Annotated in this window: 49 protein-coding genes and 1 tRNA gene (1 of these 50 running past the window's edge); 20 read left to right on the top strand and 30 right to left on the bottom strand. The window is 67.6% G+C overall.

The window, feature by feature from the left end:
- Positions 1-230: 230 nt before the first annotated feature.
- From BM060_RS10790 to BM060_RS10805, 4 genes are all read right to left on the bottom strand, one after another.
- On the bottom strand, positions 231-968 hold the full coding sequence (locus BM060_RS10790) for an S-methyl-5'-thioinosine phosphorylase (RefSeq protein WP_058488919.1): 738 nt from the start codon (positions 966-968) through the stop codon (positions 231-233).
- A gap of 9 nt (positions 969-977) precedes the next feature.
- Entirely contained in the window at positions 978-1,976 is a 999-nt protein-coding gene (gene nagZ, locus BM060_RS10795; protein WP_074979913.1) for a beta-N-acetylhexosaminidase, read from the bottom strand.
- Between the two features lie 10 nt (positions 1,977-1,986).
- A complete protein-coding gene (locus BM060_RS10800; protein WP_074979916.1) occupies positions 1,987-2,511 on the bottom strand; it encodes a L,D-transpeptidase in 525 nt (174 codons plus the stop codon).
- Between the two features lie 66 nt (positions 2,512-2,577).
- Positions 2,578-3,285: a TetR/AcrR family transcriptional regulator gene (locus BM060_RS10805; protein WP_058488916.1), complete on the bottom strand. Its 708-nt coding sequence runs from the start codon at positions 3,283-3,285 to the stop codon at positions 2,578-2,580.
- 231 nt (positions 3,286-3,516) lie between these two features.
- Here BM060_RS10805 and lexA point away from each other — a divergent pair, with 231 nt between their 5' ends.
- Together lexA and sulA are read left to right on the top strand one after the other, a co-directional pair.
- On the top strand, positions 3,517-4,131 hold the full coding sequence (gene lexA, locus BM060_RS10810; protein WP_074979919.1) for a transcriptional repressor LexA: 615 nt from the start codon (positions 3,517-3,519) through the stop codon (positions 4,129-4,131).
- Positions 4,132-4,142: 11 nt separating this feature from the next.
- The gene (gene sulA, locus BM060_RS10815; protein ID WP_074979922.1) at positions 4,143-4,616 is read left to right on the top strand and encodes an SOS-induced cell division inhibitor SulA; all 474 of its coding nucleotides are present in this window, start codon (positions 4,143-4,145) and stop codon (positions 4,614-4,616) included.
- A gap of 12 nt (positions 4,617-4,628) precedes the next feature.
- On the opposite strand, the gene BM060_RS10820 is transcribed toward sulA, so the two are convergent.
- The 6 genes from BM060_RS10820 to fadB form a co-directional block, all read right to left on the bottom strand.
- Positions 4,629-4,862 carry a hypothetical protein gene (locus BM060_RS10820; RefSeq protein WP_009621357.1) on the bottom strand — a complete coding sequence of 78 codons (234 nt, stop codon included), beginning with the start codon at positions 4,860-4,862 and terminating at the stop codon, positions 4,629-4,631.
- 79 nt (positions 4,863-4,941) lie between these two features.
- A complete protein-coding gene (locus BM060_RS10825; RefSeq protein ID WP_074979924.1) occupies positions 4,942-5,463 on the bottom strand; it encodes a DUF6586 family protein in 522 nt (173 codons plus the stop codon).
- A gap of 66 nt (positions 5,464-5,529) precedes the next feature.
- Positions 5,530-8,139, bottom strand: coding sequence for a type I DNA topoisomerase (gene topA / locus BM060_RS10830; RefSeq protein WP_074979927.1), 2,610 nt, complete (start codon positions 8,137-8,139; stop codon positions 5,530-5,532).
- A 96-nt stretch (positions 8,140-8,235) separates the two neighbouring features.
- Positions 8,236-8,493, bottom strand: coding sequence for a DUF1653 domain-containing protein (locus BM060_RS10835; protein WP_169720923.1), 258 nt, complete (start codon positions 8,491-8,493; stop codon positions 8,236-8,238).
- 174 nt (positions 8,494-8,667) lie between these two features.
- Entirely contained in the window at positions 8,668-9,843 is a 1,176-nt protein-coding gene (gene fadA, locus BM060_RS10840; RefSeq protein WP_074979929.1) for an acetyl-CoA C-acyltransferase FadA, read from the bottom strand.
- A 29-nt stretch (positions 9,844-9,872) separates the two neighbouring features.
- The gene (gene fadB, locus BM060_RS10845; protein ID WP_074979932.1) at positions 9,873-12,020 is read right to left on the bottom strand and encodes a fatty acid oxidation complex subunit alpha FadB; all 2,148 of its coding nucleotides are present in this window, start codon (positions 12,018-12,020) and stop codon (positions 9,873-9,875) included.
- A gap of 435 nt (positions 12,021-12,455) precedes the next feature.
- Between fadB and BM060_RS10850 the strand changes: the two genes are divergently transcribed.
- Positions 12,456-13,262 carry a hypothetical protein gene (locus tag BM060_RS10850; RefSeq protein ID WP_074979935.1) on the top strand — a complete coding sequence of 269 codons (807 nt, stop codon included), beginning with the start codon at positions 12,456-12,458 and terminating at the stop codon, positions 13,260-13,262.
- A 21-nt stretch (positions 13,263-13,283) separates the two neighbouring features.
- Here BM060_RS10850 and BM060_RS10855 read toward each other — a convergent pair whose 3' ends face one another.
- Positions 13,284-13,721: a hypothetical protein gene (locus BM060_RS10855; RefSeq protein ID WP_074979938.1), complete on the bottom strand. Its 438-nt coding sequence runs from the start codon at positions 13,719-13,721 to the stop codon at positions 13,284-13,286.
- A gap of 65 nt (positions 13,722-13,786) precedes the next feature.
- Here BM060_RS10855 and BM060_RS10860 point away from each other — a divergent pair, with 65 nt between their 5' ends.
- A complete protein-coding gene (locus tag BM060_RS10860; protein ID WP_043267328.1) occupies positions 13,787-14,227 on the top strand; it encodes a universal stress protein in 441 nt (146 codons plus the stop codon).
- A 36-nt stretch (positions 14,228-14,263) separates the two neighbouring features.
- On the opposite strand, the gene BM060_RS10865 is transcribed toward BM060_RS10860, so the two are convergent.
- A complete protein-coding gene (locus BM060_RS10865; RefSeq protein WP_074979941.1) occupies positions 14,264-14,947 on the bottom strand; it encodes a DUF6901 family protein in 684 nt (227 codons plus the stop codon).
- A 66-nt stretch (positions 14,948-15,013) separates the two neighbouring features.
- Positions 15,014-16,915 (bottom strand): ATP-binding cassette domain-containing protein, encoded by a 1,902-nt coding sequence (locus tag BM060_RS10870; RefSeq protein ID WP_074979943.1) that lies wholly within the window; start codon positions 16,913-16,915, stop codon positions 15,014-15,016.
- A 195-nt stretch (positions 16,916-17,110) separates the two neighbouring features.
- Here BM060_RS10870 and BM060_RS10875 point away from each other — a divergent pair, with 195 nt between their 5' ends.
- On the top strand, positions 17,111-19,039 hold the full coding sequence (locus BM060_RS10875) for a transglycosylase SLT domain-containing protein (protein ID WP_074979946.1): 1,929 nt from the start codon (positions 17,111-17,113) through the stop codon (positions 19,037-19,039).
- Positions 19,040-19,426: 387 nt separating this feature from the next.
- On the opposite strand, the gene BM060_RS10880 is transcribed toward BM060_RS10875, so the two are convergent.
- From BM060_RS10880 to BM060_RS10905, 6 genes are all read right to left on the bottom strand, one after another.
- Entirely contained in the window at positions 19,427-20,236 is an 810-nt protein-coding gene (locus BM060_RS10880) for an MOSC domain-containing protein (RefSeq protein WP_074979949.1), read from the bottom strand.
- 279 nt (positions 20,237-20,515) lie between these two features.
- Entirely contained in the window at positions 20,516-21,445 is a 930-nt protein-coding gene (locus BM060_RS10885) for a chemotaxis protein CheV (protein ID WP_074979952.1), read from the bottom strand.
- Positions 21,446-21,562: 117 nt separating this feature from the next.
- Entirely contained in the window at positions 21,563-22,456 is an 894-nt protein-coding gene (gene yegS, locus BM060_RS10890) for a lipid kinase YegS (protein ID WP_074979954.1), read from the bottom strand.
- Between the two features lie 59 nt (positions 22,457-22,515).
- Positions 22,516-24,078, bottom strand: coding sequence for an FGGY-family carbohydrate kinase (locus BM060_RS10895; RefSeq protein WP_074979956.1), 1,563 nt, complete (start codon positions 24,076-24,078; stop codon positions 22,516-22,518).
- Positions 24,079-24,119: 41 nt separating this feature from the next.
- Positions 24,120-25,703, bottom strand: a complete 1,584-nt coding sequence (locus BM060_RS10900) for a glycerol-3-phosphate dehydrogenase/oxidase (RefSeq protein WP_074979959.1) — start codon at positions 25,701-25,703, stop codon at positions 24,120-24,122.
- A 4-nt stretch (positions 25,704-25,707) separates the two neighbouring features.
- On the bottom strand, positions 25,708-27,303 hold the full coding sequence (locus BM060_RS10905; protein WP_074979961.1) for an FAD-binding oxidoreductase: 1,596 nt from the start codon (positions 27,301-27,303) through the stop codon (positions 25,708-25,710).
- 124 nt (positions 27,304-27,427) lie between these two features.
- Here BM060_RS10905 and gliR point away from each other — a divergent pair, with 124 nt between their 5' ends.
- Complete coding sequence (gliR, locus tag BM060_RS10910) at positions 27,428-28,456, top strand: AraC family transcriptional regulator GliR (RefSeq protein WP_074979964.1); 1,029 nt, start codon at positions 27,428-27,430, stop codon at positions 28,454-28,456.
- A gap of 433 nt (positions 28,457-28,889) precedes the next feature.
- Here the strand turns inward: gliR and BM060_RS10915 are convergent, their stop codons facing one another.
- On the bottom strand, positions 28,890-30,104 hold the full coding sequence (locus BM060_RS10915; RefSeq protein ID WP_074979967.1) for a molybdopterin molybdotransferase MoeA: 1,215 nt from the start codon (positions 30,102-30,104) through the stop codon (positions 28,890-28,892).
- The gene (gene moaB, locus BM060_RS10920; protein WP_009621330.1) at positions 30,101-30,640 is read right to left on the bottom strand and encodes a molybdenum cofactor biosynthesis protein B; all 540 of its coding nucleotides are present in this window, start codon (positions 30,638-30,640) and stop codon (positions 30,101-30,103) included. Before moaB ends, BM060_RS10915 begins: the two co-directional genes overlap by 4 nt.
- A gap of 69 nt (positions 30,641-30,709) precedes the next feature.
- On the opposite strand from moaB, the gene mobA reads away from it, so the two are divergent.
- The 3 genes from mobA to BM060_RS10935 all read left to right on the top strand — a co-directional run bounded on the left by mobA (position 30,710) and on the right by BM060_RS10935 (position 31,843).
- Complete coding sequence (mobA, locus tag BM060_RS10925; protein ID WP_074979969.1) at positions 30,710-31,297, top strand: molybdenum cofactor guanylyltransferase MobA; 588 nt, start codon at positions 30,710-30,712, stop codon at positions 31,295-31,297.
- Between the two features lie 101 nt (positions 31,298-31,398).
- A complete protein-coding gene (locus BM060_RS10930; RefSeq protein WP_009621327.1) occupies positions 31,399-31,620 on the top strand; it encodes a YgdI/YgdR family lipoprotein in 222 nt (73 codons plus the stop codon).
- A 146-nt stretch (positions 31,621-31,766) separates the two neighbouring features.
- Positions 31,767-31,843: transfer RNA gene (locus BM060_RS10935), tRNA-Pro, on the top strand.
- 205 nt (positions 31,844-32,048) lie between these two features.
- Here the strand turns inward: BM060_RS10935 and BM060_RS10940 are convergent.
- The 3 genes from BM060_RS10940 to BM060_RS10950 all read right to left on the bottom strand — a co-directional run bounded on the left by BM060_RS10940 (position 32,049) and on the right by BM060_RS10950 (position 33,826).
- Positions 32,049-32,924: an NAD(P)-dependent oxidoreductase gene (locus tag BM060_RS10940; protein WP_074979971.1), complete on the bottom strand. Its 876-nt coding sequence runs from the start codon at positions 32,922-32,924 to the stop codon at positions 32,049-32,051.
- A gap of 81 nt (positions 32,925-33,005) precedes the next feature.
- Complete coding sequence (locus tag BM060_RS10945; RefSeq protein ID WP_074979974.1) at positions 33,006-33,245, bottom strand: glutaredoxin family protein; 240 nt, start codon at positions 33,243-33,245, stop codon at positions 33,006-33,008.
- A gap of 14 nt (positions 33,246-33,259) precedes the next feature.
- Entirely contained in the window at positions 33,260-33,826 is a 567-nt protein-coding gene (locus tag BM060_RS10950) for a TetR/AcrR family transcriptional regulator (protein ID WP_061563229.1), read from the bottom strand.
- 154 nt (positions 33,827-33,980) lie between these two features.
- Between BM060_RS10950 and BM060_RS10955 the strand changes: the two genes are divergently transcribed.
- The 3 genes from BM060_RS10955 to BM060_RS10965 all read left to right on the top strand — a co-directional run bounded on the left by BM060_RS10955 (position 33,981) and on the right by BM060_RS10965 (position 36,947).
- On the top strand, positions 33,981-34,577 hold the full coding sequence (locus BM060_RS10955) for a glutathione S-transferase family protein (RefSeq protein ID WP_074979977.1): 597 nt from the start codon (positions 33,981-33,983) through the stop codon (positions 34,575-34,577).
- Positions 34,578-34,599: 22 nt separating this feature from the next.
- Positions 34,600-35,466, top strand: a complete 867-nt coding sequence (locus tag BM060_RS10960) for an MBL fold metallo-hydrolase (protein ID WP_135499770.1) — start codon at positions 34,600-34,602, stop codon at positions 35,464-35,466.
- Positions 35,467-35,663: 197 nt separating this feature from the next.
- Entirely contained in the window at positions 35,664-36,947 is a 1,284-nt protein-coding gene (locus BM060_RS10965) for an OprD family porin (RefSeq protein WP_074979982.1), read from the top strand.
- A 905-nt stretch (positions 36,948-37,852) separates the two neighbouring features.
- On the opposite strand, the gene BM060_RS10970 is transcribed toward BM060_RS10965, so the two are convergent.
- The gene (locus BM060_RS10970) at positions 37,853-39,061 is read right to left on the bottom strand and encodes an ammonium transporter (RefSeq protein WP_074979984.1); all 1,209 of its coding nucleotides are present in this window, start codon (positions 39,059-39,061) and stop codon (positions 37,853-37,855) included.
- A 428-nt stretch (positions 39,062-39,489) separates the two neighbouring features.
- Between BM060_RS10970 and BM060_RS10975 the strand changes: the two genes are divergently transcribed.
- The 5 genes from BM060_RS10975 to BM060_RS10995 all read left to right on the top strand — a co-directional run bounded on the left by BM060_RS10975 (position 39,490) and on the right by BM060_RS10995 (position 43,185).
- Entirely contained in the window at positions 39,490-39,807 is a 318-nt protein-coding gene (locus BM060_RS10975; protein WP_009621315.1) for an ElaB/YgaM/YqjD family protein, read from the top strand.
- A gap of 3 nt (positions 39,808-39,810) precedes the next feature.
- Positions 39,811-40,194, top strand: a complete 384-nt coding sequence (locus tag BM060_RS10980) for a phage holin family protein (RefSeq protein WP_009621313.1) — start codon at positions 39,811-39,813, stop codon at positions 40,192-40,194.
- Positions 40,191-40,541 carry a hypothetical protein gene (locus tag BM060_RS10985; protein ID WP_074979986.1) on the top strand — a complete coding sequence of 117 codons (351 nt, stop codon included), beginning with the start codon at positions 40,191-40,193 and terminating at the stop codon, positions 40,539-40,541. Before BM060_RS10980 ends, BM060_RS10985 begins: the two co-directional genes overlap by 4 nt.
- 82 nt (positions 40,542-40,623) lie before the next feature.
- The gene (locus BM060_RS10990) at positions 40,624-41,787 is read left to right on the top strand and encodes an EAL domain-containing protein (protein WP_058490698.1); all 1,164 of its coding nucleotides are present in this window, start codon (positions 40,624-40,626) and stop codon (positions 41,785-41,787) included.
- Between the two features lie 66 nt (positions 41,788-41,853).
- The gene (locus tag BM060_RS10995) at positions 41,854-43,185 is read left to right on the top strand and encodes a deoxyguanosinetriphosphate triphosphohydrolase (protein ID WP_074979989.1); all 1,332 of its coding nucleotides are present in this window, start codon (positions 41,854-41,856) and stop codon (positions 43,183-43,185) included.
- A gap of 533 nt (positions 43,186-43,718) precedes the next feature.
- Here BM060_RS10995 and BM060_RS11000 read toward each other — a convergent pair.
- Entirely contained in the window at positions 43,719-47,333 is a 3,615-nt protein-coding gene (locus BM060_RS11000; RefSeq protein WP_245322923.1) for a transporter substrate-binding domain-containing protein, read from the bottom strand.
- 118 nt (positions 47,334-47,451) lie between these two features.
- Positions 47,452-48,078, bottom strand: coding sequence for a response regulator transcription factor (locus BM060_RS11005; RefSeq protein ID WP_024128782.1), 627 nt, complete (start codon positions 48,076-48,078; stop codon positions 47,452-47,454).
- A 283-nt stretch (positions 48,079-48,361) separates the two neighbouring features.
- Between BM060_RS11005 and BM060_RS11010 the strand changes: the two genes are divergently transcribed.
- Positions 48,362-49,609, top strand: a complete 1,248-nt coding sequence (locus BM060_RS11010; protein ID WP_074979994.1) for an EAL domain-containing response regulator — start codon at positions 48,362-48,364, stop codon at positions 49,607-49,609.
- A 20-nt stretch (positions 49,610-49,629) separates the two neighbouring features.
- On the opposite strand, the gene BM060_RS11015 is transcribed toward BM060_RS11010, so the two are convergent.
- Positions 49,630-49,974, bottom strand: coding sequence for a YggL 50S ribosome-binding family protein (locus BM060_RS11015; protein ID WP_074979998.1), 345 nt, complete (start codon positions 49,972-49,974; stop codon positions 49,630-49,632).
- A 245-nt stretch (positions 49,975-50,219) separates the two neighbouring features.
- Between BM060_RS11015 and dacB the strand changes: the two genes are divergently transcribed.
- The gene (dacB, locus tag BM060_RS11020) at positions 50,220-51,662 is read left to right on the top strand and encodes a D-alanyl-D-alanine carboxypeptidase/D-alanyl-D-alanine endopeptidase (RefSeq protein ID WP_074980001.1); all 1,443 of its coding nucleotides are present in this window, start codon (positions 50,220-50,222) and stop codon (positions 51,660-51,662) included.
- 24 nt (positions 51,663-51,686) lie between these two features.
- On the opposite strand, the gene rlmKL is transcribed toward dacB, so the two are convergent.
- On the bottom strand, positions 51,687-53,867 hold the full coding sequence (gene rlmKL, locus BM060_RS11025; RefSeq protein WP_074980004.1) for a bifunctional 23S rRNA (guanine(2069)-N(7))-methyltransferase RlmK/23S rRNA (guanine(2445)-N(2))-methyltransferase RlmL: 2,181 nt from the start codon (positions 53,865-53,867) through the stop codon (positions 51,687-51,689).
- Positions 53,868-54,336: 469 nt separating this feature from the next.
- Between rlmKL and rmf the strand changes: the two genes are divergently transcribed.
- Positions 54,337-54,555: a ribosome modulation factor gene (gene rmf / locus BM060_RS11030; protein WP_009621292.1), complete on the top strand. Its 219-nt coding sequence runs from the start codon at positions 54,337-54,339 to the stop codon at positions 54,553-54,555.
- 83 nt (positions 54,556-54,638) lie between these two features.
- Here rmf and BM060_RS11035 read toward each other — a convergent pair whose 3' ends face one another.
- Positions 54,639-55,296 carry the 3' portion of a quinone-dependent dihydroorotate dehydrogenase gene (locus tag BM060_RS11035; protein WP_074980006.1) on the bottom strand. Its footprint extends 374 nt past the window's final position, so only the last 658 of its 1,032 coding nucleotides appear in the window; the start codon falls outside the window, past its right edge; the stop codon is at positions 54,639-54,641.

Below are 55,296 nucleotides of genomic sequence, written 5' to 3' on the forward strand. Positions count from 1 at the left end.
AGATCCGCTCCTACGGGTACGCCCTCACACCATACGCGCGCCCTGCGCGCGAATCGCGGGCAGACCACGCCGGGGTGCTCTTCGTAGGAGCGAGCTTGCTCGCGAACAGACTCCGCTGCGGGGCTCATTCGCGAGCAAGCTCGCTCCTACGAGAAGCCGTACTCGCCGGTATGGTGGGACCTTGTCCGCGATAACCGGACACCCCGGCATGAACCGCGGTGCGAGGCCTATCAGCCCACCAACACCCGCGCCAGCACCTCGCGCACCTTGCCGATGCCCTCGTGCAGGGCCTGTTCGATCTCGGCCATGGTGATGATGCCGCTGGACTTGCCCGCCGCCGGGTTGACCACCAGCGACAGGCAGGCATAGGGCAGCTCCAGCTCGCGGGCCAGGGCGGCTTCGGGCATGCCGGTCATGCCGACGATGTCGCAGCCGTCGCGCTCCAGCCGGGCGATTTCCGCCACCGTCTCCAGGCGCGGCCCCTGGGTCGCGGCGTAGACGCCATGGCTGCTGTGCGGGTGCCCCAGCGCCTGCAACGCCGCCACCAGCTTCTGGCGCAGCCCTTCGTCATAGGGATGGCTGAAGTCGATATGGGTGACGTGGTCGATGTCGCCGGCGAAGTAGGTGTGCTCGCGGCCGTAGGTGTAGTCGATGATCTGGTGCGGCACGCAGAGGTGGCCGCTGCCCATGGCGGCATGGATGCCGCCCACCGCGTTGACCGCCAGCACCGCCTGGGCGCCGGCCTGCTTGAGCGCCCAGAGGTTGGCGCGGTAGTTCACCTGGTGCGGCGGGAAGCGGTGCGGGTGGCCGTGGCGGGCCAGGAACAGCACCTCGCGGCCGGCGTACTCGCCGCGCTGGATCGGCGCCGAGGGCACGCCGTAGGGCGTGTCCAGGTTCAGCGAATCCTTCAGGGTCAGGCCTTCCAGCTGGGTCAGGCCGGTGCCGCCGATGATGGCGTAGACGGTCATGGCGAATCCTCAGTCGATCAGTTGTGCCGCGCGCAGTTCGCCCACGGCCTGCTGCCAGCGCGGCAGTTGCTTGTATTCGATGCCCGGCCAGGCCTTGGCGCGCATCCGCGCCAGGCGCTCGGGAGCTTTCACCTTCAGGCGCTGCAGGGTGCCCAGGGCCAGTTCGGCCGAGCCACGGTCGTTGCACACCAGGCCCATGTCGCAACCGGCATTCAGCGCGGCCTGGATGCGGCTGGCGGCGTCGCCCACCACGTGGGCGCCGGCCATGGACAGGTCGTCGCTGAAGATCACCCCGTCGAAGCCCAGCTCGCCGCGCAGGATGTCCTGCAGCCAGCGCCGCGAGAAACCGGCAGGGCCGGCATCCACCTGCGGGTAGATGACGTGGGCGGGCATCACCGCGTCCAGCTCGCCGGCCAGGCGCTGGAAAGGCACCAGGTCGCTGCGGCGGATCTCGTCGAGGCTGCGCTCGTCCTCGGGAATCCCCACGTGGGAATCCACCTCGGCCCAGCCGTGGCCGGGGAAGTGCTTGCCGGTGGCGGCCATGCCGGCGGCGTGCATGCCGCGGATGAAGGCGCCGGCCAGCCGCGTGGCGCGCTCGGGGTCGCCCTCGAAGGCGCGGCTGCCGACCACGGCGCTGCGCTGGTGGTCCAGGTCCAGCACCGGAGCGAAGCTCAGGTCCAGGCCCACTGCCAGCACCTCGGTGGCCATCAGCCAGCCGCACTGCTCGGCCAGGCGCTCGGCGTTGGCGTTATCGGCGATGGCGCGCATCGCCGGCAGGCGCAGGAAGCCCTGGCGCAGGCGCTGCACGCGGCCGCCTTCCTGGTCCACCGCCAGCAGCAGGTCCGGACGCAGGGCGCGGATGGCCGCGCAGAGTTCGCGCACCTGGCGCGGGCTTTCGATGTTGCGGGCGAAGATGATCAGCCCGCCCACTTCGGGGTGGCGCAGGATCCGGCGGTCCTCGGCGGTGAGCCAGGTGCCGCCGATGTCGAGCATCAGGGAGCCTTGCATGGGGGAATCCTTAACAGAGTTCGGCCGCGCGCCACTGCGGCTGCGGCGCCTCGTCGAGGCGCACGGGGCAGTGCAGCGGCACACGGGGGAAGAGTTGCAGCAGGTCGGCGTTGCGCAGGCGCACGCAGCCATGGGACAACGGCGCGCCCATGGGTTCGCAATCCGGCGTGCCGTGCAGGTAGATGTAGCGACGGAAGGTATCCACCTCGCCCAGGCGGTTGACGCCGGGCTCGCAGCCGCTCAGCCAGAGGATGCGGGTGAGGATCCAGTCGCGCCCGGGAAACTGCTCGTGCAGCGCCGGGCTCCACACCTCGCCGGTCCAGCGCCGGCCACGCAACACCGCGCCGCAGGGCAGGCCTTCGCCGATCTTCGCCCGAACCTGGTGCAGGCCGCGCGGCGTGCAGCCGGAGCCTTGGCGCTCGCCGGCGCCATTCAGCGCGGTGGAGACGGGCAAACGCAGCACCAGACGCCGCGCGGCGAAGCCGTAGAGCATCTGGTCGGCGAGGGAAATGTGCAGCAGGTCGAGATCGGGCATCGTCCGCCAGTGACAGCAGGAATGGCCCGCTACTTTAGCCGATCGGCCGTGGCAGGCCCAGCGCGGTCAGACCTTGGCTGGCGCCGGCGCCTTGCTCCGCGGCTTGGGCTGGGCGCCGGCCAGGGACGGGTCGCTGACGCCGCTGTCGGCGCGCATGCCGGCGGCGAGGAACGGCACCATCAGTCGCATCACCTGCTCGATGGAGGTGTTCACCCCGAAGTCGTTTTCGGCCATGGCGCGCAGCGCCTTGATCCCGGACATGCTGAAGGCGGCGGCACCGAGCATGAAGTGCACGCGCCAGAACAGCTCGATGGGCGGCAGGCGCGGCGCAGCCTCGTTGACCAACAGCATGTAGCGGCGGAACACCTTGCCGTAGACCTCTTCGAGGTACTTGCGCAGGTGCCCCTGGCTCTGGCTGAAGGCCAGGCCCAGCAGGCGCATGAAGATCGACAGGTCGTTGCCGCTGCGCGGCTTCACCGCCATGGCCTGCACCACCAGCAGTTCGAGCAGTTCCTCGAGGCTGGCGCGCGGCGCGTCGGGCTTGGCCTGGCGCCGGTCCAGTTCCTTTTCCAGACTGGCGCAGAAGGGCCCGAGGAAGCGCGAGAAGACCGCCTGGATCAGCGCCTTCTTCGAGCCGAAATGGTAGTTCACCGCCGCCAGGTTGACCCCGGCCTTGCTGGTGATCAGACGCAACGAGGTCTCGGCGAAGCCTTTTTCCGCGAACAGCTGCTCCGCAGCATCGAGGATACGTTCGACGGTTTCCGACTGGGCCATGGATGAATTCACCTGACAAACACTTGTTTGAAACTTACGTTTCACAGCAATCCATTGTCAAGCCTGGCGCAGAGGGATTGTTGCGGATTCTCGGGCAATACGACGAACGATACCAGCGGGACGTTGGCCGAATCCGCCGAATTACAGCCTCCGGCCGATGAAATAATTCGTTGCCAGCGGCCGACCACTGTATATAATCCCAGCAACTGTACAAAAAGACAGAGTAGGGACATGCAGAAGCTGACGCCGCGCCAAGCCGAGATCCTCGCCTTCATCAAGCGTTGCCTGGAAGACAACGGCTACCCGCCGACGCGCGCCGAGATCGCCCAGGAGCTCGGCTTCAAGTCGCCCAACGCCGCCGAGGAGCACCTCAAGGCACTGGCCCGCAAGGGCGCCATCGAGATGACCCCCGGCGCCTCGCGCGGCATCCGCATCCCCGGCTTCGAACCCAAGGCCGCCGCCAACGAGGACGAACTGCCGATCATCGGCCGCGTCGCCGCCGGCGCGCCAATCCTCGCCGAGCAGAACGTCGAGGACGCCTGCCGCATCAACCCGGCCTTCTTCAACCCGCGCGCCGACTACCTGCTGCGCGTGCGCGGGCAAAGCATGAAGGACGTCGGCATCCTCGACGGCGACCTGCTCGCCGTGCACGTCACCCGCGAGGCGCGCAACGGCCAGATCGTCGTCGCCCGCCTTGGCGAGGAAGTCACGGTGAAGCGCTTCAAGCGCGAGGGCAGCAAGGTCTGGCTGATCGCCGAGAACCCCGAGTTCGCCCCCATCGAGGTCGACCTCAAGGAACAGGAACTGATCATCGAAGGCTTGAGCGTCGGCGTCATCCGCCGCTGACAGGAGGCACCATGCAGTATCCCCAGCCGCTGGACCTGCCCCAACTGCCGCTGTTCCAGGAGGCGCTCTGGGCCAACGCCGAAGAGCCCCTGCTGGCCAAGCTGGCAGAACCGGATGCCGTCGAGGACGAAGCCTTCAGCGAGCTGTCGCTGCGCGGTCTGCCGGGCCACTGCCAGAGCCTGCTGGCGCCCATCCTGCGCGAACTCAGCGAAGAGAAGGATGCCCGCTGGCTGACGCTGATCGCCCCGCCGGCCAGCCTCACCCACGACTGGCTGCGCAAGGCCGGGCTGAACCGCGAGCGCATCCTGCTGCTGCCGGCGCGCGACCAGGCATCCGCCCTGAGCCTGGCCTGCGAGGCGCTGCGCCTGGGCCACAGCCACACGGTGGTCAGCTGGTTGCCGGCGCTCAGCGGCAAGGCGCGCGCGCAACTGTCCCGCGCGGCGCTCGCCGGGCAGGCGCAGAGCCTGAATATCCGTCTGGGGTAGTAAAGGAAGGGATCAGTGCAGGACGCGCGGGCCGTCCTGCTCGACCTCGCCACCTTCGGCGAGGCGGCCGGCCAGTTGCACGCCGACGTTGAACATCGCCTTGGCGATCTCGATGTGCTGGCCCTGCAGGAAGCCCTTGGCGTCGTTGGAGAACTCCAGGGTCACCAGCGCCTCCTCGTCTTCCGCGCGGCGCAGTACGATGCGCCCATCGGGCAGTTCAACGATTTCCAGGAATGAGGTCGGCATGGCTAGGTTCTCTCACAGCAGAACGGCCATTGTAACAGTCATGGCCGCTCTCCCCTAGCCCAACCGACTTCCGGCAGGCTCAGAGCTCGGTCAGCGCCCCACGGAAGCGCAACACCATTTCCTTCAGCGACTTGCGCCAGGCTTCCAGTTCGGCGTTGCCCAGGGCCTGCGGCTCTTCCTCGTCCAGGCTGACGGCCTGGATCAGCGGCTGGGTCGGGTCGACCTTGGCCTTGCGCGGCTCGCGCGGCGGCAGGAACAGCTCGGCGTAGGCGGCCAACAGCTGCGCCAGCCAGGTTTCCGGCTGCTGCGCCAGCTCCACCAGCTCGGCCAGTTCCGGGCTCGGCGAGGCCGCCAGCACCTCGGCGTTGAGCAGCAGCTCGACGCGCGGCGCATTGGCCTCGGGCAGGCGGTAGTAGCCGGCGATCTCGTGGGCCACGCCCAGCACCGCGCCGTACAGGTGGAACAGCGCCGCCTCGCGCTCGGCCTGCACCAGCGCCTGGGCGTTCATCGGCCGCGCCTCTTCCGCCTTGCGCCAGGCTTCCAGGGCCAGGCCGGCGAAATACAGCTTCTGGTTGGTGCGGGTGTAGAGTTCCTGAGCCATCAGCGCGCCCTCATGCGGTCACTCGGCAGTATATGCGCGCCCCGCCTGCGCGGGGCGCGCCGCCCATCAGCGCTTGTCCTCGACCTTCCACTTGCCGCCGTCGAAGAAGGCGCGCCAGCCGCTGGGCTTGCCGTCCACCTCGGACTGCACGTACTGCTCCTTGGTCTTGCGGCTGAAGCGGATCACCGCCGGGCGGCCATCCGGGTCCTTCTGCGGCGCGGCGAGCAGGAAGTGGTATTTCGGGTCCAGCTCGTCCTTGTGCGGGATCAGCTCGCTCACCAGGGGCGCGCGGGTCTCGCGGTTCTTGGGGAACTGGCTGGCGGCCAGGAACAGGCCGGAAGCGCCGTCGCGCAGCACGTAGACGTCGTCGACCTTCTCGCACTTGAGCTCGGGCATGCGGATGGCGTCCATCTTCGGCGGCGCCGGCTCGCCGTTCTTCAGCAGCTTGCGGGTGTTCTTGCAGGCCGGGTTGGTGCAACCGAAGAACTTGCCGAAGCGGCCGGTCTTGAGCTGCATCTGGCTGCCGCACTTGTCGCATTCCAGGCTCGGGCCTTCGTAGCCCTTGATGCGGTACTGGCCTTCCTCGATCTCGTAGCCCGGGCAATCCGGGTTGTTGCCGCAGATATGCAGCTTGTGCTTCTCGTCCAGCAGGTAGGCGTCCATCGCCGTGCTGCAGATCGGGCAGCGGTGCTTGCCGCGCAGCACGCGGGATTCGGACTCGCCCTCGTCGTCCGCGGCGATCTCGTCGCCGGGGATGAGGTTGATGGTCGCCTTGCAGCGCTCCTTCGGCGGCAGGCTGTAGCCGGAGCAGCCGAGGAACACGCCGGTGGAGGCGGTGCGGATCATCATCGGCCGGCCGCACTCGCGGCAGGGGATGCTGGTCAGGGTCGGCTGGTTGGCGCGCATGCCTTTCTCGCTGACCTCGGCCACTTCGAGCTTCTTCTTGAAGTCGCCGTAGAACTCGTCGAGCAGGTGCTTCCAGTCGCGCTCGCCCTGGGCCACGTCATCCAGGTGCTCTTCCATGCCGGCGGTGAAGCCGTAGTCCATCAGGTTGGAGAAGCTCTCGTTGAGGCGGTCGGTGACGATGTCGCCCATCTTCTCGGCGTAGAAGCGGCGGTTGTGGGTGGTGACGTAGCCGCGCTCCTGGATGGTCGAGATGATCGCCGCGTAGGTCGACGGGCGGCCGATGCCGCGCTTCTCCAGTTCCTTGACCAGGCTGGCTTCGGAATAGCGCGCCGGCGGCTTGGTGAAGTGCTGGCTCGGGTCGAGCTTGAGCAGCTTCATCGCATCGCCCTGGTCCATCATCGGCAGCACGTCGTCCTCGCCCGGCCTGCTCTGCTGCGGCAGCACCTTGGTGTAGCCGTCGAACTTGAGGATGCGGCCCTTGGCGCGCAGCTCGAAGTCACCGGCGGCGACGCTGACGGTGGTGGACAGGTATTCGGCCGGCGGCATCTGGCAGGCCACGAACTGGCGCCAGATCAGGTCGTACAGGCGCTCGGCGTCGCGCTCCATGCCCGACAGCTGGGTCGGACGCAGGTTGACGTCGGACGGACGGATCGCTTCGTGCGCTTCCTGGGCGCCTTCCTTGCTGGAATAGAAGTTCGGCTTGGCCGGCAGGTATTTCTTGCCGAACTCGCTGTCGATGAAGCCGCGCACCATGTCGATGGCGTCGGCCGACAGGTTGGTCGAGTCGGTACGCATGTAGGTGATGTAGCCGGCTTCGTAGAGACGCTGGGCCATCATCATGGTCTTCTTCACGCCGAAGCCCAGGCGGTTGCTCGCGGCCTGCTGCAGGGTCGAGGTGATGAAGGGCGCCGAGGGCCGGCTGGAGGTCGGTTTGTCCTCGCGCTTGGCCACGCTGTAGCTGGAGGCCTTGAGCTTCTCCAGGGCGGCCATGGCCTGGGCTTCGTTGAGCGGCTTGAAGGCTTCGCCCTTCTCGCGCACCACTTCGAAGCGAGCCTTCTCGCCGCGCGGGCTGTTCAGGTCGGCATGGATTTCCCAGTATTCCTCGGGGACGAAGGCGCGGATCTCGCGCTCGCGCTCCACCACCAGCTTCACCGCCACCGACTGCACGCGGCCGGCGGACAAGCCGCGGGCGATCTTGGCCCACAGCAGCGGCGAGACCATGTAGCCCACCACGCGGTCGAGGAAGCGCCGCGCCTGCTGGGCGTTGACGCGGTTGATGTCCAGCTCGCCGGGCTGCGAGAAGGCCTCCTGGATGGCCTTCTTGGTGATTTCGTTGAACACCACGCGCTTGTAGCGGCTGTCGTCGCCGCCGATGGCCTCGCGCAGGTGCCAGGCGATGGCCTCCCCTTCGCGGTCCAAGTCGGTTGCGAGATAGATGGTGTCGGCATCCTTGGCCAGGCGGCGCAGCTCGTCGATCACCTTCTCCTTGCCGGGAAGGATCTCGTACTTGGCCTTCCAGCCGTGCTCCGGGTCCACGCCCATGCGGGTGAACAGCTGGCGCTTGGCCTTCTCCTTCGGCGACAGCGCAGGGGCTTCGGCAGCGCTCTTGCGGGCCTTGGCCGCGGCCGGCTCCTTCGCGCTGGACGAACCGCTGGTGGGCAGGTCGCGAATGTGGCCGATGCTCGACTTCACCACGTACTGGCTGCCCAGGTACTTGTTGATGGTCTTGGCCTTGGCCGGTGATTCCACGATGACCAGCGATTTACCCATGGATCGGAAGATTCCTGCTTCGAGAAGGTGAATATAAGGAGGGAGGCGCCCGGAACGGCACCGCTATATATAGTGGTGGTCCGCCCAAGGTCAAGTTCAGGATTCGCCGAAACCGACCTGGGTCAATCCCAGCGGGTCGCTTTCGGCGCTCACCAGAGCAAAGCGCGGAACCAGCTCGCCGTCCACCTCCACCGCTTCGGTGAACATGCCCAGCGGGCGCACCCAGAGGCCGAACTCGCCGTACAGCGCCTGGTAGACCACCAGGGTCTCCTCGCTCTCCGAATGCCGCGCCACGCCCAGCACGCGGTAGTGCTGGCCCTTGTAGTGACGGTACAGGCCGGTCTGCAGTTCCATACGCTGCCCTCCTCGGCAAAAAAGCCGCGATTCTCCAGGCCCCGGGCGATCGGGGCAATCCCCCATTCCCGGAAAAACGAAAGCCGGGGCACAGGGCCCCGGCTCGTCCATCGACGAAAGCTTAGAATCTGTTCACGATCTCGCTAGCTGGCGCAGCAGATCGTGGGCAGGTTCCTAGACGCGTTCGAAGATGGTGGTGATGCCCTGGCCGAGGCCCACGCACATGGTGGACACGCCCAGGGTGCCGCCGTTCTGTTTCATCACGTTCAGCAGGGTGCCGGAGATACGCGCACCGGAGCAGCCGAACGGGTGGCCCAGGGCGATGGCGCCGCCGTGCAGGTTGACCTTCTGGTCCATCTTGTCGAGCAGCTTGAGGTCCTTCAGCACCGGCAGGGCCTGGGCGGCGAAGGCCTCGTTGAGCTCGACGAAGTCGATGTCGTCGATGGTCAGGCCGGCGCGCTTGAGCGCCTTGTTGGTCGAGGGCACCGGGCCGTAGCCCATGATCGCCGGGTCGACGCCCGCCACGGCCATGGCGCGGACCACGGCCATCGGCTGGATGCCCAGGTCCTTGGCGCGCTGGGCGCTCATGACGATCATGCAGGAAGCGCCGTCGGTGATCTGCGAGGAGGTACCCGCAGTCACGGTGCCGCCTTTCGGGTTGAACGCCGGCTTCAGCGCGGCCAGGCTTTCCAGGGAGGTTTCCGGACGAATGGTCTCGTCGAAATCGAAGACCTTCAGGAAGCCGTTCTCGTCATACCCTTCCATCGGGATGATCTCGTCCTTGAACTTGCCTTCCTGGGTAGCCTTCCACGCCAGCTGGTGCGAACGCACGCCGAACTTGTCCTGGGCCTCGCGGGTGATGCCGTGCATCTTGCCCAGCATCTCGGCGGTCAGGCCCATCATGCCGGAGGCCTTGGCGGCGTACAGCGACAGGTGCGGGTTCGGGTCGACGCCGTGCATCATGCCGACGTGGCCCATGTGCTCCACGCCGCCGACGACGAAGACGTCGCCGTTGCCGGTCTGGATCGCCTGCACGGCGGTGTGCAGGGCGCTCATCGACGAGCCGCACAGGCGGCTGACGGTCTGGCCGGCGCTGGTGTGGGGGATCGGGGTCATCAGCGAGGCCATGCGCGCGATGTTCCAGCCCTGTTCCAGGGTCTGGTTCACGCAGCCCCAGATGACGTCCTCGACTTCCGCCGGGTCGACCTTCGGGTTGCGTGCAAGCACGCCGCTGATCAGGTGCGCGGACATGTTCTCCGCACGGGTGTTGCGGTGCATCCCGCCCTTGGAACGGCCCATCGGGGTGCGGCCGAAGTCGACAATGACGGCGTCTCTCGGATTCAGGCTCATAAATTCACTCTCGCTCTATTCGTTCGCACTCAACCGAAGAACTTCTGGCCGTTCTTGGCCATTTCACGCAGCTTCGCGGTCGGGTGGTACAGCGGGCCCAGGTCGGCGTACTTGTCGGCCAGGGCGACGAATTCGGCCACGCCGATGGAGTCGATGTAGCGCAGCGCACCGCCACGGAAGGGCGGGAAGCCGATGCCGTAGATCAGGCCCATGTCGGCCTCGGCGGCGGTTTCGACGATGCCGTCTTCCAGGCAGCGCACGGTCTCCAGGCACAGCGGGATCATCATGTAGTTGATGATGTCCTCGTCGGTCAGCTCACGCTGCTCGCTGACGATGGCCTTGAGCAGTTCGTAGGCCTGCGGGTCGTTGACTTTCTTCGGCTTGCCGCGCTTGTCGGTCTCGTAGACGTAGAAGCCCTTGCCGTTCTTCTGGCCCAGGCGGTTGGCCTCGTACATGACGTCGACGGCGGTCTTGCCTTCAACGGCCATGCGGTCCGGGAAGCCTTCGGCCATCACGTCGCGGCCATGGTGGCCGGTGTCGATGCCGACCACGTCGGACAGGTAGGCCGGGCCCATGGGCCAGCCGAACTTCTCCATCACCTTGTCGATGCGCGCGAAGTCGACGCCGAAGCCCAGCAGCTTGGAGAAGCCGCCGAAGTACGGGAACAGCACGCGGTTGACCAGGAAGCCGGGGCAGTCATTCACCACGATGGGGTTCTTGCCCATCTTCTTGGCGTAGGCCACGGTGGTGGCGACGGCCACTTCACCGGACTTCTCACCGCGGATGACCTCGACCAAGGGCATCATGTGCACCGGGTTGAAGAAGTGCATGCCGACGAAGTTTTCCGGGCGCTTCAGGGCCTGGGCCAGCAGGCTGATGGAGATGGTCGAGGTGTTGGAAGCGAGGATCGCGTCCTCCTTGACCACGCCTTCCACCTCGGCCAGCACGATCTGCTTGACCTTGGGGTTCTCGACCACGGCTTCGACGACGATGTCGACGTTGCCGAAGTCGCCGTAGGACATGGTCGGGCGGATGGCGTTCAGCGCCTCGGCCATCTTGGCCGGGGTCAGGCGGCCCTTCTCGACGCGCTTGCCGAGCAGCTTGGAGGCCTCGTTCAGGCCCATCTGGATACCCTCTTCGCGGATATCCTTCATCAGGATCGGGGTGCCCTTGACCGCCGACTGGTAGGCGATGCCGCCGCCCATGATGCCGGCGCCGAGCACGGCGGCCAGTTTCACGTCCTTGGCGACTTCGTCGTACTGCTTGGCTTTCTTCTTCAGTTCCTGGTCGTTCAGGAACAGGCCGATCAGGCTTTGCGCGACCGAGGTCTTGGCCAGCTTGACGAAGCCCTGGGCCTCGACTTCCAGCGCCTTGTCACGGCCGAAGTTGGCGGCCTTCTGGATCGACTTGATGGCTTCGACCGGGGCCGGGTAGTTCGGGCCGGCCTGGCCAGCGACGAAGCCCTTGGCGGTCTCGAAGGCCATCATCTGCTCGATGGCGTTGAGCTTGATCTTTTCCAGCTTGGGCTGGCGGCGGGCCTTGTGGTCCAGCTCGCCGGCGATGGCGCGCTTGACCAGGTCCAGGGCCGCGGCCTGCAGTTGCTCGGGGGCGACCACGGCGTCGACGGCGCCGACTTTCAGGGCGTCCTCGGCACGGTTTTCCTTGCCCGAGGCGATCCACTCCACGGCGTTGTCCACGCCGATCAGGCGCGGCAGGCGCACGGTGCCGCCGAAGCCCGGGTAGATGCCCAGCTTGACTTCCGGCAGGCCGATCTTGGCGGTGGCGCTCATCACGCGGAAGTCCGCGGCCAGGCACATTTCCAGGCCGCCGCCCAGGGCGATGCCGTTGATCGCGGCGACGGTCGGGACCTCGAGGTCCTCGAAGGCGCTGAAGATCGTGTTGGCTTCGAGGTTGCCGGCCAGCAGTTCTTCGTCCGGCAGCTTGAAGTTGTCGACGAATTCGGTGATGTCGGCGCCGACGATGAACACGCCTTTGCCGCTGGTCACGATCACGCCCTTGACGGACGCATCGGCCTTGATCGCATCGACTGCTTCACGCAGTTCGTTCAGGGTGAGCCGGTTGAACTTGTTGACGGACTCGCCCTTGAGGTCGAAATTCAGCTCGACGATGCCGCTCTCAAGAGCCTTAACCGTGATGGCTTTACCTTGGTAAATCATCAACTGATCTCCACGCTAGGGAAGCTTGAACTCACGCATCGGACGCCGTGTATCGGGACCGTTCCGCAGTCGCGGAGCATAGTCCCAAAGCCTGCGGCACACCCGCCGATGCGATAGTCGGGGCCTTGGTTCGACCGTTCGTACATGGCAAACGCTCGATTCATACGCCCGTTTGATTCGGGTGTGCACACCTTCTTCGAAAAGCCTGCGCTTGTCAATCGCGGACGGCTGTCCGAAAGGCCTCTGGTTCGCCGCATTCAGCGAGGTTCTGCCGCGACATTCAGCAAAACCATGGCGCCCCGTGCCGCTGTCTGGCCCGGGGCCAGCCACGTCGTTGGCAAAATGCCCGGACGCGGGTTAGAGTCCGGCGAATCGCTTGTCGCCGAGCATCGCGAAGAACAACAAGAAGCCCCACGGCCCCAAGGAGACGCGCCCATGCCATGCCGACCGCTGGCCCGCCTGTTGTCCCTGTTCGTCCTGTCCGCCCTGCCCTTTCTGGCCCACGCCGAGCCCGCCGGCGACCTGCTGGCGCTGCACCAGATGCGCCTGGCCGCCCAGCGCAGCCTGAGCGACCTGTTCCTGCTCAACGCCATGGCTGGGGACCCGCGCTACGCGGGCCTGGTGGCCAGCTCCACGGCCGACGCCGGCGCCGCCCTGGAACGCCTGGGGCAGATGCCCGGCAGCGCCTCGGCGCAGCTCAGGAGCAAGCTGCAGGAACAGTGGGACGGCTACCGCCAGGCCCTGGAGCAGCAGCTGCAGGCGCAGAAGCAGAACGGCTACAACGACTTCCAGCCCCTGGGCGACCTGGCCAGCCGCAACAGCCAGCTGCTGGATACCGCCGAACAGCTCTACGAGGGCATCCAGAAGGACAGCGGCCAGCAGGTGCCGCCGCTCACCCAGCAGAGCCGCGACCAGAGCCTGCTGATGCAGTCGATCACCTGGAACTACGTGTCGCGCAACGCCTCGGCGGGCGCCAACCCGGTGCGCAGCGAGGACCAGCAGGCCCTCGACGACCTGACCAACCGCTTCGCCATCAACCTGCTGCAACTGCAGCAGGCGCCGCAGACCAGCCCGGAGATCGGCCGCGAGCTGCGGGCCATCTCCACCAAGTGGCGGTTCATCGAGAAATCGCTGCAGAGCGCCGCGCAGAGCAACGTGCCCTTCCTCATCGACAAGTACTCCGACGGCATCATCGCCGACCTGGAGCAGGTCTCCGGCCGCTATGCCGCGGCGCAGCTCTGAATGACGGCAGCGCCACGGCGCTCAGGCGCGCCGGGAAAGGAAGTCGGCGATGCGCTGCAGGTGGCTGGCGTCGCCGCGCTCGCCCCAGTACAGGGCGATGAACTGCGCCGAAGCCTCGACCATGTACACGTCGCCCGGCAGCGTCGCCAGGTCGGCGAGCAGTTCCTCGTCGGCGCAGGGCTCGCGCCAGCGGTCCAGCCACACGCCCGGTGCGCTCTGCCAGTAGCGCCACTCGTCGTTGCGCCCACGGCTGCGGCCGCGGTGGTACTGCGCGCAGCTCTGCGGCGGTTGCCGCTCCAGCCAGTGCGGCCACTCCTGGCGCGCCATCTGCATGGCCAGCCCCAGGCGCCGCGCCTGCAGGCGCAGGTCCATCTGCCCGCGCTGGCCGCGCGAGGGCATCAGCCAGGCCAGCGGGCTGAGCACCAGCGCCAGGAGCAGAATCGACCACCAGACCGTCATATCGGGTATACCTCGGCCCAAAGAGCCATACTTGCATTCATAACTGTCCCCCGGAGGAGACGCTCATGCCCTACCAACACATCCTGGTCGCCGTGGACCTCACCGACGAATGCGATCCGGTGATGAAGCGCGCCGTGGCGCTGGCCTCCAGCACCCAGGCGCAGCTGTCCACCGTGCACGTGGTCGAGCCCATGGCCATGGCCTTCGGCGGTGACGTGCCGATGGACCTGTCGATGCTGCAGCAACAGCAGTTCGACCAGGCCAAGGAGCGCATGCACCAGTTCACCCTCTGCTACCCGCAGGTATCCATCGCCCAGAGCCACCTGGTCTACGGCCAGCCGCGCCAGGAAATCCACCGCCTGGCCAAGGAACAGGGCTGCGACCTGATCATCGTCGGCAGCCACGGCCGCCACGGCCTGGCCCTGCTGCTGGGCTCCACCGCCAACGACGTGCTGCACGGCGCGCCCTGCGACGTGCTGGCGGTGCGCCTGCAGAAGACCGAGTGAGTCAGCCCGGGCGCCCGTCGCGGCGGGCGCCCGGTTTCAGAACACCTCTCCCCCGCTCATCAATGCCGGGCGAACCTTCTGCAACTGCGCCTCCAGCGAATAGCTCATGCTCGAGGACATGGAGAAGAAGCTGAGGAAGGCCTTGAGGTTGGAGTCGCCCACGCAGCTGTCGTGGATGCGCTGCCAGAACGCCTGGTTGACCAGTTGCAGCTGCTGGTACAGGCGCACCAGCCCCTTCAGTTCCCAGTCGGCGTGGCGCCCCTCGCGGTAGTTGAAGTACTGGCGCATCAGGTACAGCGACACCGCGCGGGTGATGAACTCCTGGTTGCTGGCGAACGGCAGGTGCTGCTGGGCCATGGGCTTGAGCCGCCCCAGCAGCGGGCAGGCGCTGGTGGCCATGATCACCCCCAGCAGCGCCCGCAGGCCCTCCTCCAGGCCGACCTGCTTGTGGTACTCGCGCTCGGGGGTGCGCACCAGCACATCCACCTTCTTCAGCGCCGGCAGGCCGCGGAAATCCTCGATCACCCGGTGCAGGTCCACCGCCGCCGGGCAATACCTGTGCTGCTCGCGGGACAGCGGGCAGTTGCTGCACTGGTTGTGCTCCAGGCGCGTCCACGCCGGCGCCCCGGTGGCCTGCTCGCCATCGAAGCGGCGTTCCAGCTCGATGCGGTAGCTGAAGCCCTGTTCGTCATCCAGATTGATGCGGTACTCGATCGCCATGCCCTTCCCCAACTCGCCGATCGCCGCCACAGCGGCAGCCCCCAGGCACCTTCCCGACGGGGCAGGTCATTCTTCCAGTTCGGCCCAGCGCTCGATCAGCCGGTCCAGCTCGGCCTGCAGGCTGTCCAGGCGCTCCAGCACCACGCGGGTCTCCTCCGCCGGGCGCTGGTAGAAGCTGGGCGCCGAGATTTCTTCCTGCACGCCGGCCAGTTCGGCCTCCAGGGCGTCGATCTGCCCGGGGATGGCCTCCAGTTCGCGCTGCAGCTTGTAGCTGAGCTTCTTCTTCGCCGCCTCCGGCGCCGCGGCCGGTGCCGCGGCTGCCTGCGGGGCGGGCTCGGATTTCGCCGCCTTCTCCTCGCCCACGCCCAGCAGGCGCGGCGAACCGCCCTGGCGCAGCCAGTCCTGGTAGCCGCCGACGAACTCGCGCACGCGGCCCTCGCCTTCGAACACCAGGGTGCTGGTCACCACGTTGTCGAGGAAGGCGCGGTCGTGGCTGACCATCAGCACGGTGCCGTCGAAACTCAGCAGCACCTCTTCCAGCAGCTCCAGGGTTTCCACGTCCAGGTCGTTGGTCGGTTCGTCCAGCACCAGCAGGTTGGCCGGCTTGCTGAACAGCTTGGCCAGCAACAGCCGTGCCCGTTCGCCGCCGGACAGCGCCTTGACCGGCGTGCGGGCGCGCTGCGGGGAGAACAGGAAGTCGCCCAGGTAGCTCAGCACGTGGCGGTTCTGGCCGTTGATGGTGATGAATTCGCGGCCTTCGGCGATGTTGTCGATGACGGTCTTTTCCGGCTCCAGCTGGTGACGCAACTGGTCGAAATAGGCCACTTCCAGGCACGTGCCTTCCTTGATGCTGCCGGAAGTCGGCTGCAGGTCGCCCAGCAGCAGCTTGAGCAGGGTGGTCTTGCCGGTGCCGTTGGCGCCCAGCAGGCCGATGCGGTCGCCGCGCTGCAGCACCAGGGAGAAATCGCGGATCAGCGGCTCGCCGCCGGGATGGGCGAAGCCGACCTTCTCGGCGACTATCACCTGCTTGCCGGACTTCTCCGCCGTCTCCATCTGGAAGCTGGCCTTGCCGGTGCGCTCGCGGCGTTCGGCACGCTCGTTGCGCATGGCCTTGAGCGCGCGCACGCGGCCCTCGTTGCGGGTGCGCCGGGCCTTGATGCCCTGGCGGATCCACACTTCCTCCTGGGCCAGGCGCTTGTCGAACAGCGCGTTGGCCGCCTCTTCCGCCGCCAGTTGCTGCTCCTTGTGCACCAGGAAGCTGGCGTAGTCGCCCTTCCAGTCGATCAGGTGGCCGCGGTCGAGTTCGAGGATGCGGTTGGCCACGGCCTGCAGGAAGGCGCGGTCGTGGGTGATGAACAGCACCGCGCCGGGGAAGCCGGCCAGCGCCTCTTCCAGCCAGGCGATGGCGCCGATGTCCAGGTGGTTGGTCGGCTCGTCCAGCAGCAGCAGGTCCGGCTCAGCCACCAGCGCCTGGGCCAGCAGCACGCGGCGGCGCCAGCCACCGGAAAGCTCGGAGAGGGTCTTGTCGGCCGGCAGCTGCAGGCGCGTGAGGGTGGTTTCCACCAGTTGCTGCAGGCGCCAGCCGTCGCGGGCTTCCAGGGCCTGCTGGACGCGCGCCAGCTGGGTCAGGTCGTCCTCGCCCTGGATGTGCAGGCTCAGGTGGTGGTAGCGGCTGAGCAGCTCGCCGACCTCGGCCAGGCCCTCGGCGACCACGTCGTAGACCGTGCGCTCGTCGGCCACCGGCAGCTCCTGCGGCAGCTCGCCGATCTTCAGCGCCGGGGCGCGCCAGATGGCGCCGTCGTCGGGCATCTGCTCGCCCTTGACCAGCTTGAGCATGCTCGACTTGCCGGTGCCGTTGCGACCGATGATGCAGACCCGCTCGCCCTTCTCGATCTGCCAGGACACCTGGTCCAGGAGCGGCGTGGTGCCAAAGGCGAGGGATACATCGGTGAACTTCAGCAGGGTCATGGGGCATCTCCGGAAACTGGGGCCGCAGTGTAAGGGAAACTCGAAAAAAGTCAGAGCCTTGCACGAGCGCCGCGGCTGTCATCTTTTGTGCCCGACGGTAGTCCCACAACGCTTCCGCCGCCGCCGCGCAACAGGCTAAGCTTGTGCCTATCGGCGCCGGCCAGACCGCGCCACGAATCATTTTGCGGAAGAGTCATGCGCGGTCGCCTTTCACTATTGTTCTCCTGCCTGATCCTCACCCTGACCAGCGCCGCGCCGGCGCACGCTGCCCCGCTGCAGCAACAGCGGCAGATGTACGACGAGGCCAAGGCCGCCCTGGCGCGCAACGACAACGGCCCCTACCTGCGCTACCGCCAGGCCCTGGCGGATTATCCGCTGGAACCCTACCTGGGCTACGACGACCTGACCAACCGTCTGAAAAGCGCCAGCGACGCCGAGATCGAGGGCTTCCTCACCGAGCACGGCGACCTGCCGCAGATCAACTGGCTGAAGCTGCGCTGGCTGCGCCAGCTGGCCGACCGCCAGGACTGGAAGACCTTCCTCGACTACTACGACCCGAAGATGAACTTCACCGAGCTGGACTGCCTGTACGGCCAGTACCAGCTCACCCACGGGCAGAAGGCCGCCGGCTACGAGACCGCGCAGAAGCTGTGGCTGGTGGGCAAGTCGCAACCCGACGCCTGCGACACCCTGTTCGACCTCTGGCAGGCCGACGGCCAGCTCACCGAGGACATGGTCTGGAGGCGCCTGAAGCTGGCGGCCGAGAAAGGCAACTACGGCCTGGCCACCACCCTCGCCAAGCGCCTGCCGACCCTCGGCAGCCTCGGCGAGCTGATGGTCAAAGTGGCGCAGAACCCCGCCCAGCTGAGCCAGACCGAACGCTTCAGCCTGCGCACCCACGCCATGGCCGACGTGGTCGGCCTGGGCCTGCGGCGCCTGGCCAAGCAGGACCCGGAGCGCGCCCTGGGCCTGCTCGACGGCTACGAGAGCAGCCTGCCGTTCACCGGCGAGGAGAAGGTCAACATCGCCCGGCAGATCGGCCTGGGCCTGGCGCGCCGCTACGACCCACGCGCCCTGCCGCTGATGACCCGCTACGATCCCGAGCTGCGCGACAACACCGTCAGCGAATGGCGCCTGCGCCTGCTGATGCGCCTGGGCCGCTGGGAAGACGCCTACCAGTTGACGCGCCAGTTGCCCAAGGACCTCGCCGAGACCAACCGCTGGCGCTACTGGCAGGCACGCACCCTGCAGCTGGCCCAGCCGCAGAACCCGCAGGCCATAGCGCTGTACCAGCCGCTGGCGCGCGAGCGCGACTTCTACGGCTTCCTCGCCGCCGACCGGATCAACGCGCCCTACCAGCTGAACAACCGCCCGGTGAGCATCAGCCCGCAGGTGATGCAGCGCGTGCGCAACGCCGCCAGCACCCGCCGCGCCCTGGAGTTCTACGCCCGCGGCGACGTGATCAGCGCCCGCCGCGAGTGGTATTACGCCGCACGGGTGTTCAACCGCGACGAACTGCTGGCCCAGGCCCGCATGGCCTACGACATGCAGTGGTACTTCCCGGCCATCCGCGCCATCAGCCAGGCGCAGTACTGGGACGACCTCGACATCCGCTTCCCGGTGGCGCACCGCGACAGCCTGCTGCGCGAAGCGCGCAACCGCGACCTGCACCCCAGCTGGGTGTTCGCCATCACCCGCCAGGAAAGCGCCTTCATGTCCGATGCGCGCTCCGGCGTCGGCGCCACCGGGCTGATGCAGCTGATGCCGGCCACCGCCAAGGAAACCTCGAAGAAGTTCGGCATTCCCCTGGCCGGGCCGCAGCAACTGATAGTGCCGGACCTCAACATCCGCCTCGGCGCCGCCTACCTCAGCCAGGTGCAGGGCCAGTTCAACGGCAACCGCGTGCTCGCCACCGCCGCCTACAACGCCGGCCCCGGCCGCGTGCGCCAGTGGCTGAAGGACGCCCGCCACCTGTCCTTCGACGTCTGGGTGGAGAGCATCCCCTTCGACGAAACCCGCCAGTACGTGCAGAACGTGCTGTCCTACGCGGTCATCTACGGCCAGAAGATCGGCGTGCCGCAGCCGCTGGTGGACTGGCACGAGCGCTTCTTCGACGAGCTTTGAGCGCCCCTTGGCGTAGGGCGGATAACCGTTCGCGGTTATCCGCCGCCTGACCTTCGCATCCGCGCACTGCGAGCGCGGGCCGGAGCGCCTTTCAGAATCGTGGCGATGGGTATCGCTTCGCTCGACCCATCCTACGGTGGTGTTTGCCGGAGAATGCAGGAGCGGACCATGTCCGCGATAGCCGGGGGTATCGGCGCGATTCGCGGATGAGATCCGCTCCTACCATACGGGCGGGCACGGCTCGCTCCTACGAAGAGCATCTCGGCGCAGTCGGCAAGACCGTTATTCCCAACGCCATTCCCCCTGTAGGAGCGCGCCCTGCGCGCGAAATCGCGGGCAGGGCCCGCTCCTACAGGTGCGGGCGAAAGCCCATCCGCGGGAGCTGGATCACTCCAGGATTTCCACCGGCATGCCCACGCGCAGCTCGCCGCGGCCGAGGGGGAGCAGGTTCTGCCCGAGCAGCGCCTCGCCGTCCACCTGGCGGTACTTGAGCAGCGTCGCCAGGGGTTCGCGGTTGGGGTCGCGCTCGCCGGTGTGCGGGTCGATGGTGGTGAGGATGCAGCGGCCGCAGGGTTTGGCCACGCGGAACTCGACTTCGCCGATGCGGATGCGCTTCCAGCCGTCCTCGGCATAGGGCGCGCTGCCCTCCAGCACCAGGTTGGGGCGGAAGCGCAGCATCTCCAGGGGCTGGCCGACGCGCGCGGCCAGGTCGTCCACCGAGGCCTGGCTCATCAGCAGCAACGGGAAGCCATCGGCGAAATGTACCTTCTCGCCCGGCTCGGCATAGGCGGTGTCCACCTGCCGCGCGCGCTGCTCGGGGATTTCCACCAGCCGGCACGGGCGGCCGAGGAAGCGGCTCAGCCAGTCCGCAGCGGCCTCGCCGGCATCCGGCACCTGCAGGCTGTCGCGCCAGATGGTCACGCCGCGCAGCGCATCGTCCACGCCGGGCACTGCCACCAGCAGGTCCTCCATGCCCGGCGCGCGCAGGCGCAGGGCCTGGCCGCCGTCCTGCCAGCGCGCCTCGATGCGGCCCAGTTGCGGCAGCAGGCGCTGGGTGAGGAAGCGGCCGTTGGAAGCCTCCACCACCATCCAGCGGCGGTCGCCCTGCAGGCCGAGGGCGTCCAGCCCGATGCGCTCCAGGGGCTCGAACTGCCCGGACTTGAGCGGGTAGCGGTAGAGGGCGCTGAGGGTGATCATGCTGGCGGCTTCCTTGATGCGGCAAAGAAGCCGTTATACGGGGCGGGCCGGCGCCTAGCAATCGGTGCATCGCGGACCTGTCGGCGCGATTCGCGGATAGGATCCGCTCCTACGCCGCTCCACCCGCGCCATTCCCCTGTAGGAGCGCGCCCTGCGCGCGAATCGCGGGCAGGGCCCGCTCCTACAGGTAGGTGAGCAGGCCGCGCCGGGATGCTCTTCGTAGGAGCGGATCCTATCCGCGATTGCGCCGGCAGGCGCCGGCGTTCACACCATCGCGGCTCAGGCCGGCAGCTTCTCCAGGCGCCGGCGGATCACGTCCACCAGCAGGTCCGGCTGGAACTTGGAGAGGAAGTCGTCGCAGCCCACCTTGCGCACCATGGCTTCGTTGAAGCTGCCCGACAGCGAGGTGTGCAGCACCACGTAGAGCCCGGCCAGGCGCGGGTCGTTGCGGATCTCGGTGGTCAGGCGGTAGCCGTCCATCTCCGGCATCTCGGCGTCGGTGAAGACCATCAGCAGCTTCTCGTCCATGTCCTCGCCGGCATTGGCCCAGGCCTGCAGCTGGCGCAGCGCGCGCAGGCCGTCGGTGGCCACGTGCAGCTTCAGGCCAAGCTGGCCGAGGGTGTCGCGCAGTTGGTTGACGGCGACGCTGGAGTCGTCCACCACCAGCACCTCGCGGCCGCTGGTCTGCGCCAGCAGGTCGTCGTCCAGGCGTTCGGCGGAGACGCGGGTGTTCATCGGCACGATCTCGGCCAGCACCTTCTCCACGTCGATGATTTCCACCAGGCGCTCGTCGATGCGGGTGATGGCGGTCAGGTAGTGCTGGCGCCCGGCCCCGCCGGGCGGCGGCTGCACCGCCTCCCAGTTGAGGTTGAGGATGCGCTCCACGCCGCCGACCAGGAAGGCCTGCACCGAGCGATTGTACTCGGTGACGATGATGGTGCTGCGCTCCTCGGGGCGCAGCGGGCGCATGCCGATGGCGTGGGACAGGTCGATCACCGGCAGCGTCTGGCCGCGCAGGTTGATCACCCCGCAGATCATCGGGTGGCGCTGCGGGATCAGCGTCAGGCGCGGCAGCTGCAGCACCTCCTGGACCTTGAACACGTTGATCGCGAACTGCTGCCGGCCGGCCAGGCGGAACACCAGGATCTCCAGGCGGTTCTGCCCCACCAGTCGGGTGCGTTGATCGACGCTGTCGAGAATGCCGGCCATGGGGGCTCCTGAAATCGGGATGAATAGCGTGTCGCTGTATCGGCCAGAATTCCGGCGACGAAATACTGGCGCAACGCCATCATGCCTCAGAAGCCCGTTCCGGGCCAGCCCCGGCGATCAGCCGCCGAGCAGCGGCGAGTCCGCCGGCAGATGCAGGCGCAACGCTGCCGGGCGCACCTCGAAGCGCGCCCGTCGCGCCTGAAGGGGTTCGCCGTCGAGGTTGATTGCCAGGCCCTCGCCGGCCTCCAGTTCGAGCCACGGCAGGCGCGCGCGGACGAACAGTTCCTGCAGTCCGCCGCCGCTGCCGAGCAGGCTGCCCAGGGCGGACAGCATGTCACCCGGCGCCGGCAATATGCTGACGTCGAGCAGGCCGTCGTCGGCCAGCGCCTGGGCGCATAGCGGGTGCCCGCCGCCGGCCTGGCGGCCGTTGCCGATGCCCAGGGCGAGGAATTCGCCCTGCCAGTCGAAGCCCGGGCCGCGGAAGTGGCCTTCGGCCGAGTGCACCTCGGAGAAACGGCTGATCCCGGTCAGCAGGTAGGCCGCGCCGCCCAGGGCCTTCTTCAGGTCTTCGGAGGTGTTGGCCGTGACCGTGGAACCGAAGCCGCCGGTGGCCATGTTGAGGAAGATGCCCCCCTCCACCTCGCCCAGGTCGATGGGCCGCGCCACCTCCTCCAGCAGGCCCAGCGCCGCGGCCGGCTCCAGCGGGATGCCGGCGGCGCGGGCGAAGTCGTTGGCCGTGCCCAGCGGCAGCAGCGCCAGGCTGGCCGCGGCGTCAGCACGGTACAGCGCCTCGGCCACGGCCCGCGCGGTGCCGTCGCCGCCGCCGGCAACCAGCGTCGGGTAGCCGGCCGCCAGGGCCTCGCCGACCAGGCGCTCGGCATCGCCCTCCTCCCAGGTGACGCGCACGTCCAGCCTCCAGCCAGCCTCGCGGCGCGCCAGCACCGCCGCGCGCACCTCATCGTTGGCCGCCTGCTTGCCGTGCAGGATGAGCATCGCTTCGGGTTTCGCCATGGTCCCTCTCCCCTCCTTGAAGTCCATTCACTATGGACCATCGAAGCGGGGCGCGAAGTTCAGGCCGGGTAGCCGGTGATCTCGCGGATGCTCCGGTACAGCGGCTTCAGTTGCCGGTACATGCGCTGGTAGACCTCGCGGTACAGCCGCTCGTAGGTGCGCTGCGCCTGCGGGCGTGGCTGGAACACCTGGCCGACGCGGGTCATGGCGGCGATGGCGGCGGCGAAGTCCGGGAACAGCCCCAGCCCCACCGCGCAGTCGATGGCCGCGCCCAGGCCGGAGGCCTCGTAGACGTGCGGGCGCTCCGCTGGCAGGCCGAAGATGTCGGCGGTCAGCTGCATGGCCGCATCGCTCTGCGAGCCGCCGCCGGCCACGCGCAGGCGCTCGATGCGAGTGCCGGAACGCTTCTCGATGCGCTCCTTGCCCTGGCGCAGCGCATAGGCCAGGCCTTCAAGAATGGCGCGGTAGATGTGCGCGCGGGTATGCACATCACCGAAACCGATGATCGCGCCCTTGGCTTCCAGGCCGGGTTCGCGGATGCCCGGCGTCCAGTAGGGTTGCAGCATCAGGCCCATGGAGCCGGGCGGCACCTGTTCGACCAGTTCGTCGAACAGCTTCTCCGGCTCCACGCCCAGCTCGGCGGCGCGCTGCATCTCGCGCAGGCCGAACTCGCGCTTGAACCAGCTGACCATCCAGAAGCCGCGGTAGATCATGACTTCGGTGTTGAAATGGTCGGGAATCGCCGCCGGGTACGGCGGGATCAGCGGGATGGTCTCCAGGTAGCGCGCGCGGGTGGTGTTGATGGTCGCCGTGGTGCCGTAGGACAGGCAGGCCACGCTGGGTTCGATGGCCCCGGCGCCGAGCACCTCGCAGGCCTTGTCGGCGCCGGCGGCGATCAGCGGTAGGCCCTCGGGAATGCCGGTGTGGCGGCTGGCCTCGGCGCTGATCGCACCGAGCTTGGCGCCGGGCTTGAACAGCTCGGGCAGTTGCTCCTGGCGCACCGTCACCGCCTGCCATTTCCAGTCCCGCGGGGCGGCCCACTTCAGGCGTTTGTAGTCGAACGGCAGGTAGGCCACGCTGCATGCCAGGGAGTCGACGAAACGCCCACACAGACGATGGGTGAGGAAGCCGGACAGCAGCAGCACCTTGTGCGTGGCCGCGTGCAGCTCCGGCTGTTGTTGCGCCACCCAGTTGACCTCGGCCTGGCTGCGGAAGTAATCCACCGCGCCCTCGGCGCCGGCCAGCTTGAACAGCCAGCCCCAGGGCCCCTTGATGCGGCCCTCGACTTCCGCGCGGCGCTGGTCCAGCCAGAGGATCGCCGGGCGCAGCGGCTTGCCCTGCCCGTCGACATGAATCACGGTGCCGCGCTGGGTGGTCAGCGACACGCCGCGGATCAGGCTGCGGTCGATGCCGCTCTGCGCCCAGAGCAGTTGGCAGGCCTCGCCGAGCTTGGCCCAGTAGTACTCCGGGTCCTGCTCGGCCCAGCCGGGCTGGCTGGAATAGTAGGCCTCCAGCTCGACCTTGCCCTTGCCCACCAGGTTGCCGGCGAGGTCGAAGAGCAGCGCCCGCACGCTCTGGGTGCCGTTGTCGATGGCCAGCAGGTAGCTCTTGTCGTTATCCATTGCACGCTCTCGGTCTTCTTGCGGCTTGCCGCTCATGGCTTTCAGCTACCCGACAGGGCCGGCAAGCTGTAGCAGCGCCGCCAGAGCTCCAGGTAGGCGCGCTCTTCTTCGTGCCAGCGCCCGTCGTCCCAGCCCAGTCGCGCCTGACACAGCGCGCGGATGGCCGGCAGTTCGCCGGCGCCGCCGTTCTCCAGCAGCAGGCCCAGGCGCGTGCGGCGCAGCAGCAGGTCGTCCAGGTGCAGCACCAGCTCGCCTTCGGCGGCCCAGGCCAGTTCGGCCCACAGGCAGTCGCTGTCGCCCACTCGCCCGTTGCCGATTTCCGCCAGCAACCTCACCAGTTGCGGCAGGTTGCGGCCGTGGCGGCCGGCCAGGCGCCGCCGCTGCTGCGGACCCAGGCCGGGCAGGTCGACCTCGGGCACTGCGGCAAAAATTGCTGAGCCGCTGTCCTCCAGCGTCTTGCCAAGCATGGGCGCGCAGGCCTGCAGCACTTCCAGGGCCAGCAGGCGGAAGGTGGTCAGCTTGCCGCCGGCCAGGGTCACGCAGCCGGGCTCCTGCCACAGGGCGTGCTCGCGCTTTTCGTCCGAGGGTTTCTTCTGCGCCGCGCCGCTGCTGACCACCGGGCGCACGCCGGCCCAGGTCGAACGGATGTCGGCCCGGCCGATGCACGCGGCGGGGAACTGCTGCGCGCAGGCGGCCAGCAGGTAGTCGACTTCCTCCTCGCTGATGCAGGCATCGCTGTCCAGGCCGTCGCCATGGTCCAGGTCGGTGGTGCCGACCACGCTGGCGCCTTCCCAGGGGAAGACGAACACCGGGCGCCGGTCCGCCGCGTGCATGAAGCTGAAGGCGTGAGCCACCGGCAGGCGCCAGGCCGGCAGCAGCAGATGGCTGCCGCGCAAGGGGCGGATGTGCTCGTCGCCTTCCCTGCGGCGCAAGCCGTCGGCCCAGGCGCCGGTGGCCAGGGCCACCGCGCCGGCGCGCAAGGCGAAGCGCTCGCCGCTTTCCCGGTCCTCGGCCAGTAGGCCGGTCACCCGGCCGCCGTCCCGGCTCAGTTCCAGCACGCGCAGGCCGTTGAGCGCCTCGCCGCCGTCGGCACGGGCCTCGTCCAGCACGCGCATGACCAGGCGGGCGTCGTCCACCACCGCATCGGCGAAGCGCGTGCCGCCCAGCAGGCCGTCCTCCTTCAGCCCCGGCGCCAGGTAGCGCAGTTGCTGCAGCGGGTAATAGAGGTGGTTGCGCTTGCCGGCCAGGGCGTCGTACACGGCCAGCAGGCCGCCGAACACCTTCGGCCCGGGGAAGCCGCCGCGGTAGTGCGGCATGATGAAGCTCAATGGTTCCACCAGCCCCGCCGCCTCGCCGAGCAGACGCTGGCGCTCGCGCACCGAGTCGCGGGTCAGGCCGAACTGGCCCTTGGCGATGTAGCGCAGGCCGCCGTGGACCATCTTCGAGGAACGGCTGGAGGTGCCCCAGGCGAAGTCGCGCTGCTCCAGCAGCAGGCAGCGCCAGCCGCGCCGCGCGGCCTCGCGGAGGATGCCGGCGCCGGTGATGCCGCCGCCGACCACGATCAGGTCCCAGTCGCGCCCGGCCAGTTCGGCCAGCGCCTGCCGACGCCAGGCGGCGTTCCACATGGCGTCAGTCCTGCAGCAGGGTGCCGGGGTTGAGCCGGCCCGCGGGGTCGAAATGGCCGGCCAGGGCGCGCAGGGTGGCCATGCCCAGTTCGCCCTTCTCCAACGCCAGGTAGGGCGCATGGTCGCGGCCCACGCCGTGCTGGTGGCTGATGGTGCCACGGTTCTCGACGATCGTCCGGCTGGCGGCCTGCTTGAGCCGGCGCCAGCGCTCATGGGTGGCGGCATAGCCGGACGCCGGGCGGAACACGTAGGTGGTGTAGATGCTGGAGCCTTCGCCATAGACGTGGGACAGGTGGCTGAACACGTGCACCCGCTCGCCTTCCGCCGCCAGGCCGTCGCGCAGGCTGGCCTCGATGCGCTGCATCAGGTTGTCGACGTTGCTCCAGTCGGTGGCGGTCTCCAGGGTGTCCACCACGTAGCCGGCCTGCCAGAGCGTCTCGCGCAGGTAGGGCGAGCGGAAGCGGCTGGCTTCCCACTTGCGCCCCAGCAGGGTGCCGGTGAACACCCCGCCGAAGCCCTTCAGCTGGCGCCGCGCGAGCTTCAGCGAGGCGACGTTCTGCGCGCGGCTGCCGGTGACGCCGAAGGTCAGCATGCACTTGCCCTCGCCCGCCCCGCGCCACTTCAGGTAGCGCTCCAGCCAGGCGATCTGCCCGGGATGGCCGGCCAGGGTCAGCTGGGTGCGGGTTTCCACCGCGTTGGACAGGCGCAGCATGGACAGTTGCACCCGCGCCTGGGCCAGGCTGCGGATGGCCGCCAGGCCCTGTTCCCAGGACGGCAGGAAGACCACGTAGAAGCGCTCCTGCTCGGCCAGTCGCGAGACGCGCACCTTGACCGAGGAGATGACGCCGAAGCGGCCCTCCGAGCCCAGCACCAGCTCGCGCAGGTCGGGGCCGGCGGAGGATGCCGGGAAGGTGGGGATTTCCAGCGGCCCGGCGAAGGTCTCCAGGGTGCCGCCGGCGAACAGTTGCTCGATGCGCCCGTAGCGCAGCGACTGCTGGCCGCTGGAGCGGCTGGCCACCCAGCCGCCGAGGGTCGACAGCTCCCAGGACTGCGGGAAGTGGCCGAGGGTGTAGCCGCGGGCGCGCAGCTGGCTTTCTACCTGCGGGCCGTTGGCGCCGGGGCCGAAGGTGGCCACCAGGCTTTCCTCGTCCAGCTCCAGCAGGCGGTTCATGTGCGCCAGGGAAACGGTCAGCACCGGCTTGTCGGAGGCCGGCGGGTTGATGTGCCCGGCCACCGAGGTGCCGCCGCCGTAGGGGATCAGCAGGCAATCGGTGCGTTCGGCGTAGCGCAGCAGTTCGCGGATCTGCTCGGCGCTCTGCGGGTAGGCCACGCCGTCGGGGAAGCGGCCGAACTCGCCCTCGCGCATGGCCAGCCAGTCCGGCAGGCTCTGGCCGCGGGCGTGCAGCAGGCGGTCCATGGGCTCGCGCAGCAGCAGCGGGTGCTCGGCCAGGCGCGAGGCCGGCACCTTGGCCAGCACGGCGTCAAGGCTGGCGTCGGGCAGCGCGAGGCCGGGGCCGATCTGCTCGGCGAGAAAGGTCCGGCCCGAGCCGGGCAGTTCCATCGAAGTGCTTTCCTCACCCCAGCCATTCCAGCGTCGCATGCCTGCCGTGCTCCTGTTCCGGTCGCTCGCAATGGCTGCCTATACTAGTCGGCCGCCCGGGCCTGTCACTGTCGGATCGGGCCAGCGCCAGTCGCCAATAGAGCCACCAGAACAAGAGCGCACCATGCACGCCCTCGGCTATACCTCCGTACCCGCCCTGCTCAAGTACCTGCGCCAGGCCGAGCACCTCGGCCTGGACGTCGACGCCGCCCTGCGGGCCGCCGACCTCACCCGCGCACAGCTGGCCGACAACAGCCAGCGCCTGCCCAGCGAAGCCCACGAACGCCTGCTGGGGTATTTCTGCGAACACGCCGACGACCCGCTGTTCGGCCTGCACGCCGCACGCTTCGTGCAGCCGGGCTCCTGGAGCGTGCTCGGCTACATCACCATGAACTGCGCCACCCTGGGCGAGGCGATGAACCGCATCATCCCCTACGAGAAGCTGGTGGGGGACATGGGCGTGAGCCGCGTCGAGCCGGGCGACGGCCACGTGCGCCTGGTCTGGAACTGCCGCCACCAGGCCGCCGAGATCCGCCGCCACATGGTGGAGAACGTGCTGGCCTCGTGGCTGCTCTATGCGCGCTGGATCGCCGACTTCGAAGGCTCGCCCGAGGAAGTCTGGTTCGAGCACGCACAGCCGGCCGGCACCGAGCTGGCCGAGTACGAGCGGCTGTTCGGCTGCCCGGTGCGCTTCGAGAAACCCTGCAGCGCCCTGTTGGTGCCGCTGCCCCTGCTGGCTTTTCCGCTACGCCAGGCCGACGCCAACCTGCTGCGCACCCTGGAAGAACACGCCCTGGCCATGATGGCCGAGCTGGACGACGACGAACCGCTGCCGCTACGGGTGAAGAACGCCCTGCGCCTGCTGATGAAGGACGGCCTGCCGCGCAAGGAACGCGTCGCCGAGCGCTTCGAGATGACCGTGCGCACCCTGCAGCGCCACCTGCAGCAGGCCGGCACCAGCTACCAGCAGATCCTCGACACGCTGCGCCAGGAGCTGGCCGAGCACTACCTGCTGCACAGCGACCTGCAGATCCAGGACATCGCCCAGTACCTGGGCTTCACCGAGTCGCGCTCCTTCCACCGCAGCTTCAAGGGCTGGACCGGGGAGACGCCGGGGGAATACCGCCAGCGCCATCGGCCGGCGGCGGGGTGAGTAGATTCGCGGGCAGGTGCCGGGTGTCCCCTGTAGGAGCAACTGTCTTGCCGGCCGCGCCGGAGTGCTCTTCGTAGGATGGGTCGAGCTTGCGAAACCCATGCGGTGGCGGTGATGGGTATCGCTTCGCTCAACCCATCCTACGGGGCCTTGTGTTTGCCGGAGGTGTAGGAGCGGGCCCTGCCCGCGATTCGCGCGCAGGGCGCGCTCCTACATGGAATGGTGCGGGTGGGGCGGCATAGGAGTGGATCTCATCCGCGAGTCGCGCCGATATCCTCGGCTATCGCGGACAAGGGCCGCGCCTACATTACCGGCGAGCACGGCTTTTCGTAGGAGCGAGCTTGCTCGCGAACAGACTCCGCTGCAGGGCTCATTCGCGAGCAAGCTCGCTCCTACGAAGAGCACACCGGCGCAGCTTGCAAGGCAGTTGTACCTACAACAGCACTTCGCTCAGGGGAATGAAGGGCACCGTCTCGCCCTCTTCCAGCGTCCGCCCCTCGCGCACTTCCACCAGGCCATCGGCCCAGGCGGCGCTGCGCAGCACGCCGGAGCTCTGGTTCGGGTAGATCAGCGCACGGCCATTTTCCAGCCGTGCGCGCAGGTATTCGCGGCGGTTGCCGGCGTGCTTCCAGGCGAAGCCGGCGGGCACCTCGAAGCGCAGCGGCGTCACCGCCTCGACGCCCAGGCGGCGCAGCAGGTAGGGGCGCGCCAGCAGGGCGAAGGTGACCAGGGTGGAGGCCGGGTTGCCCGGCAGACCGATCACCGGCGTCCCCTGGTAGTGGCCCACGGTCAGCGGCTTGCCCGGCTTGATCGCCAGCTTCCACAGCGCCAGCTCGCCGGCCTCGCGCAGGGCCGCGCCGAGGAAGTCGGCCTCACCCACGGAAACGCCGCCGGTGGTCAGGATCAGGTCGGCGCCGCCCAGCGAGCCGAGCACTTCGCGGGTCTTCGCCAGGTCGTCGGGGAGGATGCCGGCATCTCGCACCTCGCAGCCGGAACGCAGCAGCCAGGCCTTCAGCACGGCGCGGTTGCTGTTGTAGATCTGCCCGGTACGCAGCGGCTGGCCCGGCTCCACCAGTTCGTCGCCGGTGGACAGCAGCGCCACCCGCGGCTTGCGCCGTACGTTCAGCACGGCCTGGCCGAGCGAGGCGGCCAGGCCCAGTTCGATGGCGCCCAGGCGCGTGCCGGCCGGCAGCACCTGGTCGCCCTGGCGGGTCTCCTGGCCCTGCGGGCGGATGTGCTGGCCGAAGCGCAGCGCTTCGACGAAGCGCACGCGGCCGTCCGCCAGCACCTCGACGTTTTCCTGCATCTCCACGCAATCCGCGCCATGGGGCACCGGCGCGCCGGTGAAGATGCGTGCGCAGGTGCCGGGTTGCAGCGGCTCGGGGGCGATGCCGGCAAAAATCTTCTGGCTCACCAGCAGCGGCTCGCCCTGCCAGTCGGCCAGGCGCAGCGCGTAGCCGTCCATGGCGCTGTTGTCCCAGGGCGGCAGGTCCAGGCCGGCCAACAGCGGCTCGGACAGCACGCGGCCCTCGGCCTCGGCCAGGGGAACCTGTTCCACTTCCGCGATCGGTGCCTGCGCCGCCAGCGCCATCAGCCGCGCCAGGGCCTCCTCGACCGGCAGCAAGCCGGGCTTGTCGCAGCAGCTCATCCGCGGCTCTCGCAGGGCGCGGCCTGCTTCAGGTGCGGCACGAAGTTGCACGGGCGGTGGCGGGCGTCCAGTTGCTCGGCGAGGATGCCGTCCCAGGCGGTGCGGCAGGCGTTGGTGGAACCCGGCAGGCAGCACACCAGGGTGCCGTTGGCCAGCCCGGCCAGGGCGCGGGACTGCACGGTGGAGGTGCCGATGTCGGCCACCGAGATCTGCCGGAACAGCTCGCCGAAGCCGTCCACCAGCTTGTCCAGCAGGCAGGTGACCGCCTCCGGGGTGCTGTCGCGGCCGGTGAAGCCGGTGCCGCCGGTGACCAGCACCACCTGCACCTGCTCCTCGGCGATCCAGGCGGCGACCTGGGCGCGGATGCGGTAGAGGTCGTCCTTCAGCAGCACCCGCGCAGCCAGGTTGTGCCCGGCAGCGGTGAGGCGGTCGACGAACAGCTGGCCGGAGGTGTCGGTCTCCAGCGTGCGGGTGTCGCTGACGGTGAGCACGGCGATGTTCAGCGGCACGAATTCGGGCGTGGCCAAATGGCTCATGGACGGTGTCCTTGCTTGAGAGACGGGGATGCCGGTGTTATATCACAGGCCCGTTCCGGAGACCTCGCCATGCCTGACGCCACCCTGCCGCCCTGTTCCGTCCTGCTGCTCGCCGGGGGGCGCGGCCAGCGCATGGGGGGGCGCGACAAGGGCCTGCTGGAATGGCGCGGGCGGCCCTTGATCAGCTACCTGCGCGAACGCGTGCGCCCGCTGAGCGACGACCTGATCATCTCCTGCAACCGCAACGCCGACATCTACCGGGCCTACGCCGACCAGTTGGTGCACGACGACACCCCGGACTACCCCGGCCCACTCGCCGGCATCCGCGCCGGCCTGCAGGCCGCCCGCCACCCCTGGCTGCTGGTGCTGCCCTGCGACGCCCCGCTGTTCGACGAAGAGCTCATCGAACGCCTGCGCCAAGCCGCCGCGGCACATCCAGAGGCACCGCACATGCTGTACGACGGCGACCACTGGGAACCGCTGTTCTGCATCCTGCCCAAGGCCCTGGCGCCACAGCTGGAAGCTGCCTGGCAACGCGGCGAGCGCAGCCCGCGCCAGGTCCTGCTGCCCCTGGGCGCGCGTCCCGTGGCCTGCGCCAAGGGGGACCCCCGTCTGGCCAACCTGAACTCCCCCGAACTGCTGAACGGCCCGAGCTAGACAGCCGATACACTGTCTTTCGAGAATTTCCCGGGAACTTTGCCACTACTCGCCCAGTCGGACACTCCGAACAAACCTCGATTCGTACAGGAGATATACGAATGATCAATCGCGCGCTCCCAGCTTTCCTGCTCGTCCTGGGCCTTGGCGCACTCGCTGGCTGCTCCAGCCCCAGCGTCATCACCCTGAACGACGGCCGCGAGATCCAGTCCGTCGACACGCCCAAGTACGACGACGACACCGGTTTCTATGAATTCGAACAACTGGACGGCAAACGCGTACGCGTGAACAAGGACCAGGTGCGTACCGTCAAGGATCTCTGATCCCCGACCTCCAGCACCAGGGCGCCCCGCCGGACTCCGAGTCCCGCGGGGCGTCGGCTTTTTCGGGGGGCGGAAAATATTTCTGAAAAAATTTTCGCTAACCCCTTGTGCATCAAAAGTTTTTCGGTAGAATGCGCGCCATCAAACGGAGCGTAGCGCAGCTTGGTAGCGCGTCTCGTTCGGGACGAGAAGGTCGCTGGTTCGAATCCAGTCGCTCCGACCAATTCCCGAAAAACCCGCCTTAACCGGCGGGTTTTTTATTGCCTGCGATTTTTCCCGGCAGGCATTTCCCCACCCGCGAATCACGCGCTGGGCGCGCGCCTACATGCTGTCCGGGAGAGCGTAGGAGCGGATTTATCCGCGATTCCGCCGGCAAGGCCGGCGCGCATGCCATCGCGGACGGAGTCCGCTCCTACACGTGTCTGGCTTCAGGCCTGCCCCGAACGGCGCATCGCCACCTGCGCCAGCGCCGCCCAGTCCCGCTCGCCGTCGCCCTGGGCCACCGCTTCCAGCAGGTTGTCGCGCAGCACGCTGGCGAACGGCAGCGGCACGTGGCGGCTCTGCCCCGCCGCCAGGGCCAGGCCCACGTCCTTCAGGCCGAGCACCAGGCGGAACGCCGCCGGCTCGTAGCGCTGCTCGGCGATCAGCGCGCCATAGTTGCGGTACACCGGCGCGTTGAACAGGGTGCTGCCCATGATATCCAGCAACTGCGCCGGCTCCACCCCGAAGCCCTTGGCCAGGGCCGAAGCCTCGCCCATGGCCTCGATGGCGCTGGCGATCATGAAGTTGCCGGCGATCTTCACCGCCGCCGCGCTCAGGGGAGCGTCGCCCAGCGGCCAGGTCTTCTGCCCCATCAGGTCCAGCAGCGGCTGCACTTCGGCGATGGCCTCGGCGGGCCCGGCGGCGAGGATGTTGAGCTTGCCAGCCGCGGCCACGTCGGTGCGGCCGAACACCGGCGCGGCGATGAAGGCGACGTCGCGCTGGCGATGGCGCTCGGCCAGCTCGCCCACCAGGGCCACCGACAGCGTGGCCATGCTCAGGTGGATCAGCCCCGGCCGCGCCGAGTCCAGGGCGCCGCTGTCGAGGAGCACCGCACGGGTCGCGGTGTCGTCGGCGAGCATGGAAATCACCACGTCGGCATCGAAGGCCGCGACCGGGTCGGCCGCCGCCAGGCCGCCCAGGGCCAGCAATGGCTCCAGCGCCGCCGGCGAGCGGTTCCACAGGTGCACCTGGTGACCGCCGCGGATGAGGTTCGCGGCCATGCCGGCGCCCATGCCGCCAAGACCGAGGAATCCGATTTTCATAAGTGCTGTCTCCAACGAAAGGGTACGACAGCGCAAGACTGACACAGAGCAGCGCCAGGCACAGAAACGTCGGAGGAAAAATCAGCAGCGCAAAAAAGCAGCTACCTGTTCGGCGTCGAACGGCCAGTTCAGCTCCGCTCCCGTGTCACAGCGGCGCAGCACCGGGATGCTGAGGCCGTAGCGCTCGACCCATTCCTCGCGGTCGGCGATGTCGATCAGTTCCACCAGCAGGCCGTGCTCGACGAAAGGCATCAGCACCGCTTCCGCCACCTCGCACAGGTGGCAACCCAGGGTTCCGAACAGTTGGCATTCAGGGCCCATCGTCTCCTCCCCCGTCAATGGCCGGCCTGGCGCAGCAAGGTTTCCGCCACCTCGCGCGCTTCCAGGGCCTGGTCGGCCGGACCGTGCATGTGCGCCATGACCAGCACCCCTTCCAGCAAATATTGCAGCTGCCGCGCCAGCTTGCCCGGTTCGTGCACGCCGAGGGCCTCCAGTTGGCGACGGAAGAACGCTTCGACGAAGCCCTTGTGCTCGGCGGCCTGGCGGTGGATCGGGTGGCCGCGATCATGGAACTCGGCGGCCGCGTGGATGAAGGCGCAACCGCTGAAACCGTCCTCGTGCAGGTAGCCGTGCAGGTTGTCGAAGACCGCCAGGATGGCCTCGCGCGGCGCCCGCCGCGGCGCATCGCCGAAACGCCGCAAGGTGCGCGCATGGCGTTCCTCCAGGGCGGCCATGATCAGCTCGTCCTTGGACTTGAAGTGCTTGTACAGGGTCATCTTGGCCACCCCGGACTCGGCCAGGATGCGGTCGATGCCCGTGGCGTGGTAGCCCTCGCGGTAGAACAGCTCGAGGGCGGTATTGAGCAACTGCTCGCGCTTGCTGGAAGCCTTGCTGGACGTCATGGGCACCTCCTGGGCGGTCATTATGCGCGAGGCGTCGGCGCTCTTGAACCGGCGGGCACGGGATGGCCGTATTTCGAGCTTGAACTATACAGACTTGTCTGTCTAATATTTGCCGGAACCGTTCCCGACAACAACACCCAGCAGGAACACCGCCATGAAACTGCACGACATCCCGCTCTCAGGAAATGCCTACAAGGTCCGCCTGTTCCTCAGCCTGATCGGCCAGAGCGCCGAGCTGGTCAACGTCGACCTGCGCAGCGGCGTGCACAAGCGCCCCGCCTTCCTCGCCATCAACCCGCGCGGCCAGGTGCCAGCCCTGGAGGATGGCGATTTCGGCCTGGGCGATTCCCAGGCCATCCTGGTCTACCTGGCGCGCCGCTATGCCGAGCCGTCCTGGTACCCGCTGGACGCCGAGCCCCAGGGGCGCATCGCCCACTGGCTGAGTTTCGCCGCCAACGAGATCCAGCACGGTCCGGCACAGGCGAGGGTCATCCAGTTGTTCAAGCGCCCCGGCGACCTCGGCGCAGCCCAGGCCAAGGCGCGCCAGGCCCTGGAACTGCTCGACGGGGAACTGTCGCGGCATCCCTGGCTGGCCCGTACGGCCGGGCCGAGCATCGCCGACATCGCGGTCTACCCCTACGTCGCCCTGGCCCCCGAAGGCGGCCTGGACACCACTGCCTACCCCCACGTGCAGGCCTGGCAGGAACGCATCCGCGCCCTCCCCGGCTACCTCCCCCTGCCCACGCTCTGAGCCGTCGAAAAGGATGCCGAACATGCGCCTCGCCAGATGCTTCCTCGCCCTGCTGCTGGGGTTGGCCAGCCTGCCCGGCCACGCCGACGGGCTGCGCTTCGCCCTGGTGCGCACCTCCGGGCTCACCACCCTCGACGCCCTGACCCTCGCCGACGGCGACTGGACGCGAAAGGTGCGCGTCAACCACACAGCGCTGCTCATCCAGCACCATGCGGCCACGCTGCTGTTCGACACCGGCCTGGGCAGCCAGGCGCAGGCGCAATTCGCCCGGGACATGCCCTGGTGGGACAAGCCGCTGTTCCGTTTCGGCGAGGTGCATCCGGTGCGCGAGCAACTGGCCGGCAGCGGCATCCGCATCGACCGCATCTACCTGTCCCACGCACACTGGGACCATGCCTCGGCACTGGTGGACTTCCCCGAGGTGCCGGTATGGGCGCCCTATGCGGAAATCGACTACGCCCACATCGCCACGCCGCCGGCGGTGTTCCCCAGCCAGTTCAGCGCGGCGACGCCCTGGCGGCCCTACGTGTTCTCGCCCACGCCCTTCCTGGCCTTCGACGAGAGCCTGGACCTGTTCGGCGACGGCAGCCTGGTGCTGGTGCCGATGCCCGGCCACACGCCCGGCTCGGTCGGCCTGTTCCTCACCCTGGCGGACGGCCGCCGCTTCTTCTTCAGCGGCGACACCAGCTGGCGCCTGGAAGGCTTCAGCGGTCCGCGGCAGAAGTTCTGGGTCAGCAGCCGCCTGGTGGACCGCGACCGCGGGCAGACCCTGGCGCAACTGGCGAAGGTCCACGAAATGCTCCTGGCGCACCCGGAAATCACCGTGGTCCCGGCGCACGACGCGCAGGTACAGGACCGCCTCGGCTACTACCCGCATTGGGTGCAATGAAAGGCCCTCCTTTGGTGCAGAGCGCAGGGGGTAGGCCAACTCCAGGCAAATCAGCGGGATAACTCGGAGAACAGCGACTAAGGTCTAAGAGTCGGAAAAAGCCTGTAATGATTTAGTAGACAGGCTGTAACAGATCGACATGCCGGCGTAGTCCAGGCATCACCGAACTGCTCAAAGCGCTCGAGGAGACAATAACAATGAGCAAGACTCCGATCGCCCGCGCCGTGGCCATGGCCACGCTGGGTTCCACCTGCATCATCCCCGCCCTGGCTCACGCCGACTTCATCTCGGACAGCAAGGCCAGCGTCGAACTGCGCAACTTCTACTTCAACCGCGATTTCCGCACCTCCACTCCGGCCCAGCAGAGCAAGGCCGAAGAGTGGGCGCAGGGCTTCATCCTGCGTTACGAGTCCGGCTATACCGAGGGCACCATTGGCGTGGGGGTAGACGCCATCGGCATGCTCGGCCTGAAGCTGGACTCCAGCGCGGACCGCACCGGCACCGGCCTGCTGCCCAAGACCGCCGACGGCGACGCCGCCGACGACTACAGCAAGCTGGGCATGACCGCCAAGCTGCGCTACGAGAAGAACACCCTGAAGGTCGGCACCCTGATCCCGAAACTGCCGGTGATCATGCCCAACGACAGCCGCCTGCTGCCGCAGGTGTTCCTGGGCGGCGCCTTCAACTCCACCCAGCTCGACGGCCTGACCTTCGACGCCGGCCGCCTGAACCAGACCAACCTGCGCGATTCCTCCGACTACCAGGAGATGACCATCACCGGCGGCGGCAAGAAGAACATCACCTTCCGCACCGGCGCCACCACCAACGAATTCGACTTCGCCGGCGGCACCTACGCCTGGACCAAGAACTTCAGCACCGGTTACCACTACGGCCAGCTGGAGGACTTCTACAAGCAGCACTTCCTGACTGCGACCTACGTCCTGCCGATCACCGAGGGCCAGTCGCTGAAGACCGACCTGCGCTGGGCCAAGTCCAACGACGACGGCACCAGCAACGTCGACAACAAGGCGCTCAACGCCATGTTCACCTACAGCCTGGGCTACCACGCCTTCGGCCTCGGCTACCAGAAGATGAGCGGCGACACCGGCTTCGCCTACATCAACGGCACCGATCCCTACCTGGTGAACTTCGTACAGATCAACGACTTCGCCAACAAGGACGAGAAGTCCTGGCAGGCTCGCTACGACTACAACTTCGCCGGCATCGGCATCCCTGGCCTGACCTTCATGACCCGCTACATCAAGGGCGACAATATCGACCTGCTGACTACCAGCGGTGAAGGTAAGGAATGGGAGCGCGATACCGATGTCGCCTATGTGTTCCAGGACGGTGTGCTGAAGGGCTTCGGCGTGAAATGGCGTAACGCGACCACTCGCAGCAACTTCAGTCGGAACTCTGCTGCCAGCAATGCTGCGGATGAGAACCGTCTGATCCTCAGCTATACCATGCCGCTCTGGTAGCGGACTGCCGGCGGGGGGCCATGCGTAGTGGCCTTCCGGCTTGGCGCCAGTGGCCTTGGTGGTAATTTGGGCCACTCATGAGAATGCCGTTTCTCTCCCTGGGGGAAACGGCATTTTCATGTGGGATGGGCTCTGGCTACGCTTGCGGAGCTTTGTCCCGTGCTCCGCCTCCCACCTCGTCATTCCCGCGAACGCGGGAACCCAGTTGCCTTGGCTTGGGCGTTTCTGCGCCGCTCCGAGTCTGCGGAGATTTTTTGTTTCGCCCCCTCGGGCGAGTCCCTTTTGTCAAACGCCACAAAAGGAACCAAAAAGGCTTGCCCCAACATACGGGCCCGATGAAGCCGGGCTACCCTCACGAATTCCCCCGCCACGGAGGCCCGCCCCGAGGGTACGTCCCTGTAGCCCGCGGGGCTCTCGCGACATCCATGTCGCATGACCTCCTGAGCGCCGGTTTCGCTCGGCCTTCTGAAGGGGCGTTTCGGTGCGCTCGGACGTTTCTCTGGAAGTCCAAGAGCAAACGCGCTTTTGCTTTTGCTCTTCGTAGGAGCGAGCTTGCTCGCGAACTGGCCGGTGACATCCGCGCACGGGTTCAACTCCGCCCCTCTCCCTAACCCTCTCCCTGAAGGGAGAGGGAACCGTTGGGCAGGGCTTGATGTTATGGCGTTAGCCGGCAGCCTCGGTGATGTCCGGCTGGAGCCAATTCTTTTCTCGGCACGGACTGCCCCCTCTCCCGCTTGCGGGAGAGGGTTGGGGAGAGGGCGCTCTTGAACCCAGCACCTAAATCCGTAGGGCGCCTAACACCTACGGCGTTATCCACCACGACACCAGGAAAGCACGAACGGAGCGGACTCCGTCCGCGATTGAATTCACCGGCCACGCCAGATACCCCAATGGACGGACAGCATTCAATCGTGATTGATCGCCCCGATCTTGTGGATCGACAGGTCAGCCCCGTAATACTCCTCCTCCTGGCTCAGGCGAATACCCACCACCACCTTGATCCCGCCGTAGACCAACACCCCACCGACGAAGGCGATGACCACGCCCAGCAGAGTGCCCAACACCTGGCTGACCAGACTCACCCCACCCAAACCACCCAGCGCCTGCTGGCCGAAGACGCCGCAGGCGATGCCGCCCCAGGCGCCGCACAGGCCGTGCAGCGGCCACACGCCGAGTACGTCGTCGAGCTTCCAGCGCGTCTGCGCCGCGGTGAACACCCAGACGAACAGCGCACCGGCTACAAGGCCAGTGGCCAGGGCGCCCACCGGGTGCATCAGGTCGGAACCGGCGCACACTGCTACCAGCCCGGCCAACGGGCCGTTGTGCAGGAAGCCGGGGTCGTTGCGCCCCACCAGCAGCGAGGCGATGGTGCCGCCGACCATGGCCAGCAACGAGTTCACCGCCACCAGGCCGCTGGCGTGGTCCAGGGTCTGTGCGCTCATCACGTTGAAGCCGAACCAGCCGACCACCAGGATCCAGGCGCCCAGGGCCAGGAACGGGATGTTCGACGGCGCGAAGGCCACCAGCCGGCCCTCGCGATAGCGGCCGTTGCGCGGGCCCAGCAGCAGCACCGCGGCCAGCGCCAGCCAGCCGCCGAAGGCGTGCACCACGACGGAGCCGGCGAAGTCATGGAAAGGCGCGCCGAACTTCAGCGCCAGCCAGGCCTGCAGGCCATGGTTGCCGTTCCACGCCATGCCCTCGAAGAAGGGGTAGACGAAGGCCACGATCAGCGCCGTGGCGCACAGCTGCGGGGCGAATCTGGCGCGCTCGGCGATGCCCCCGGAAATGATCGCGGGGATGGCGGCGGCGAAGGTCAGCAGGAAGAAGAACTTGACCAGCGCGTAGCCGTTCTCCGCGCTCAGCTCACTGGCCGGTTTGAGGAAATCCACACCGTAGGCGACCCAGTAGCCGATGAAGAAATACGCCAGGCTGGAGACGGCGAAGTCCGAGAGGATCTTCGACAGCGCATTGACCTGGTTCTTCAGGCGCACCGTGCCGACCTCGAGGAAGGCGAAGCCGGCATGCATGGCCAGCACCATCACGGCGCCCAGCAGGATGAACAGGGTGTTGGAACCGTGGATCAGGGTTTCCACGGCACTGTTGAGGTTTTCCATGAATCAGGCAGCCCCGGATCAGACCGAAAAAGCACCAAAACAGCTCATCGCCCCGGCGCACCGCACCAGCATGAAGCGCAGACGCACCGATAAGGTCCACCCCACTGCTCCACACAGCACACGAGGATGCGCAGGGGTACCTCTGTTTTTTTGATTTTTCTTTTGTCTTTCAGTTGGTTAATGGATTTTCCGGCGGTCTTCGGACGTCCCTGAACGCCCCTCTCTGGGGCACTCACACCGGATGACGCACCATGGCGTTGCAAGCGGCATACCATGCGTGAAACGGGCGAAGCGGCGCGGACTGGTCTTCAATGAACGGGCCTGTGCCCTGCTCTGCGTCGCCGCTTCGCCGGCGATTTATGGGAAACTTCCCAACGCCACGGGGCTCAGAAACCAGTGAACCCCTCGCAAACACAAGGAGCCTCACAATGCCCCGCAAGAGCACCGCGAATACCACCAAGGACGAACTGCTGGCCGAATTCCAGGCCCTGGTGGCCGATACCGAGAAACTCCTGCAGACCTCCGCGGAACTGGCCGGCGAGGAAGCCGACGCCCTGCGCGAGCAACTGCGCTCCGGCCTTGGCCGGGCCCGCGAACGCATCGATGCGGCGCAGAGCGCCGTGCGCGACCAGGGCCGCGCGGCGGTAGACGCCACCGAGGACTATGTCGGCGAACATCCCTGGCAGGCCGTGGGCGTGGCTGCCGGCGTCGGCTTCCTGCTCGGCCTGCTGGTCGGACGGCGCTGACCGATGAGCGACGCCACGGACGCCCCGCAACACCATGGCCCTTCCGTGCGGCGCTTCGGCGCCGCACTGCTGGGCCTGCTGCATGGCCATGTCGAACTCTTCGGCCTGGAACTGCAGGAACAGAAGAGCCGTACCCTGGCGCTGTTGCTGTTCGCCGGGCTGGCGTTGCTGTTCGCCCTGCTGCTGATACTGGGCCTGTCGCTGCTGGTGCTGGTGCTGTTCTGGGACAGCGACCGGCTGGCCGCGGTGCTCGGCCTGTGCGCCTTCTATGCGCTGGGCGGCGGGCTGTGCGCCTGGCGCCTGTACCAACTGGTGGACGACGACAGCTCGCCGTTCAGCGCCACCCTGGAAGAACTGGCCCGCGACCGGGAGCAACTGCTGCCATGAGTGAACTGCCGCAACTATCCCCCCGCCCCTCGCGGCGGGAACTGCGCAAGGCGGTGCTGCGCCTGCGCCTGGAAGTCCAGCGCCAGCAACTGCGCCAGGAAAGCGAGAAGCTCCTGCAGCCGCTGCGCCAGGCCCGCGACCTGGGCCAGGGCGTGCGCCAGCAGTTTAGCGGCGGCGCCTCCCTGTGGGCCGCCGGTGGCGCCGCAGCCGCGGCCGCCCTGATGCTGCGTCGCAAACGCGGCCTGGTGCGTCTGCTGCGCCTGGCCGTGGTGCTGGCGCCCCTGCTGCTCAAGCTGCGGAAGACGGCGGACAAACCGACGAAACCGACTGCGGACCAGGGCGGCTGAGCGCCCTGGCTGCATTCTTGCTAGGAGGCAATCCCGGGCCGGCGGCAACGCCTTCCTTTTCCTCCCACTAAGGATGTGTCCCTTGATCGACGGGCAACCGATCGCCTGCTTCCAGCCCTTCATCGATACCGCCACCGGCCTCATCGCCGGGGTCGAAGCCCTCGGCCGCATGCGCCAGGCCGACGGCCAGTTGCTCTCGGTGGGCCCGCTGTTCGTCGATCCGAAGATTCCCCCGGCCACCTTGCGCCGCCTCGACCGGCAGATCCGCGACGACGCCCTGGCGCGCCTGCCGGAAGCGCCGGCGGACTGGTTCCTCAGCCTGAACATCTCGCCGCGCTGGATCAGCCGGCTGCGCCCCAACCAGCCGCTGCCCAGCCTCAAGCAACTGCAACAGCACGGCGTCGACCCGCACCGGGTGGTCTTCGAGATCACCGAGCTGGGCGGCGGCAACCAACGCCTGCCCGAGGTGGTGGCGCGCTACCGCGAGGCCGGGGCGCGCATCGCCATCGACGACTTCGGCGCCGGCTATTCCCAGCTCGACCGCGTGCTGGCGCTGCAGCCGGACATCCTCAAGCTGGACATGCGCCTGTTCCAGCAGGCCGCCCGTGGCGGCCCCAGCGGCGAGGTGGTCAAGGCCCTGGCGCAGATGGCCGAGAAGACCGGCTGCTGGATCATCGCCGAAGGCGTGGAAACCGAGGCGGAACTGGACTTCGCCCTGGAATGCGGCGCGCGCTTCGTCCAGGGCTACCTGTTCGCCCGCCCGGCCCTGGACTTCCCCGCCAGCGACGCCTACCTCGACGCCTTCGGCCAGTGGCGCGACCGCTACGTGCAGCGCAAGCTGAGCGAGCGCGCCCGGCTGGTGCAGCTGCGCCAGCAACTGGCCGAGCTGGTCGCCAACCTGCGCCCCTGGGCCGAGGGCGGCGCGCGCCTGGCCAGCCTGCCCACGCCCGACGGCTTCCCGCGCCTGCTGCGCGTCTACCAGTGCGACCGCCACGGCACGCAGATCTCGCCCAACCTGGAATGGAACGGCCTGTTCTGGAAGGAAGACCGGCGCTACGTCGGGCACAACTGGTCTTGGCGCCCCTACTTCTACCAACTGCTCGCCGAGGGCTGGGAAGAGCGCCGGCTGACGCTGTCCAACACCTACCGCGACGCCACCTCCAACCAGTACTGCATGACCGCCGGGCAGTTCATCGACCAGGGCCGCCGCCTGCTGCTGATCGACATCGACGCCGAAGGCCTGTAGGCCGCGATTGAGATTGCCGCGGGCAAGGGGTAGCGTTGGCTGCACCACGAGCAATCGGACGAGCGAATGGACTGGCATACCCTGCTCCCCCGCGAGCGCCTCGGCAAACCCGTGCACAGCAGCGCGGAACTCGGCCGCAGCGCTTTCCACAAGGACCACGACCGCATCATCTTCTCCGGCGCCTTCCGCCGCCTGGGGCGCAAGACCCAGGTCCACCCGGTGTCGAGCAACGACCACATCCACACGCGCCTGACCCACTCCCTGGAGGTCGGCTGCGTCGGCCGTTCGCTGGGCATGCGCGTCGGCGAGATGCTGCGCGGCGAACTGCCGGAATGGTGCGACCCAAGCGACCTTGGGGTGATCGTCCAGTCGGCCTGCCTGGCTCACGACATCGGCAACCCGCCCTTCGGCCATTCCGGCGAGGACGCCATCCGCCACTGGTTCCAGCAGGCCGCCGCGCGCGGCTGGCTCGATGCCATGGACGCCGACGAGCGCGCCGACTTCCTCAATTTCGAGGGCAACGCCCAGGGCTTCCGGGTGCTCACCCAGCTGGAGTACCACCAGTTCGACGGCGGCATGCGCCTGACCTTCGCCACCCTGGGCAGCTACCTGAAGTACCCCTGGACCGCGCGCCACGCCGACTCCCTTGGCTACAAGAAGCACAAGTTCGGTTGCTACCAGAGCGAGCTGCCGCTGCTGGAGCAGATCACCGAGAAGCTGGGCATGCCCAAGCTCGACGACGAGCGCTGGGCGCGCCACCCGCTGGTCTACCTGATGGAGGCGGCGGACGACATCTGCTACGGCCTGATCGACCTGGAAGACGGCCTGGAAATGGAACTTCTCGACTACCCCGAGGTGGAAGCCCTGCTGCTCGACCTGGTCGGCGACGACATCCCCGAGACCTACCGCCAGCTCGGCCCCAGCGATTCCCGCCGGCGGCGCCTGGCTATCCTCCGCGGCAAGGCCATCGAGCACCTGAGCAATGCCGCCGCACGAGCCTTCGTCGAGCAGAAGCAGGCCCTGCTGGACGGACGCCTGGTCGGCGACCTGGTCGAGCACATGAGCGGCCCGGCCAAGCGCTGCGTGCAGCAGGCCAAAGCCCTGGCGCGGCAGAAAATCTTCCAGGACAAGCGCAAGACGCTGCACGAGATCGGCGCCTACACCACCCTGGAAATCCTCCTCAACTCCTTCTGCGGCGCGGCCCTGGAACAGCATGGCGGGCGCAGCCCGTCGTTCAAGAACCAGCGAATCCTCGACCTGCTCGGGCACAACGCACCGGACCCCGACTGGCCGCTGCACAAGGCCTTCCTGCGCGTCATCGACTTCATCGCCGGGATGACCGACAGCTACGCCACCGAAATGGCGCGGGAGATGACCGGGCGCTCCAGCCCGGTGTGAGGCCCGGTTTCGTCGCGGCCGCGACGAAACCCCGGCGCTAGGCCTAATGCCGTTCATTTAAGCGATGCTTTGAGTTGGCGAAGGCAGGAGCGTAGGGCGCATGACCTCCACCGCCATCCGTGCCACCGGGATTTCCGGCGTGGCCGGTGAGCCCAATCGCGGACGGAGTCCTACGTCCGTGCCTTCCTGGAACTGTAGGAGCGGGCCCTGCCCGCGATTTCGCGCGCAGGGCGCGCTCCTACATGGGAATGGTGCGGGTGGGCGGCGTAGGAGCGGCTCTCATCCGCGAATCGCGCCGATATGTCCGGCTATCGCGGACAGGGTCCGCTCCTACGAAGAGCCCCACGGCGTGGCCGGCAAGGCAGCCCCGTAGGATGGGTTGAGCCTGCGAAACCCATGCGGCGGTGGCACGGGGTGTGGTGTTTACCGGGGGTAGGAGCGGACTCCGTCCGCGATTGGGCCCCCGGACCACGCCATGAGCCCAAATGAAAAATGCCGTTTCTCCCAGACGGAGAAACGGCATCCTTACGGCGCTAGACCGGATCGTCCTCGGTGGCCGACTGCAGCGGGCGGATCTGGCCCTCCTCGTCCAGTCGCTTCAGGTGGCCATGCAGGCTGGCCTGCAGCGCATCCAGCGCCCTGCGCAGTTGCTCCACGGCACTGCGCAAGGTCGAGAACTCGGCGCGCTCGGTGCAGACCTTCTCCAGCTCCGCGCAACGATCATGCAAGGCCATGGCGCCCACCAGCCGCGCCGCACCCTTGATGCGGTGGGCCAGCTCGGCCAGGTGCCGCCGGTCCTGGGCGTGCAGCAAGGGTTCGAGCTGTTCGGCGTCCGCCTCGTTGCTCGACACCAGCTCGGCCATCAGGTTGCGCGTCAGCTGGGCGTTGCCGCCGGTCATCTCCAGCAGGGCGCCGATGTCCAGGTCACCCTCCTCCTGCGGATGTTTTTCAGGAACCGGTTCCGGCGGCATGATCTCGCCGCGCTGAAGTTGCTCCAGTTGCTCACGCAGCTGCTCGATGCTGATCGGCTTGAACAGGCAGTCGTCCATGCCGGCCTCCTTGCAGCGGATGGTTTCGTCGGGCTGGGCATTGGCCGTGAAACCGAGGATGGGGGAACGCGCCGCGCCGCTCTCCCGCTCGATCTCGCGAATCCGCCGGGCCAGGCTGTAGCCGCTGAGCACCGGCATGTTGCAGTCGGTGATGACCAGGTCGAATTCGCCGGGCCGCCACATCTGCAGCGCCTCACCGCCGTCCGTAGCCATGGCCACGGTGTGCCCGAGGTGTTCCAGCTGCTGCGCCAGCAGCAGGCGGTTGACCGGGTGATCGTCCACCACCAGTACGCGCAGCGTCCTCTGCACCACCGCACTGCGCAGGATGATCGAATCGTCTTCCGGTGCCAGGGGCTCCAGCACCTGCAGCACCAACCTGACGTGCACCTTGGTGCCCACGCCGGCCACGCTCTCCAGGCGCACCGAGCCCCCCATCATTTCCGCCAGCTTGCGGCAGATGGTCAGCCCCAGCCCCGTGCCGCCATGGTTGGTGCTCCCCTCGCGCTGTACCTGGCTGAAGGGTTCGAAGAGCTGCTTCTGGTCTTCCTCGGCGATGCCGATGCCGCTGTCCTCGACACACACCTCCAGCGCCAGCCGCTCGTTCGGCAGCGGCTCGCCCGACACCCGCACCCAGACGCTGCCCGCGTCGGTGAACTTGATGGCGTTGCTCACCAGGTTGGAGAGAATCTGCTTGAAGCGCAGCGGGTCGATGAGTACGTCGCAGGCTGCCTCGGTTTCGATCTCCAGCTTCAGCAGCAGGCCCTTCTGCCGGGCCAGGCCGTCGAAGACACGGGCCACCGATTCGATCAGCTCGCGCAGGCGAGCCCGTTCGGGCAGCAGTGTCAGGCGGCCGGACTCGATCTTGGCGACGTCAAGGATGTCGCCGATCAACAGCAGCAGCGACTTGGCCGACTCATAGGCCACCTCGATCGGCCCCTGTTCGCCGCAACCGCCGCAGCGATTGCGCGTCAACGCCAGTTCGAGCATGCCGATCACCGCATTCATCGGCGTACGGATTTCGTGGCTCATGGTCGCCAGGAAGGTGCTCTTCGCCCGGCTGGCTTCCTCGGCCTGCTCCTTGGCGATCTCCAGTTGCTGAAGCAGGCGCTCGCGCTCGGTGACGTCGACCCAGCCGGAAACCACGCCGCGGAGCTTGCCGGACGCGCTGTGGTAGGGCGTGAGCCAATGGTGCACCTGGCGCGTCTCGCCGTTGATCTCCAGCATGCGGTCGACGGCGACCGACTCCCCGCTGGCCATTACCTGGAGGTATTCCCGGTGCAGGCCCTCGGCCTGTTCCGCCGAAAGCCAGGTGCAGTCCGCCAGCTGCGAGCCCACCGCCAGGTCTTCCGGCAGCCCGGTGGCCTCGCGGAACGCCCTGTTGCAGGTGATCAAGCGCCCATCGGCGTCGCGCACCGAGACCGGCTGGGGAATGCCGTCGATCAGTGCGCGCTTGAACGCCAGGCGGTCCTGCAGCTCCAGCTCGGCGCGGCGGCGCGCGCGCATCCGCAGCAGCAGGTACCAGTTCCACAGCAGGATCAGCCCGAGCAGCGCCAGTCCGCCCCACAGCAGCCAGAAGAACTGCGAGCGGTAGCCTTCCCAGACGCTGTCCGGCGACGCGCCGCTGGTGGACCAGCGGCTGATGATGCTGGCCATGTCTTCCGGCGAGATCGCCAGCAGGGCCTTGTTGAGGATGCTCAGCAGCTCCGGGTCGGCCCGCGAGACGCCCAGGGAGATCTGCGCCGGCTCCAGGTCCAGGGTCGCGGCGATGCGCAGGTCGCGGTAGTAGCGATTGACCAGGAAGGTGGCGGTGAGCATCGGCTGCAGCGCGGCATCCGCCTTCCCCTCCTGCAGCAACGGCAAGGCATCGCTGTAGTTGTCCACCTCAACCAGCTTCACCCGCGGGAACTGCTCGCGCACGTAGGACACCAGCGAACTGCCATGGGCCACCGCCACGCGCTTGCCGTTGAGGTCGGCGAGGTTGTTCAGCCGGGTGTTGTCCTTGTGCGTGAGCAGCACGAAGGAGGTACTCAGGTAAGGCCGGGTGAAGTCTACGTGCGCCTCGCGCTCGACGGTGGGCGACATGGTGGCCAGGGCATCGACCTGGCCCCGGCGCACCTGGGTGAACATGCCGGAGATCGACGAGGTCGGCACCACCTCGAACTGCAGGCCGGTACGGGTGCGGATCAGGTCCAGCAGGTCCGCGACTATGCCGCGGAAATTGCCCTGGGAGTCGAAGAAGGTCAGCGGGGCCAGCGACTGGTCGATGCCCAGGCGCGGCCGCCGGTTGTGCTCCAGCCAGCGAAGCTCCTGGGGCGTGAGGTTCAGCCGGTGGTTGGAGATGGAGAACACGCCGCCCACGCTCCAGCGCCGCTGGATGGACAGGTGTTGCTGGGCGCTGATGTTCTGCAGCACCTCGTTGACGCTGTAGAGCAGCGGGCTGCCGTCCTTGCGCGCGGCGAAGGAAAAGCCGACGCCGTTGAAGTTGGCGAAGTTCAGCAGCTTGAGGTTGACCAGGTAACCCTGGCTGATCAGGTACTGCGCGCTCAGGGCGTCGCCGACGTAGGCGTCCACCTGCCCGAGGGCGACGGATTCCAGGGCGCGGCGCAGCGAGTCGAAATGCACCACCTCGGCATCGGGGAAATGGTCGGCCAGCTCCTTCGGCGAGAAGTAGTCGCCCACCACGGCGAGCCGCCGGCCGGCCAGTTGCAGGTCGCCTTCCAGGCGCATGTCCTGCTGCCCGACGATCACCGGCTGGTTCAGGGAATACGGGCGCGACAGCAGCAGGTCCGGGATCTCGGCCTCGAAGCCGGTGGCGCGGCCGATCAGGTCGATCTCGCCATCCTGCAGCGCCTGGATGGTCTGGCGCCGGGACGGGTAGCGACGCATCTCGATGCGGACGTTGAGCGCTTCGCTGACCAGCCCGAGGTAGTCGGCGGTGACCCCCTCCAGCTCGCTGCCGCTGACGGTGACGATCAGTGGCGCATAGTCCGGCGCGGCCACCCCCACCACCAGCGTGCGCTTCTCGCGCAGCCACTGCCAGTCCGACTCCGGCAGCTCGACCCGCGGCCTCTCGGGAAGCGCCGCCGTACGGGCCAGCAAGGCGAGTTGCGTCCAGGGCGCGGGGGCCTGGACCTCTGCGGCCCAGGCCCCCATCGCCAGCATCGCACCGAGAACGGCACCCAGCAGCGCCCTGCACTTCGAGCCCATGGCGACTGTCTCAGACCAGTGCGTTGCGCTTGGCGAACTCGATCAGGTCGACCAGCGAATGGGCATTGAGCTTCAGCAGCAGGCGCGTCTTGTAGGTACTGACGGTCTTGTTGCTGATGAACATCTGCTCGGAGATGTCCTTGTTCGAATAACCATTGGCCAGGTATTGCAATACCGACATTTCCCGGTCGGAGAGGCGCTGGATGAGTTCATGGTCATCCATGCTGCCGTTGTTCTTGCGCGCCGGGCGCACGGCCGTGCTGGGGAAATAGTTGTACCCGGCGATCACCGCATTGACCGCGCTGATCAACTCGGCCAGCCCGCCCTGCTTGCAGACGAACCCGGAGGCCCCGGCCTGCATGCAGCGCATGGCGTAGAGCGAGGCGCTCTGGCCGGTCAGCACGAGGATCTTCAGGGGCAGGTTGAACGCGGTCAGACGGCTGATGACTTCGAGCCCGTCCAGCTTGGGGATGCCGATGTCCAGCACCACCAGCTCCGGCAGCAAATCCTTCACCAGGGACAGGGCGTCCACGCCGTTGTCGGTTTCCCCGATGATGGTATGACCTTCCTTTTCCAGCAGAACGCGCATTGCCATCCGTATCACCGGATGATCATCGACGATAAGAACCTTGCTCAATTTTCAATCTCCGACAGACTTCCCAAGAGTGCGCCGTAAGATATCGTCTAGGAAATCAGTGTCGAGATTAACTGGTGCCACTTTTAACATCTTAAGTAAATTCCCATACATCAAAGTATAAATTCCTACACAAACTTGATCGACCAACTTCCGTTAACTTTCAAGCCGGACTTTTTCAACATCTCCTAATGCAAATTCCTACAACGGAAATGGAAGTTTTTTAAATAAATGGCACCCGCCAGCCGGCACACTGCGGCCGTTATCCAATTCGGTACGCGCGACCATGAACATATCGATCCCATCCAGCCTGCTGGTGCTGGAGGACCATGCATTTCTGCGCGAGGCCACCGTGCACGGCTTGCGGGTCCTCGGCTACGAGCAGGTCCTGGCCGCCGGCGACGGGGACAGCGCCATCGAACTGCTGAGGCAGAAGGGCGGAGTCGACATCTGCATCTGCGACGTGCTGCCGCCGGGCATGGACCTGCTCGGGTTCCTGCGCCTGGCGGCCCAGGAGAAGCTGCTGCGGGCGATCATCGTGGTCAGCGAGGTACCCGCCGACCTGCGCCGGGCCATTGCCCACATCGCCACGCTGTACGGCCTGTCGGTGCTCGGCGAGCTGACCAAGCCGCTGCAGATGTCCAGCCTGCAGGCACGCCTGCGCCACTACAGCCCTGCACCCGCCGCCGCCCCGCCGCTACCGCGGCCGACGCCATCGGCGCTGGAGGTCTGGCAGGCCATGCGCAACCGGGAGCTCAGGGCCTACTACCAGCCCAAGGTCGACCTCGACACTCTGCAGGAGATCGGCGCCGAGGTGCTGGTGCGCTGGGACCACCCGGTCTACGGGCTGTTGCGCCCGGCCTACTTCCTCGCCGCGATCCGCCGGATGAAACTGCTGCCCGACCTCTTCGACCTGGTTCTGGACCAGGCCCTGGATTTCGCCCGGCGCGAGCTGCGCCACGGCACCCAGCGAGCGCTGTCGATCAACATCGACCTCGAGGTGCTGCAGCAGCGCGACCTGGCCGGCCACCTGAAGGAAAAACTGCGGCAGACCGGCGTCGACCCCGCCAGCCTGACCATCGAGATCATCGAAGGGGGGCTGGCGACCACGCCCCTGGCCAGCCTGGAGAACCTCACCCGCCTGCGCCTGCTCGGCTGCAACGTCGCCATCGACGACTTCGGCACCGGCTACTCCTCGCTGCAGCGTCTTTGCGACCTGCCCTGCAACGAAATCAAGCTGGACGCCTCCTTCATCCGCGACATGCAGCACAACCCGCGCACCCACGAGTCGGTCGCCAGCACCCTGGTGCTGGCGCGCCACCTGCAGTTGCGGGTGATAGCCGAGGGCATCGAGACCTACCAGCAACTGCAGCGCATGCGCGAACTGGGCTGCCGGTTCGGCCAGGGCTTCCTGTTCGCCCGGCCGATGTCGGAGGACGCCTATCGCCACTGGACCGGCGTCGACCTGCAACCGCCGGAGCCGGAAGCCGGCTCCGCGCTGGAACTGGAGGGCGTGCGCACGCCACCGGGCTGAGCCCGGAGTAGACGCCCGTTTCAGTCTTGTTGGTGAATGGGCTGCTCCGGATACCAGGCATCCTGCAGGGGGCTGACCGAACTGCCGCTCAGCTCATCCTGCTGCTTCAGCCAGTCCTCCACGGCCTTGCGCTGCTCCTCGGTGACCGAGCCGCGGCGCGCCAGGCACACGAAGCCGAAATCGTCGCAACCGGTATAGGCCAGGCCGTTGGCGGTGATGGCCTGCTCCACGAAGCGCTTCAGGAAGGCCTGCAGCACCTGCTCGGGGAGCCCTTCGCGATAGTCGAGCGACAACTCGAACCCCAGTTCCTGGAATTCATCGACGCAGAGCTTCTTGCGCAGACGACGGGAACGGTTGCTGGCCATGTGGCGAATCTCCTCGATTGATGACGGCATGCGGGACACGGGCGAAAGCCGCCCCGCACAGACTCTAGCAGTTCGGGCGCAGCGCTCCCACGCGCATCGGCTTACAAACCCCAGCGCATCCCGCAACGGCTTGCGGCATAATGCGCCGGCGCGTTGCCGCGTCACTGGCGCAATCGTCTATCGTCAGTGTCTTCTTTCGTCACCTTCGTCATGTCGATGCCCTGAACCGGGATTTCACTTCAAATATGTTCAAGTCGCTGCGTGTTCTCGCCTTCGCTACCCTGCTGCCCTTCGCCCTGCCCACCCTGGCCGCCCCGATCAAGTCCGCCCTGCCCGAACGGGTGGAGAAGGCGCTCAAGGCCAGCAAGCTGACCAACGACGCCCTGTCGCTGGTGATGATCCCCCTGGACGGCCCGGGTGCGCCCACCTACTTCAACGCCGACGTCTCGGTGAACCCGGCCTCGACCATGAAGCTGTTCACCACCTATGCCGCCCTGGAGTTGCTGGGCCCCACCTACCAGTGGAAGACCGAGTTCTACACCGACGGCAAGCTGCAGGACGGCGTGCTCAACGGCAACCTCTACCTCAAGGGCGGCGGCGACCCCAAGCTGAACCTGGAAAAGCTCTGGCTGATGATGCGCGACCTGCGCGCCAACGGCGTGCTCAAGGTCAACGGCGACCTGGTGCTGGACCGCAGCTACTTCAACCAACCGCAGCTGCCGGTGTTCAACGATGATGGTGGCGACGACAACAAACCGTTCCTCGTCGGCCCCGACGCTGCCATGGTCAACCTCAAGAGCGTGCGCCTGGTGGTGCGCAGCGAAGGCAACCAGGCCTCGGTGATGATGGACCCGCCGCTGGCCAACGTGCGCCTGGAGAACCAGATCAAGGTCAGCGGCCCGGCCAACTGCCCGGCCTGGCCGAAGCTGCGTTTCGTCCCGGAAACCCGCGCCGAGGGCACCGTGCTGGTGGCCGCCGGCGAGATTCCGCGCGGCTGCAGCGCGCAGACCTACATGTCGCTGCTCGACCATCCGGGCTACACCGCCGGCGCCATCCGCGGCATCTGGCAGGAACTGGGCGGCAGCATCAGCGGCGCCGACCGCCAGGGCACGGTGCCGAAGAACGCCACCCTGCTGGCCCGCGCGCTGTCGCCGGACACCGTGGACATCATCCGCGACATCAACAAGTACAGTAACAACACCATGGCCCGCCAGGTGTTCCTCAGCATCGGCGCGCAGAACCGCACCAGCGCGGACGCCAACGACGGCCTGGCGGCGCAGCGGGTGATCCGCCAGTGGCTGGCGCGCAAGGGCATCACAGCTTCGCACCTGGTGATGGAGAACGGCTCCGGGCTGTCCCGCGACGAGCGCGTCAGCGCCCGCGAGATGGCCGCCATGCTGCAAGCTGCCTGGCACAGCCCCTACGCCTCGGAGTACATCTCCTCGCTGCCGATCGTCGGCATCGACGGCACCATGCGCAAGCGCCTGCGCCACACGCCCATGACCGGCGAGGCCCACGTCAAGACCGGCACCCTCAACACCGTCCGCGCCCTGGCCGGGTTCAGCCGCGACGCCCGCGGCAACAACTGGGTGGTGGTGGCCATCCTCAACAGCAACCGGCCGTGGGGCGCTTCGTCCATCCTCGACCAGGTGCTGCTGGACCTCTACGCCTCCACCCGCGGCCAGTGAAACCAGCCGCGGGGCCCTGGCGAATCAGCGAGCGCTGATGCGCCAGGCCCGGTGGATCTTCGGGTTGCGGGCGAAGTCCTGGTCGAGGGTCTGGGCGCTGATGTCCTCGACCTGGTAGCGCGCCGCCAGGCTCGGCTCCAGCTCGAACTTGCGGAAGTTGTTGGAGAAATACAGCACGCCGCCCTTGGCCAGACGGGTCATGGCCAGGTCGATCAGCTCGACCTGATCGCGCTGCACGTCGAACACCCCTTCCATGCGCTTGGAGTTGGAGAAGGTCGGCGGGTCGATGAAGATCAGGTCGTACTCGCCGCGGTCCGCCCGCAGCCATTCCATGACATCGCTCTGCACCAGCTTCTGCTTGTCGGAGAAACCGTTGAGCGACAGGTTGCGCCGCGCCCAGTCCAGGTAGGTCTTCGACAGGTCGACGCTGGTGGTGCTGCGCGCGCCGCCCTTGGCCGCATGCACGGTGGCGGTGGCGGTGTAGCAGAACAGGTTGAGGAAGCGCTTGCCGGCAGCCTCGCGCTGCAGGCGCAGGCGCATCGGCCGGTGGTCGAGGAACAGCCCGGTGTCCAGGTAGTCGGTGAGGTTGACCAGCAGGCGCACGCCGCCCTCCTCCACTTCCATGAAGCGGCCTTCGCTGTTCTGCCGCTCGTACTGCTTCCTGCCAGCCTGGCGCTCGCGGCGCTTGATGACGATGCGCTCGCTGGGAATGCCGAGGGCCTGCGGCAACGCCGCCAGGGCGTCGAGCAGGCGGGCCTGGGCCTTGGCCGGATCGATGGACTTGGGCGCGGCGTATTCCTGCACGTGCACCCAGTCGCGGTACAGGTCCACGGCCAGGGCGTACTCGGGCATGTCCGCGTCATACACGCGGTAGCATTCGATTTTCTCGCGCCTGGCCCATTTGCCCAGTTGCTTGAGATTCTTCTGCAGGCGGTTGGCGAACATCTGCCCGCCCTCGCTCAGGCGCGCCGGCTCCGCCGGAGCTTGCACGGCGCCATCCTGGCGCGCCTCGGCACCGCGCTCGCCGGTAACGAACTGACGCGGCTCCACCTCGAACATCAGCAGCTTGCACGGCAACGCGCCGTTCCAGAAGGCGTACTGCTTGTGGCTACGGATGCCCATGCGCTTGCCCAGTTCCGGCGCCCCGGTGAAGACCGCGGCCTTCCAGCCCAGGCAGGCCTGGCGCAGGCGCTCGCCGAGGTGCTGGTAGAGGTACAGCAGGCTGGCCTCGTCGCCCAGGCGCTCGCCGTAGGGCGGGTTGCAGATCACCAGGCCGCGCTGGCCCTTGTCCGGGCGCGGTTCGAAGGTGGCCAGCTCGCCCTGGTAGACCTTCACCCACTCGCCCAGACCGGCGCGCTCGATGTTGTTGCGCGCCGGCTGGATCAGCCGCGGGTCCGCCTCGTAGCCGCGGATCCACAGCGGCGGCCGCGCCAGGCCGACGGCGGCGCGTTGCTCGGCCTCGGCCAGCAGTTTGCGCCAGAGGACCGGGACGTGGCCCAGCCACTTGTCGAAGCCCCAGTGCTCGCGCTTGAGGTTGGGGGCGATGTCGGCGGCCATCAGGCCGGCCTCGATCAGGAAGGTGCCGACGCCGCACATGGGGTCGGACAGCGCCCCGCCCTCGGCGGCCAGCTGCGGCCAGCCGGCGCGGATGAGGATGGCCGCGGCGAGGTTTTCCTTCAGCGGCGCGGCGCCCTGCTGCAGGCGGTAGCCGCGCTGGTGCAGGCTGTGCCCGGAGAGGTCCAGGGACAGCACCGCCTGGCCGCGGTCCAGGTGCAGGTGGACGCGGATGTCAGGGTTGACCTTGTCCACCGTCGGCCGCCGGCCGAACTCGGCGCGCAGGTTGTCGACGATGGCGTCCTTGACCTTGAGCGCGCCGAAGTGGGTGTTGTCGATGCCCGAGCCCTTGCCGCTGAACTCCACCGCCAGGCTGCCGCCGGGGTCCAGGTGATCGCTCCAGTTGACCGCGTTCACGCCCAGGTACAGTTCCTCGGCGTTGGCCACCGGGAAGCGCGCCAGCACCAGCAGCACGCGGTTGGCCAGGCGCGACCAGAGGCACAGCCGGTAGGCCGTCTCCAGGTCGCCGCGGCCGCGCACGGCGGACACCTGCGCGCGGGCATCGCTCAGGCCCAGCGCCTGCGCCTCGTCCAGCAGCAGGCCGTCGAGGCCCTTGGGGCAGGTGAGGAAGAGTTCGTAGTGTTCCGACATCGCCATTCCCGGGCCGCAGCCCTTTCCAGAGGGGCCTCGGCCCCTGTTGACCGGATGCCGCGTGAAAACGCTGGCACCCGGCCATGGTTCATTTCAAAAGGTTTCACAAAACCCGCGACCCGAGGTCGCAGCTACTTGCCCGCTCGTCGGGATGAGAGAACCTCTCAATTTCCTGGCAGTTCGCCAGGCTGCCTCGCACAAGCCCCTGAACATGCGGTTTCGGGCAATTTGCCCGACCCGCCCGGGGGAAAAACTTATGGCTTGAACCCATAAGAGTTAAGTCTTTATGACAAATTGGTTGTTCACAGGCTCGAAGCCCATGGTTTAGAACTCAGCTTAACCCGTCGCCGCAAAGGTGTCGGGCGGGGTCTGTCACGCCGGCAACAGGCCCCTTTTTGGCGGAACTGTCCGCCAGGCCTCCCAAGGGGGCCAACGGGACATAACAGTCAACAAGTGAGGGCAACACCCTATGAGAAGACTCAAGCGTGATCCGTTGGAAAGAGCCTTTATGCGCGGTTACCAGTACGGCATCAGTGGCAAGTCTCGCGATCTCTGTCCTTTCACCCATCCCACCACCCGGCAGTCCTGGCTCAACGGCTGGCGCGAGGGTCGCGGCGACAACTGGGATGGCCTCACCGGCACCGCCGGTCTTCAACGTCTGAATCAGATGCAACACGCCACCAGTTGACCAAAGGATCACACCGATTTCCCCAAGGCACGCCCCATCCGGGCGGCAGGGCGTAAGCCCAAGGGCTCCGAAAGGAGCCCTTTTTATTTGCCCGCGCGCTGCGCCTGGGCGATGGCGTCCACCGCCTCGCGGATCAGCGCCGGCCCCTTGTAGATGAAGCCCGAGTAGATCTGCACCAGGTTCGCGCCGGCGGCGATCTTCTCCGCCGCATGGGCGCCCTCGGTGATGCCGCCCGCGGCGATGATCGGCAGGCGGCCACCCAACTCGCCAGCCAGCACCTTGACCGTGTGGGTGCTCTTCTCGCGCACCGGCGCGCCCGACAGGCCACCGGCCTCGTCACCGAACGGCAGCCCCTCGACGCCTTCGCGGCCCAGGGTGGTGTTGGTGGCGATCACTGCGTCCATCCCCGCCTCCACCAGCGCCGCGGCGACCAGGGCGGTTTCCTCATCGGTCATGTCCGGGGCGATCTTGATCGCCAGCGGCACGCGGCGGCCATGCTGTTCGGCCAGGTCTTCCTGGCGCTGGCGCAGGGCCTCCAGCAGTTGCTTGAGCGAGTCGCCGAACTGCAGGCTGCGCAGGCCCGGGGTGTTCGGCGAACTGACGTTGACCGTGACGTAGCTGGCGTGGGCGTAGACCTTGTCCAGGCAGATCAGGTAGTCGTCCACCGCGCGCTCGACCGGTGTGTCGAAATTCTTGCCGATGTTGATGCCCAGCACGCCGCGGTACTTCGCGGCCTTGACC

Source organism: Pseudomonas citronellolis (genome assembly GCF_900112375.1).
GTDB classification, from domain to species: Bacteria; Pseudomonadota; Gammaproteobacteria; order Pseudomonadales; family Pseudomonadaceae; genus Pseudomonas; species Pseudomonas citronellolis.

Coding starts and splice junctions, on each gene's coding strand:
- BM060_RS10790 (WP_058488919.1), bottom strand. CDS start 968: ATGACCGTCTACGCCATCATCGGCGGCACCGGCCTGACCCAGCTGGAA.
- nagZ (WP_074979913.1), bottom strand. CDS start 1,976: ATGCAAGGCTCCCTGATGCTCGACATCGGCGGCACCTGGCTCACCGCC.
- BM060_RS10800 (WP_074979916.1), bottom strand. CDS start 2,511: ATGCCCGATCTCGACCTGCTGCACATTTCCCTCGCCGACCAGATGCTC.
- BM060_RS10805 (WP_058488916.1), bottom strand. CDS start 3,285: ATGGCCCAGTCGGAAACCGTCGAACGTATCCTCGATGCTGCGGAGCAG.
- lexA (WP_074979919.1), top strand. CDS start 3,517: ATGCAGAAGCTGACGCCGCGCCAAGCCGAGATCCTCGCCTTCATCAAG.
- sulA (WP_074979922.1), top strand. CDS start 4,143: ATGCAGTATCCCCAGCCGCTGGACCTGCCCCAACTGCCGCTGTTCCAG.
- BM060_RS10820 (WP_009621357.1), bottom strand. CDS start 4,862: ATGCCGACCTCATTCCTGGAAATCGTTGAACTGCCCGATGGGCGCATC.
- BM060_RS10825 (WP_074979924.1), bottom strand. CDS start 5,463: ATGGCTCAGGAACTCTACACCCGCACCAACCAGAAGCTGTATTTCGCC.
- topA (WP_074979927.1), bottom strand. CDS start 8,139: ATGGGTAAATCGCTGGTCATCGTGGAATCACCGGCCAAGGCCAAGACC.
- BM060_RS10835 (WP_169720923.1), bottom strand. CDS start 8,493: ATGGAACTGCAGACCGGCCTGTACCGTCACTACAAGGGCCAGCACTAC.
- fadA (WP_074979929.1), bottom strand. CDS start 9,843: ATGAGCCTGAATCCGAGAGACGCCGTCATTGTCGACTTCGGCCGCACC.
- fadB (WP_074979932.1), bottom strand. CDS start 12,020: ATGATTTACCAAGGTAAAGCCATCACGGTTAAGGCTCTTGAGAGCGGC.
- BM060_RS10850 (WP_074979935.1), top strand. CDS start 12,456: ATGCCATGCCGACCGCTGGCCCGCCTGTTGTCCCTGTTCGTCCTGTCC.
- BM060_RS10855 (WP_074979938.1), bottom strand. CDS start 13,721: ATGACGGTCTGGTGGTCGATTCTGCTCCTGGCGCTGGTGCTCAGCCCG.
- BM060_RS10860 (WP_043267328.1), top strand. CDS start 13,787: ATGCCCTACCAACACATCCTGGTCGCCGTGGACCTCACCGACGAATGC.
- BM060_RS10865 (WP_074979941.1), bottom strand. CDS start 14,947: ATGGCGATCGAGTACCGCATCAATCTGGATGACGAACAGGGCTTCAGC.
- BM060_RS10870 (WP_074979943.1), bottom strand. CDS start 16,915: ATGACCCTGCTGAAGTTCACCGATGTATCCCTCGCCTTTGGCACCACG.
- BM060_RS10875 (WP_074979946.1), top strand. CDS start 17,111: ATGCGCGGTCGCCTTTCACTATTGTTCTCCTGCCTGATCCTCACCCTG.
- BM060_RS10880 (WP_074979949.1), bottom strand. CDS start 20,236: ATGATCACCCTCAGCGCCCTCTACCGCTACCCGCTCAAGTCCGGGCAG.
- BM060_RS10885 (WP_074979952.1), bottom strand. CDS start 21,445: ATGGCCGGCATTCTCGACAGCGTCGATCAACGCACCCGACTGGTGGGG.
- yegS (WP_074979954.1), bottom strand. CDS start 22,456: ATGGCGAAACCCGAAGCGATGCTCATCCTGCACGGCAAGCAGGCGGCC.
- BM060_RS10895 (WP_074979956.1), bottom strand. CDS start 24,078: ATGGATAACGACAAGAGCTACCTGCTGGCCATCGACAACGGCACCCAG.
- BM060_RS10900 (WP_074979959.1), bottom strand. CDS start 25,703: ATGTGGAACGCCGCCTGGCGTCGGCAGGCGCTGGCCGAACTGGCCGGG.
- BM060_RS10905 (WP_074979961.1), bottom strand. CDS start 27,303: ATGCGACGCTGGAATGGCTGGGGTGAGGAAAGCACTTCGATGGAACTG.
- gliR (WP_074979964.1), top strand. CDS start 27,428: ATGCACGCCCTCGGCTATACCTCCGTACCCGCCCTGCTCAAGTACCTG.
- BM060_RS10915 (WP_074979967.1), bottom strand. CDS start 30,104: ATGAGCTGCTGCGACAAGCCCGGCTTGCTGCCGGTCGAGGAGGCCCTG.
- moaB (WP_009621330.1), bottom strand. CDS start 30,640: ATGAGCCATTTGGCCACGCCCGAATTCGTGCCGCTGAACATCGCCGTG.
- mobA (WP_074979969.1), top strand. CDS start 30,710: ATGCCTGACGCCACCCTGCCGCCCTGTTCCGTCCTGCTGCTCGCCGGG.
- BM060_RS10930 (WP_009621327.1), top strand. CDS start 31,399: ATGATCAATCGCGCGCTCCCAGCTTTCCTGCTCGTCCTGGGCCTTGGC.
- BM060_RS10940 (WP_074979971.1), bottom strand. CDS start 32,924: ATGAAAATCGGATTCCTCGGTCTTGGCGGCATGGGCGCCGGCATGGCC.
- BM060_RS10945 (WP_074979974.1), bottom strand. CDS start 33,245: ATGGGCCCTGAATGCCAACTGTTCGGAACCCTGGGTTGCCACCTGTGC.
- BM060_RS10950 (WP_061563229.1), bottom strand. CDS start 33,826: ATGACGTCCAGCAAGGCTTCCAGCAAGCGCGAGCAGTTGCTCAATACC.
- BM060_RS10955 (WP_074979977.1), top strand. CDS start 33,981: ATGAAACTGCACGACATCCCGCTCTCAGGAAATGCCTACAAGGTCCGC.
- BM060_RS10960 (WP_135499770.1), top strand. CDS start 34,600: ATGCGCCTCGCCAGATGCTTCCTCGCCCTGCTGCTGGGGTTGGCCAGC.
- BM060_RS10965 (WP_074979982.1), top strand. CDS start 35,664: ATGAGCAAGACTCCGATCGCCCGCGCCGTGGCCATGGCCACGCTGGGT.
- BM060_RS10970 (WP_074979984.1), bottom strand. CDS start 39,061: ATGGAAAACCTCAACAGTGCCGTGGAAACCCTGATCCACGGTTCCAAC.
- BM060_RS10975 (WP_009621315.1), top strand. CDS start 39,490: ATGCCCCGCAAGAGCACCGCGAATACCACCAAGGACGAACTGCTGGCC.
- BM060_RS10980 (WP_009621313.1), top strand. CDS start 39,811: ATGAGCGACGCCACGGACGCCCCGCAACACCATGGCCCTTCCGTGCGG.
- BM060_RS10985 (WP_074979986.1), top strand. CDS start 40,191: ATGAGTGAACTGCCGCAACTATCCCCCCGCCCCTCGCGGCGGGAACTG.
- BM060_RS10995 (WP_074979989.1), top strand. CDS start 41,854: ATGGACTGGCATACCCTGCTCCCCCGCGAGCGCCTCGGCAAACCCGTG.
- BM060_RS11010 (WP_074979994.1), top strand. CDS start 48,362: ATGAACATATCGATCCCATCCAGCCTGCTGGTGCTGGAGGACCATGCA.
- BM060_RS11015 (WP_074979998.1), bottom strand. CDS start 49,974: ATGGCCAGCAACCGTTCCCGTCGTCTGCGCAAGAAGCTCTGCGTCGAT.
- dacB (WP_074980001.1), top strand. CDS start 50,220: ATGTTCAAGTCGCTGCGTGTTCTCGCCTTCGCTACCCTGCTGCCCTTC.
- rlmKL (WP_074980004.1), bottom strand. CDS start 53,867: ATGTCGGAACACTACGAACTCTTCCTCACCTGCCCCAAGGGCCTCGAC.
- rmf (WP_009621292.1), top strand. CDS start 54,337: ATGAGAAGACTCAAGCGTGATCCGTTGGAAAGAGCCTTTATGCGCGGT.